Genomic DNA, 55,487 nt, shown 5'->3' with positions numbered 1-55,487 from the left:
GCCGGGACCCTGCCGATGTCGGCCCTCCAGCTGCAGACGGCCACGGGCACCGACCTTTCGGACGGCCTGCAGCTCGCGATCGAGCGCTGCTCGCTGTCCTGGTCGGCCGATGCCGCGACCTGCCCCGGCACCGTCACCACCGTGTCGGCCGACCGCCCCGCCGCCTCCCGCCTCGACCTGCCCGGCTCCCCCGCCCTCGCCGTCGGAGCGACCGACCACCTCCGCTTGACCGTGCGCCTCTCGGAGTCCGCGCCGTCCGCCGCGCAGAGCACTTCCGCGACGCTGACCGTCACCGTCGTCGGCGTGCAGCGTCCGGGCCGCCAGCTGTAGGCGCGGCGGGCCCACGCCTCGGCGGCACCACCGCCGCGCCGCCCCCTTCCGCGCTGAGGTGCCCGGGACGGCCGTCGACACGCCGGAGAGGGCGACCGTCTCGGGCGACTCAGCGGGGCCGCGGGTACCTCGGTGATGCCTCGCTACTCGCGCAGGGCCGCCACGGCGTCGTGGAAGCTCGGCACGTCGGAGAGCACGCCCTCGGGGCCCAGCACCGTCCAGGTCGTGCCCGTGCGGATCAGGACGCCCAGCTCCTCGGCGGGCCGGCGGCGGGTGCGGCGCAGCTCGAGCACGAAGACTCCGGGACGCGCCTCTCTGATCTCGGGAGTGCGCCGGTCGGGCAGCATCACGAGTCCTCCCCGAGGGTCAGCGGTAGACGCTCCACTCCTTCTTCACGATCCGGCGTTCCTCGCCGTCGACCGCGACGATCCACTCGCCGTCCTTCTTGGCCACGACCCGCCCGCGCAGGTACTGCGGCTCCCAGCCGTCGGCCTTGTTGACCCACTTCACGAACCGCGCGAACCGCCCCGGTGCCACGTCGTCTCTGGACATCTCTCGACTCCCCTCGTCGTCACCGGCACGTCCATCGCCCTCCGTCAGGAGAGCACCTCGCCCAGCGCGAGGGGGACCTCTCCTGTGAGGTCTCGAAGCCGGTTCACCGACGGTAGACCGCGCTGCTGGAAGTGGACGAGGCCGTTGACTGATCGACGATCGTCTGGCAGTGGGGTCAGGATGCGGCAGCGGAATCAGGAGTCGAACAGCACGTGCGGCCGTCCGGCGTCGACGATCACGCGGGCGCGCACCCCGTAGACGTCCGCGATCAGCGCCGGAGTGAGCACCTCCTCCGGGGTGCCGCCCGCGACCACGCGCCCCTCGCGCAGTACCAGCAGCGCGTCGCAGAACAGGGCCGCGAGGTTGAGGTCGTGCAGCGCGACGACCGTGGTCACCGGCAGCGCCCGCACCAGGGCCAGCAGCTCCAGCTGATGGCGGATGTCGAGGTGGTTGGTCGGCTCGTCCAGCAGCAGCTCGCGCGGCTCCTGCGCCAGCGCCCGGGCGATGTGCGCGCGCTGCCGCTCGCCGCCCGAGAGGGTGTGCCAGAGGTGGTCGGCCTTCGCCTCGAGACCCACCTGCTCGAGGGCGCGCTCGATCGCGCGCAGGTCCTCGGCCGTGTCTCCGCCCAGAAGGGAGCGGTGCGGTGTCCGCCCCAGCCGGACGACGTCGCGGACGGGGAGGTCCGCCTCCGTCTCGGCCTGCTGCGTCACCGTGGCCACGGCCCGGGCGACCTCGCGGCGGCGGAGCGAGCGGAGCGGCGCGCCGTCGAGGGTGACGACGCCGGCGTCCGGAGCCGCGGTGCCCTGCAGCAGCCGCAGCAGCGACGACTTGCCCGAGCCGTTGGGCCCGAGCAGTCCCACTGTCGAGCCGGGAGCGGGGCGGAGCGAGACCCCGTCGACCACCAGGCGGCCGCCCCGGCGCCACGAGACCCGGTCGGCCTCGAGCGTCACGAGCGGCCCCTCCGCCGCAGGAGCAGCAGCATGAACACCGGCACGCCGACGAGTGCCGTGCCGACCCCCACCGGCAGCGGAGTCGGCGCGAACGCCACCCGCGATCCGGCGTCGACCCACACCAGGAACACCGCGCCGAGCAGGATCGTCGCGGGGATCACCCGCGAGTGCCGCTGGCCGAACACGAGTCGCGCGGCGTGCGGCAGCACCAGCCCCACGAAGCCGATCGCGCCGGCGATGCTCACCAGGGTCGCCGTCAGCAGGGCCGTCACCACCAGCAGGAGGAGGCGGGTGCGGCCCACGTGCACGCCGAGCGACGCGGCCACGTCCTCCCCGAAAGCGAACGCGTCGAGCGTGCGCGCCGCGGCGAGGCAGACCACGGAGCCGAGCAGCACGACTCCTCCGCTCAGCGCCACGTCGTCCCAGCGCATGCCCTCGAGGGAGCCGAGCAGCCAGAACATCACGCCGCGCGTCTCGTCCGAGTCGGCGAGAGCGAACACGATCAGCGAGGTCAGCGCCGAGAACAGCTGCGTGCTCGCCACCCCCGCCAGGATCACGCCCGAGGTGCCGCCCGCCGAGAACCGCGTGAGCAGCAGCACGAAGCCGAAGGCGACCAGCGCGCCGACGAAGGCGCCTCCGGAGAGCCCGACCACTCCTCCGCCGACCCCGAGCACGCCGACGAGCACCGCGCCCGTGGACGCTCCGGAGGAGACGCCCAGCACGAACGGGTCGGCGAGCGGATTGCGCAGCAGCGACTGCAGGATCACTCCGCACACGCCGAGCCCCGCCCCGCAGGCCGCGGCCACGAGTGCGCGCGGGAGGCGCTCCTGCCAGACGATCGCGTCCTCGGCCGCACGCACCGGGACGGAGGCGAGCCCGAGGTGGTTGAGGAGGATGTCGCGGACGTTCACGAGCGAGACGTCGGCCGGGCCGAGCGTCACCGCGACGCCGACCGAGAGCGCCAGCGCGAGCAGCCCGCCGACGACCAGCGCGGCGGCGGCAAGGCCCCGCGGCACCCGGCGGACGAGGACCGCGCCCGTGCCCGTGCCCGTGCCCGTGCCCGTGCCCGTGCTCAGAGCGAGGCCCCGTTCTCGTCCCACCAGGCGCGGATCTTCTCGAGCCCCTCGACGAAGCGGATCGACGGGTTCATCTCGGCGCCGTGGAGCGCGATGAAGCGGCCGTCCTGCACCGCGGGCAGGCTGCTGGTCAGCGGGTCGGAGCGGAGGAACGCGGTCTTGTCGTCGAGGCGGTCGCCGGGGAAGCGGTCGCGCTGCAGGTCGCCGAGGACCAGGACGTCCGGGTCGGCCGCGACGACGCTCTCCCAGCCCACGGCGGGCCAGTCCTCCGTGCGGTCGGCGAAGACGTTGGTCATGCCGGTCGTGGTGCCGAGCATCGAGGCGAAGTTGTAGCCGCCGGCCATGTAGGGCGTCTTGGTGTCGGCGAACCAGAAGGCGACGCTCCGGCCGCCGAGGTCGACCCCCTCGGTGGCGGCGGCGGCGCGCTCCTGCAGCTGCGCGACCAGGGCCTCGCCGCGCTGCTGCACGTCGAAGACCTCGGCCAGCTCGTGGATCTCCTGGTAGAGGACGTCGACGGTCAGCGGGACGGTGCGCGTGCCGCTCCCGCCGTTGACGCTCGCTCCGTTGTCGCAGTCGGAGGGGGCGAGGTAGGAGCCGATCCCCGTCTCGGCGAGGCGGTCGCGCGAGGCGACGCCCTCGGGGGCGTAGTGGCGGCCGAAGGAGGCGGTGACGAAGTCCGGGTCGGCACCGAGCAGCACCTCGTAGGTGGGCGCGTTGTCGGCCAGGCGCGGCACGCTCTCGTTCGCGGGGGCGAGGGTCTCGAGCACGGGGTCGGTCCAGGAGGCCGTGCCGACCATCCGGTCCTCGAGGCCGAGGGACAGCAGGATCTCGGTCGAGTTCTGGTCGAGGGAGACGACCCGCTGCGGAGGGGCGGTGACGGTGGTCGCGGTGCCGCAGTTGTCCAGCATGAGCGGGTACGAAGTCGTGCCCTCCCCCGCGGCGGCCGTGCTCTCGGGCTCGATCTGCTCGGAGGCGCCGCAGCCGGTGAGGGCGAGCAGGGTCAGGGCGGCGAGGGCGAGGGCGGCGGGGCGCCGTCGGTGCGTGGACATGGATCTCCCGTGGTTCGTGGGCGTCGGTCGTCGGCCCGGTGCGCGGGCCTTGTTCGTGGGCGCGGCGCGGAGCCCGGGTAAGCATAGCCTTACCTCACTTCGACCCGTCCATTCGCCCCAGTCGATCCGCGCCACCGACCCTCGGCCACCCTCGGCCCGGCCCGCCGGCGACTCCGCAGAAGTCGCCGTGGTCGCGCGCGAGAACGGCGACCTCCGAGTTCTCGATGCACTCAGAAGGCCCGGAACAGCCGAGTAAGCGGACACCTGTCGCGCACCTCGCCTCCGCAGCCCCCAACCAGGTGGACAGCACCCCGGACACGGTTCCCCTGAGGGCGGGAGAGCGCGATCCTGAACACCGACGCTCGACGGCGCCCGCCCCACCGCCCGCCGACCGTCACGGAAGGAACCCGTTGCCCCGCCACTCCGCCCGCACCGCCGCCTCCGGCCGGTCCGCGCTGGTGCGCAAGGCCGACGCGTCCGGCTACCGGCCCGAGATCGAGGGACTGCGCGCCGTCGCGTCCCTCCTGGTCGCTACTTTCCACATCTGGCTGGGCCGCGTCTCCGGAGGCGTCGACGTCTTCTTCGTGATCGCCGGGTTCCTCACCACCCTGACCCTCCTCGGCCAGATCCGGCGGTTCGGGCGCGTGCGTCCGATCGCCTTCCTCCGGAGGCTCGCCTCGCGGCTCTTCCCGGCGGCCGCGGTGGTGCTGGTCGTCGTCGCGGCGCTCGCTGCACTCCTCCTGCGCCCCTCGCAGCTGCTGCAGACCTTCACCGAGGTGCTCGCCTCGACCTTCTACGTCGAGAACGTCGCGCTCGCGCGGGCCGGAGTGGACTACCTCGCGCAGGACGACTTCCACTCGCCGGTGCAGAACTTCTGGGCGATGTCGGTGCAGGGGCAGTTCTACCTGATCTGGCTCGCCCTGGTGCTCGTCGCGACCCTCGCCGCCGTGCTGCTGCGACGACGCGCGCAGCTGCCGCGGTTGCTGCTGGCGCTCGTCGCGGCGCTCACCGTCCTCTCGTTCGCGTTCTCCGTCGTGCTGGTCGGGATCGACCAGCCGACCGCGTACTACAGCACCCTCGCCCGCTCGTGGGAGTTCGGGCTCGGCTCGCTCGCGGCCCTCGTGCTCCCGGGACTGGCGATCCCGGCGGCCCTGCGGACCGTCGCCGGGTGGTTGGGGCTGATCGGAGTCGTCTCCTGCGGGTTCGTGCTCCAGGTCTCGAGCGCGTTCCCGGGCGCCGCCGCGCTCTGGCCGACCCTCTCGGCGGTGCTCGTGCTCGTCGCCGGGACCGGCCCCGCCCCGGAGCGCGGCGTCGGCCGACTGCTGGCCCTGCGCCCGCTCGTGTGGCTGGGCGGCCTGAGCTACGGGATCTACCTCTGGCACTGGCCACTCCTGGTCTTCTGGCGCGAGAGCACCGGCGAGGACCCGACCGCCCTCGCGGGCCTGGGCGTCATCGCCGCCGCGATCCTCCTGGCCGCCGCCTCGAAGCGCTTCCTCGAGGACCCCCTCCACCGCCGCGCCCCCGCCGAGCGCCCGCACCGCCTCCGCGCGCTCGCCCCCGCGGCCCTGCTGGCCGTCGCCGCCCTGGTCGGAGCGACGGGCCTCACCGGAACGAACGCCGCGATCGCCGCCGACCTCACCCGCGCGCACGCCCTCCCCGTCTCGACCGAGGGCTGCGTCGGAGCCGCGGCGCTCGCGAACGCCTGCCCCGACTCCTGGACCACGAGCCTGCCCGCCGTCGACGCCTCGGAGGACGGCTCCGCCCTGAACACCGACGAGTGCAGCACGGGCAACTCCGGCACCGCGCTCAAGGAGTGCCGCTTCGGCGATCCCGCCGGCCTCCGCGTGCTGCTCATCGGCAACTCGCACGCGGCGTCGTTCTTCCCGGCGCTGCGCGGCGTCGCGGAGGAGCGCGGCTGGGACCTGCACACCTACTACAAGACGGGCTGCGTCTTCTCGACCGCGGAGCGGCGCGACGACTCCGCCTCCTCCCGCCGCTCCTGCGACGTCTGGAACGGGAAGCTGCAGGAGGAGCTCGCGGGCCAGGAGCCGTACGCGCTCGTCGTCACCGCCTACTCCGCGAAGAAGTCCGTGTTCGTCGACGCGTCCGGCACCCCCGACGAGCAGGCCGGCATCGACGGGTTCCACGAGTCGTGGGCGCCGCTGATCGCCCGCGGATCCACGGTGGTCGCGATCCGCGACAATCCGGTGCTGCCCTCGCTCTCCCTGCTGGCCTGCGCCGAGGAGCCGGGCTCCGCGGCCGACTGCAGCGTGCCGCTCGACGAGGCCTTCGCCGACCGCGAGCTGATGGCCGCCGCCGCCGAGGACTGGCCGGGCGCCGCCGCCGTCGACCTCACCCGCTGGTTCTGCGACGACCGCGGCTGCCCCCTCGTGATCGGCGGAGTGAAGGTGTACCGCGACCTCGGGCACCTCACCGAGTCCTATGCCCGGACCCTGGCGCCCTACCTCGGCGAGGCGCTGGACCCGCTGGTCGGCTGAGGGCCCTCGCGCTCGCCTCCGGACGCATGCAAGACTGTTTATACGAACAGGGATCGGAGGAGCCGATGGGCCACTCTCACGGCGTTCCGGCCGGCTCCGCCGCCGCGCGGCACCGGCGTCCGCTCGTGGCCGCCTTCGTGCTGACCGCGGCGTTCATGGTCGTCGAGTTCGCGGTCGGAGTCGCGACGGGCTCGCTCGCGCTGCTCTCGGACGCCGCGCACATGGGCACCGACGTGCTGGCCCTCGGGATGTCGATCGCCGCGATCTCGCTCGCCGCCCGACCCGCCGCGAAGGGCCGCACCTACGGCTCCTACCGCCTCGAAGTGCTGGCCGCCCTCGCCAACGGCCTGCTGCTGTTCGCTGTCGCCGCGTTCGTGATCGTCGAGGCCGTCCGCCGCTTCGCCGAGCCGCCCGCGGTGCCCGGCGGCCCCCTCCTGATCACCGCCGTCGTGGGCCTGGCGGTCAACCTCGTGAGCCTGCGCCTGCTGTCGGCCGGGGCGAAGGAGAGCATCACCCTCCGCGGAGCCTCCCTCGAGGTGCTCGGCGACGCGCTCGGCTCGATCGGCGTGATCGTCGCGGCGATCGTGCTGCTCACCACCGGCTGGGCGTGGGCGGATCCGATCGTCGGCGTGCTGATCGGGCTGCTGATCCTTCCCCGCACCTGGTCGCTGACGCGGCAGGCGCTGGGGATCCTGATGGAGTCGGCGCCCGCGCACGTCGACCTCGCAGCGCTCGAGCGCGACGTCTGCGCCGTCCCCGGCGTGCTCGCGCTGCACGACCTGCACGTGTGGACGATCACCTCGGGCATGGAGAGCGCCACCGGCCACGTGGTCGTCGCCCCCGACGCCGACTACCGCACCGCGCTCTCGCGGGTGCTCGCCGTGCTCCGCGAGCGCCACGGCATCGACCACGCGACCATCCAGTGCGAGCCCGAGGCCTTCCCGGAGACGACGCACCGCGTCTGAGCACGGGGGTGTCGCGGCGCGCGGCCGCACGCCTCCGCAGGCCCACGACACTCCAGGAGTCGTCGCACTCGGCGCCGACTGCGACGACTCCCGGCTTCTCGACGCTGCGGGCCTCGCCCACCCCTGAGCACCTTCCGATTGTTGACGTGAACATGTACAGTCGGCCGTCAGGGCGCGTTCACGTGAACATGCCCGCATTTCGATGGCGAAAGAGAGACCGCATCAATGTCGATGTCCTTCAGAAGGGTCGCCGCGCTCGCCACGAGCGCCGCCCTGGCCACAGGAGCACTGCTGGCGATCCCCGCCGCAGCGGCCCCCGCTCAGGCCGCGGACGCGTTCCGCATCACGCCGAACCCCGCCGCCGCCGGTGAGGCTTTCGAGGGCTGGGGCACCAGCCTGGTCTGGTTCGCGAACGCGACCGGCGACTATCCCGAGGCCCTCCGCGAGGACCTCTACCAGAAGGTCTTCGGCGACAGCGGCCTCGACCTCAACATCGCCCGCTACAACATCGGCGGCGGCAACGCCTCCGATGTGAAGGATTACCTCCGCCCGGGCGGCGCCGTCGAGGGCTGGTGGAAGCCGAACCCGGCCGGCGACGCGTCGACTTACGGCGGCACCTCCACGAAGCTCGCCGACCGCGACGCGCTCCTGGCCAAGTGGAACGCGGACGACCCCGCCTCCTACGACTGGACCGCCGACGAGACGCAGCGCTGGTGGGTCGAGAGGCTCGCCGAGGAGAAGCAGATCTCGCACTGGGAGGCGTTCTCCAACTCCGCCCCGTACTTCATGACCGAGAGCGGCTACGTCTCGGGCGGCTTCGACGCGAACAGCGAGCAGCTGAAGCCCGCCGCCGAGGAGCAGTTCGCGAAGTACCTCGTGAAGGTCACCGAGCACATGGAGGACGAGTACGGCATCGAGTTCGACACGCTCGACCCCTTCAACGAGCCGAACACGAACTACTGGGGCACTCAGCTCTCCAACGGCGTCCCGACCGGCGGACGCCAGGAGGGAATGCACGTCGGACCGACGCGCCAGGCGGGTCTGATCCCCGACGTCGCCGCCGCGCTGGACGCCTCGACCACCGACGCCGGCATCGCCGCGATGGACGAGACCAACCCCGACATCTTCGCGACGAACTGGGCCGCCTACTCCGCCGCGATCCGCGCCGAGGTCGACCGGATGAACGTCCACACCTACGGCACCTCGGGCCGCCTCAAGGTCCGCGACCTCGCGAAGCAGGCCGACACCGACCTGTGGATGAGCGAGATCGAGGGCAACTGGGTCACCGGCTTCGACCCCACCAACATGGAGAACGGCCTCGGCATCGCCGGCCGCATCAACGACGACCTGCGCGAGCTCGAGCCCAAGGCGTGGGTGCTCTGGCAGCCCGTCGAGGACTACTACAACATGCAGCAGCCCAAGCCCAAGGGCGAGAACCTCAACTGGGGCTCCGTCTACATCGACCTGGACTGCAAGCCGTACCAGGAGAACGGGACCGAGGTCTGGAAGTCGGTCCGCCGCGTCGCCGACGCCGGTGGCGACTCCACCAAGGCCCCGGTCTGCGGCGTCGAGACGAACTCGAAGTTCAACACCATCCGGAACTTCACCAAGTTCATCCACGAGGGCGACCACCTGATGCCCTCCAACGACAGCTCCTCCACCGCCGCCGTCCGCGGCGACGGCTCGGGCGCGACCGTCGTGCACACCAACAGCACCGCGACCGAGAAGACCGTCGTGCTCGACCTCTCCCGCTTCGGCACCATCGCCGACACCGCGACGGTCACCCCGTACGTCACCACGAAGGCCTCCTCGGCCGCCGCTCCCACGAGCAACGCCCTGGTCGCCAAGACGCCGGTGAGCGTCGACCGCATCTCGCGCACCGCCACGATCACCGTGCCCGCCAAGTCGGTCACGAGCTTCTCGATCGACGGAGTCTCGGGAGTCGCCGACTCCGCACCCGCCCTGCGCGACGGCCACCGCTACCAGCTGGTCGGCACCCAGAGCGGCAAGGCCCTGACCGGCAACCCCTCGGGCGCCGCGACCACGATCACCGGCCTCGCCACCGACTCCGCCACGGCCGCCAAGCAGACCTGGACGGTCCGCGAGGTCGCCGCCGGCGAGCGCGAGGCCACCCGCCGCGTCGTCCTCGTCAACGGCGACGGACGCGTGCTCGGAGCCACGACCGCCGGCACCGACCTGCGCTCGCTGTCCGTCGACGCGGCGAAGACGACCGCCGCGACCCGCTGGATCGTCAACACCACCGACGGCGTGAACTTCTCGCTCGTCAACGAGTCGATCGCCCAGTCGCTCGACGTGAACGGCGGCTCCAGCGCCGACAACGCGTCGGTCGGCGTCTACACCTCCAACGGCGGAGCGAACCAGTCGTGGTCCCTCCGCGACCTCGCCCCGACCGCCGGCCAGACGATCGCCGTCCGCACCACCGCGGGCGTCGCTCCGACCCTGCCCGCGAGCATCACCCCGCAGTACTCCTGGGGAGCCGGCGCACCGCTCGCCGTCACCTGGCAGCGCCCCGCCGACTCGGCGTACGGCGCGACCGGCCGCGTCGAGGTGCCCGGCACCGCGACCGACCTCTACGGCCAGACGATCACGGTCACCGCGCTCGTCGACGTCGGCGGACTGACCGCGACCGACCCCGTGTCGGTCACGGCCGCCGCGGGCGCCTCGGTCGCCGGAGTGAAGGCCTCGGCCCCGACGACGGTCCCCGCCCGCGTGGGCGCCTCGGCCAGCACCTTCCCGGTGCCGGTCGTCTGGGACTGGACGCCGCTCACCACCGCCTCCCTCGCCCGGGCCGGGCAGGTGACGGTCTCGGGAACGGCGACCGCCGACGGCGCGACGCTCCCCGCCACGCTCACGGTGCTCGTCACCACGGGCACGCTCCGCAACTTCAACCCGGACGCCGGCATCGTCGCGACCGCGTCGTCGTCGGAGTCGGGCTACGGACCGGAGCGCACCCGCAACGGCGTCGACGGCGACAAGGGCTGGTCGAACTGGACCAACGGCACCAAGGCCGCGCAGAGCTCGCTGACCTACACCTTCCCCTCGACCCACCAGGTCGAGAAGGTGTCGGTGCAGTTCCTGGCCGACGGCGGCACCAGCTGGGCGCAGACCTACCAGCTGCAGTACCAGGCCGCTGACAGCACGACCTGGACCGCGGTCCCCGGCTACGAGTCGGCCGTGGCCCTCGCGTCGCCGGCCGGCGGAACGGCTCCGACCCTGGTCGCGTCGTTCGCGCCCGTCACGGCCAAGGCCTTCCGCGTCGTGATGAACGCCTACGACAACACGCACCTGATCGTGGCCGAGACCAAGCTCTACGAGTCGGTCGCCTCGCCCGCCGCGGTCGCCACCCTGGGCGCCCTGCGCGTCGGAGGAGCCGGCATCGCCGGGTTCGACCCGGCCCGCACCTCCTACGCGGTCACCGTCGAGGGCACGGCGATGCCGGCGATCGGAGCAGTGGCGACCGACTCGGCGGCCACCGTGCGGATCACCCAGCCGACGACGGCGAACGGCGGAGTCGCGACCATCACGGTCCGCGCGGCCGACGGCTCCGTCACCTCGACCACGACGGTGACGGTGACTCTGAAGGCGCCCGTCGCCCTCGCGGTCGCGGTCACGGCGACCACCCGCTGCATCGCCGGCAAGGTGACGCTCACCGTCGCGGCGAAGAACGAGTCCGGCGTGCCGGTCTCGATGACCATCGCGACACCCTCCGGGTCGAAGCAGGTCACCGGAGTCGCGCCCGGCGCGAGCGGCAGCGCCGCGTTCACCACGCGCGCGGCCTCGCTGCCGGCCGGCCAGGCCACCGTCACCGCGACGGGCACGGTCGACGGTGAGCAGGTCACCTCGGTGGCGACGGGAGCGTACGCGGCCCGCAGCTGCTGACGCCCCCTTTGACACGGACCGCCTCCGCCCCTCCGGGGACGGGGGCGGTCCGTCGTTCGCCGTCGGAGCGGCGCTGCGCGGGCGGCGCGTCGTGATGACTCGGCACGCCCGCGGCGCGGGCTACTCGATCAGCATGGATCCGTGCCGGTCGGGCGGCCGCACACCTCCGCGCCGGTGAAGCGACCGCGCACCCCCATGCCGGTCGACCGGCCGCGGCACGCGGCGTATCGAGACCCCGCTCAGTGCCCCGCGGCCGCCTCGTCGCGGGTGCGCAGGCGCGAGACGCCCATCACGACGGCCGCGATGACCAGACCCAGCACGAGGCCGAAGATCATCGAGACGAAGGTGTCGGCCAGCCACATGACGACCGGGCCCGCGCCCTCGACCGCGTGGGTGACGACGTGCACGAGGTCGTACGGACCGTGCCACACCGTCTCGGCGAGGTTCGCGACGACGAGGTGCCCGCCGACCCAGAGCATGGCGAGCGTCCCGATGATGCTGATCGCGCGGAACACGACCGGCATCGACGCGACGATCCTCGCCCCGGTGCGCCGCACGCCGCGGGCCGCGTTCTTCATCAGGCGCAGGCCCACGTCGTCGATCTTCACGAGCAGCGCGACGGCGCCGTAGACGAGCACGGTCATCCCGAGTCCGACGACCAGGAGCGCGCCGAGCGTGGGCCAGATCCCGAAGTCGGGGTCGAGGCCGTCGAGCGCGATCAGCATGATCTCGGTGCTCAGGATGAGGTCGGTGCGGATGGCGCCGAAGACGAGCTTCTTCTCGTCGCGCGCCTCCGTCTCGTGGCCGCCGTGCGAGACGCCGAACCACTCGAGCACCTTCTCCGCCCCCTCGAAGCAGAGGAACGCGCCGCCGAGGATGAGCAGGTACGGCAGCACCTGCGGCGCGAACGCCGAGAGCAGCAGCGCCAGCGGGATGATGATGACGAACTTGTTGAACAGGCTCCCCAGCGCGATCCGCCCGACCACCGGCAGCTCCCGCGCGGGCGTGAGGCCCTGCACGTACTGCGGGGTGACGGCCGCGTCGTCGATCACGACGCCCGCCGTCTTGGCGCTCGCCTTCAGGGCGGCGGTGAGGATGTCATCGACAACCGCGAGCAGGCCGACCGACATGTGCGTCTCCTTGGAGGTCCGGGGTGAGAGGGCTCACAGTATCGCGAGCTCCGCGGTCGAGCGGGCACGGGGAGGGGCGCGGGCCCGGCGGAGGGGGTCCGGTCGCGGGGATCTCGATACGCCGGCGGGGCCGGCTCCTCGATCAGCGTGAAGGGCGGGCGGGCTCCGCGGGCCGGCTCCGCGGAAGCGTCAGGAGGCGGCGGGGGCCGGGCCGGTGCTCTCGCGGACGATGAGGCGGGTCGGCACGAGCGAGACGCCGGTGCGCTCGCCCGACTCGAGCTCGCGCAGGAGGATGTCGACCGAGCGGCGGCCCGTGTCCCCGAAGAACTGGCGCACCGTCGTGAGAGGCGGCCAGAAGCTCGCCGACTCCTGCATGTCGTCGAAGCCCGCGACGCTCACCTCGCCGGGCACGGCGCGTCCGGCCTCGTGCAGGGCGCGCAGCACGCCGAGCGCCATCTGGTCGTTGGCGGCGAAGATCGCGGTGACCTCCGGATCGGCGGCGAGCCGCTTGCCGAGGCGGTAGCCGGAGTCGGTGGACCAGTCGCCGACCAGCACCTCCGGCACCGGGGCGCCGCGCTCGATCAGGGTCGACTCCCACGCCTCGTGGCGGCGCTCGGCGGAGTAGGAGCGGTCCGGGCCGGCGATGTGGTGCACGGTGCGGTGTCCGAGTCCGAGCAGGTGCTCGACGGCCTGGCGGGCGCCCGACATCTGGTCGGTGTCGACCACCGGGTACTTCTCGCCGCCGGCGGAGTCGACGACCACCACGGGCAGGTCCGGCGGGAGGACGATGTCGGCCTCGTCGAGCAGGTGCGCCTCGACGATGATGATGACGCCGTCGACCGCCTCCTCGCTCAGCCGGTGGAACGCGACCGACACCTCGCCCTGGGTGGGGTGGGAGACGGGGATGAGGGTGATCGAGTAGCCCGCATCCGCGGCCGCGATCGCGATGGCGTCGAGGGTGCGCATGTTGCCGAACGAGGACAGCGTGAACATGATCACGCCGATGCTGTGGAAGCGGCCCGTCCGCAGGGCCCGCGCCGCGCTGTTGGGCCGGTAGCCGAGGGCCCGCATCGCCTCGAGGACCCGCTCGCGCGTCTCGCCGTCGACGTTCTGCTTGCCGTTCGACACCCGCGAGACCGTCTGGCCCGAGACGTTCGCGCGCCGGGCCACGTCGGCCATCGAGACGCCGCGTCGCGGCCGGGTGGACGGGGACGGGCGGTCGGTCTCGAGTGACATGGGCTTCCCTTTATAGCGCGCCGCCCGTCAGCCGTGGTGCATCGTGCGCCGAACCGTGACGCAGGAACAGTCGCGGGTGGCGACGTGGACATGCTACGGTGACGCTCTGCCATGTTGACGTGAACATGGCGGGCCCGCACTACTCCCCGAACGGAATCCCATGACGACGACGTCTCCCCCCGTCCCGCTGAGCGAGGTCGCCCCTCCGGCGTCCCCCCTCGCGGCCCCGAAGTCGCGGGCGAAGAGCGAGTGGAAGGGCCTGGCGTTCGTCGCCCCCTTCCTCGTCGTCTTCCTCCTGGTCTTCATCGCCCCGGTCGTCTACTCGATCTACCTCAGCCTCTTCCGCGAGCAGCTGGTGGGCGGCAACTCCTTCGTCGGCTTCGCGAACTACACCGCGATCTTCACCGACCCGAACTTCTGGGAGGGCTTCGGCCGCGTCCTGCTGTTCCTCGTCGTGCAGGTCCCCGTGATGCTCGTGCTGGCCCTCGTCGCGGCGCTCGCGATCGACAGCGGCCGCCTCCACGGCACCGGCTTCTTCCGCATCGTGGTCTTCCTCCCCTACGCCGTCCCCGCGGTCGTCGCGGTGCTGATGTGGGGCTTCATCTACGGCGACAACTTCGGCCTGGCCGCGAACGTCAACGACCTGCTCGGCTCCGACGTCGTCCAGCCCTTCTCGCGCGACTGGATCCTCGCCTCGATCGGCAACATCGTCACGTGGGAGTTCGTGGGCTACAACATGCTCATCTTCTACTCCGCGCTGAAGACGATCCCCGGCGAGCTCTACGAGGCGGCCGAGATCGACGGCGCCGGCCCGATGCGCGTCATCCGCTCGATCAAGCTTCCCGCCCTGCGCGGCGCGATCGTCATCGCCACGATCTTCTCGATCATCGGCAGCTTCCAGCTGTTCAACGAGCCGAACATCCTCCGGACGCTGGCGCCGAACATCATCACCACCTACTTCACCCCGAACATGTACGCCTACAACCTGTCCTTCGCCGGTCAGCAGTACAACGCGTCGGCCACGGTCGCCATCGTCATGGGCGTGATCACCGCGGTGATCGCCTACGTCGTGCAGCTCCGCGGCGCGCGGAAGGAGAACTGATGGCCCTCGCGACCGCTCCCCGGACGCCCGCCCAGGCCCCGAAGCGCCCGGCCGCCCGCCGCGGCTCCTCGGTGCAGCCCAAGAAGTCGATCGCCTTCACCCTGCTGATGTCGGTCTTCATCCTCTACAGCCTCGTGCCGCTGGCCTGGCTGGTCATCAACGCGACGAAGACGCAGGCCGGCCTGCTCTCGAGCTTCGGCCTCTGGTTCGACGGCGACTTCGTCTTCTTCCAGAACATCGCCGACACCCTCAGCTACCGCGACGGGATCTTCCTCCGCTGGCTCGGCAACACCCTGCTCTACGTCGTCGTCGGCGCCGGAGGAGCGACGCTCCTGGCCACGCTCGCCGGCTACGGCCTCGCGAAGTTCCGCTTCACGGGCCGCAAGGCGGTCTTCGCCGTGGTGCTCGGAGCGATCGCGGTGCCCGGCACGGCCCTCGCCGTCCCGACGTTCCTCATGTTCAGCCAGCTCGGCCTGACCAACACCCCGTGGGCGATCATCATCCCCTCGCTGATCAGCCCGTTCGGCTTGTACCTGGTGTGGGTCTACGCGGTGGAGTCGGTGCCCACCGAGCTGCTCGAAGCGGCGCGGATGGACGGGGCGGGCGAGTTCCGCACCTTCTTCACCATCTCCATCCGCCTCCTCGCCCCCGGCATCGTGACCGTGCTGCTGTTCTCGGTCGTCGCGACCTGGAACAACTACTTCCTCCCGCTGATCATGCTGAGCGACCCCACCTGGTACCCGCTCACCGTCGGCCTCAACCAGTGGAACGCGCAGGCCACCGGCGTCAGCGCGCAGCCGATCTACAACCTCGTGATCACGGGCTCGCTCCTCACGATCATCCCCATCGTCGTCGCCTTCCTCGGACTCCAGCGCTTCTGGCAGTCCGGTCTGAGCGCCGGCAGCGTCAAGGGCTGAGCCCTCCCCCTACCCATCCCCCGGCCGGAGCGTCCTGCCCCGTCCACAGCACCCGCAGCACGAAGAAGTGAAGGGAAACACCACCATGAAGATCGCCCGTTCCGCCCTCAGGCGGACCCTGACGGTCGCGGCCGTCGCGGCCCTGGCCGCCGGCTCCCTCGCGGCCTGCTCGTCCACCTCCGGTGGCGGCACGACCACGAGCGCCGGCTCCGCCGCCGACCTCGACTCGGCCCTCGAGGCCGGTGGCAAGATCACGTACTGGAGCTGGACCCCCAGCGCCGAGGCGCAGGTCGCCGCGTTCGAGAAGGCCTACCCGAAGGTCGACGTCGAGCTCGTCAACGCCGGCACCAACAAGGACGAGTACACCAAGCTCGAGAACGCGATCAAGGCCGGCTCGGGCGCCCCCGACGTCGTCCAGATCGAGTACTACGCCATGCCGCAGTTCGCGCTGTCGGACTCGCTCCTCGACCTGTCGCAGTACGGCATGGGCGACCTCGAGGACAAGTACTCCGCCTCCACCTGGGGCAGCGTCAACATCGACGGCAAGCTCGTCGGACTCCCGCAGGACTCGGGCCCCATGGCGCTGTTCTACAACAAGACCGTCTTCGACCAGTACGGCATCGCCGTCCCCGCCACCTGGGACGAGTACGTGGCCGCGGCCGAGAAGCTGCACACCGCCGACCCGTCGAAGTACATCACCGCCGACACCGGCGACGCCGGCTTCGCGACCAGCATGATCTGGCAGGCGGGCGGCGAGCCGTTCACCACCGACGGCACGGACGTGAAGATCGACCTCGCCGACGAGGGCACCGCCAAGTGGACCGGCGTCTGGAACCAGCTCGTCGAGAAGAAGCTGCTCTCGGACACCCCCGCCTGGGGCGACGAGTGGTACAAGGGCCTCGCCGACGGCTCCATCGCCTCCCTGGTGACCGGCGCCTGGATGCCCGGCGTGCTGGAGTCCAGCGTCCCCGACGCCTCCGGCGACTGGGCCGTCGCGCCGATCCCGACCTACGACGGCACCGCCGTCAGCGCCGAGAACGGCGGTGGCGGCCAGTCCGTCACCAAGCAGAGCGAGAACCCGGCGCTGGCCGCCGCGTTCCTGCGCTGGCTGAACAGCGACCAGGCCTCGGTCGACGTCTTCCTGCAGAGCGGCGGATTCCCGTCGACCACGGCCGACCTCGACAGCTCGGATTTCACCGGTCAGGAGTCGGAGTACTTCGGCGGCCAGAAGATCAACGAGGTGCTGACCCAGGCCTCGAAGGACGTCCGCTCCGGCTGGTCGTACCTGCCCTACCAGGTCTACGCGAACAGCGTCTTCGGCGACACCGTCGGCCAGGCGTACGCCAACGGCACCAGCCTCGACCAGGGCCTCGCCGACTGGCAGAGCAAGCTCGTCCAGTACGGCAACGCGCAGGGCTTCACCGTCTCGGAGTAGCACCACTGCTCGACGCGGGGCCGGCCGGATCGCTCCGGTCGGCCCCGCGTCGTTCTCACGCTCGGACACACCGGGCACCGATCCTGAGGGGGATCCAGATGACCACCGCTCCCGAGAGCCGCTTCGCCATCGGCACCGCCGACTTCGAGCTCGACGGCCGCCCGCACCGCATCCTGTCGGGGGCGCTGCACTACTTCCGCATCCACCCGGACCTCTGGGCCGACCGGATCCGCAAGGCCCGCCTGATGGGCCTGAACACCATCGAGACCTACGTCGCCTGGAACGCGCACGAGCCGCGCCGCGGCGAGTGGCGCGAGGACGCCGGGCTCGACCTGGGCCGCTTCCTCGACCTGATCGCCGCCGAGGGCATGCACGCGATCGTGCGCCCCGGCCCCTACATCTGCGCGGAGTGGGACAACGGCGCCCTCCCGGCCTGGCTCTTCCGCGACCCCGAGGTGGGCGTGCGCCGCTCGGAGCCGAACTACCTCGCCGCGGTCAGCGACTACCTGCGCCGCGTGTACTCGATCGTGGCCCCGCGCCAGATCGATGCCGGCGGGCCCGTGGTCCTCGTGCAGATCGAGAACGAGTACGGCGCGTACGGCTCCGACAAGGAGTACCTGGCCGAGCTCGTGCGGGTGACCCGCGACTCCGGCATCACGGTGCCGCTGACCACCATCGACCAGCCCACTCCGCAGATGCTCGCCGACGGCAGCCTGCCGGGCCTGCACCTCACCGGCTCGTTCGGCTCGCGGACCACGGAGCGCCTCGCGACGCTGCGCGAGTTCCAGCCCACCGGCCCGCTGATGTGCATGGAGTTCTGGTGCGGCTGGTTCGACGACTGGGGCACCCAGCACCACACGACGGACGCCGACGCCTCCGCCCAGGAGCTCGACACGCTGCTCGCGGCCGGCGGCTCGGTCAACATCTACATGTTCCACGGCGGCACCAACTTCGGCCTGACCAGCGGCGCGAACGACAAGGGCCGCTACGCCGCGATCACGACGAGCTACGACTACGACGCCCCGCTCGACGAGGGCGGCGACCCGACCGCGAAGTTCTGGGCGTTCCGCGACGTCATCGCGCGCTACGCGCCGGTGCCGGAGGAGGTGCCCGCGGTGCGCCCGCCGGCCCCCGCCCTGACCGCTCCGCTCGTCCCCGGCCCGGCGCTCCTCGGCCTCGGCCAGGCGTTCGGACCGGCCGCGCACCTCGACGCGATGGCCAGCTTCGACGACCTCGGCCACGACGACGGCTTCGTGCTCTTCACGACGACGCTCGACGGCTCCTCCGCTCCGGCCCGCCTCGTGGTGGGCGAGGAGGTGCGCGACCGCGCCTGGGTGCTGCTGGACGGCGTGCCGGTGGGCGTGCTGGCGCGCGACCACCACGAGCGGGCGCTGACTCTGCCGAGCGGACGCGGCGAGCTCGCGATCCTGGTCGAGAACCAGGGCCGGGTGAACTACGGCACGCGCATCGGCGAGCACAAGGGCCTGATCGGAGGCGTGACGCTCGACGGCGCCCCGCTGACCGGCTGGGCGGCGCGTGCCCTCGCGCTGGAGTGCCTCCCCGACCTGGCCGTCGCAGCGCCGGCGTTCTCGGCCGGGCCGCAGCTCGCCTCCGGCTCGTTCGACCTCGACGAGCAGGCCGACCTGTACGTGGACACGCTGCACTGGGGCAAGGGCCTGGTCTGGGTTAACGGCTTCCTCCTCGGGCGCTACTGGCGTCGCGGACCGCAGCGGACGCTGATCGTCCCCTCGCCGGTCACCCGCGCCGGCCGCAACCGCGTCGTTGTGCTGGAGCTGGAGGGCATCGCCGAGCCGGAGATCCGCCTGCTCGCGGGAGCCGAGCTCGGGCACACCGAGATCTGAGCTGCGGAGCGGAGGCGGCGGGAGCGGCCGTCGGAGGCGTGGGTTCGGAGTTCCGGGCTCCGTTGTGCGGGTGGGGCCGGGCCGACCCCGATCCGCACGCGCTGCCGGACCGCCTCCGGTCTGCGGGTGCCACCGGGCCGCCTCCGTCCTGCGGGCGGCGCCGGGCCGCCTCCGGGACGCGGGGCTCTGCTAGCCTCAGGCGCCCCGGTGCGGCGCCGGCGGGCGAAGGGGGAGACACGATGTCCAAGACACTGCTGCGCACGACTCTGATGGGAGGCGCGCTGCTGCTCGCCCTCTCGGGCTGCGCGGGGACCGCGACGAGCGGATCGACCCTCCGCCCGTTCACTCCGACGCTCCCCTCGTCGTCGGCCGCCCCGTCCGCTACCGCGACGGCCGCCGCCCCTGCCGCCGACACCGCTCAGAAGACCGGCGAGCAGGTGGCCGCCGTGCTGACCGGCGTGCAGTTCGTGCCCGGCGAGTACGCGAGCATCCAGGAGATGCTCGACTCGATCTACCCCGGCCTCACCGCGACCGACGCCAGCTGCCTCTCGCCGTTCGGCCTGGGCTGGGACACCGCGCAGCCCGCCGCCGGACTCTCGTACGGCACCAGCGCCGACCGCTCCATGACCGCCGTCGTGTCGAGCACCGGCACCGCCGACGCGGCCGCCTCGCTCCTCGCGAGCGCCACCGACGCGACCACGCGCTGCGCCTCCGGCTCGACGCTCTTCGCGATGCAGGGCGTGCCGGTCGAGACGACCGTCGAGCGCACCGAGCAGACGCTGACCGGCGCCGACGAGACGCTCGGCTGGAAGGTGTCCGGAGCCGTGGGCGGCAAGCCGTTCTCGCTCGTGGGCATCACCGCGCGCGTCGGCGGCGACGCGGTCGCGCTCGTGGGCTGGGACCCGACGACGAACACCTCGTACGTCCCGCGCGCGACGCAGCTCGTGGTCGACGGGCTGTAGGGCGCTGGGCGCTGGGCGCTGGACGCTGGACGCTCTGAGCTCTGGCTCTGAGCTCTGAGTCCTGCACTCGGCCGTCTTACCCTCCGCGAGAGTCCAGGAGTCGTCGCACTCGACGCCGAGTGCGACAACTCTTGAACAGTGGGCGCGAGTCGAGCGCCGGGACTCCGAGCTCCGAGCTCTCAGCGCTGCACTTCGACGCCCTCTCCTTCGCGACTGTCCAGGAGTTGTCGCACTCGACGCTGAGTGCGATAACTCGTGAACAGTGGGCGGACGATCGGGCCGAGCGCCTGAGCTCAAAGCTCTGCGCGTTGGGCTTCGGGCTTCGGGCTCGCTCCTCCGCGAGAGTCCAGGAGTTGTCGCACTCGACGCTGAGTGCGACAACTTCTGAACAGTGGGCGGACGATCGGGGCGGAGCGTGCACCGGTCACCGGGCGCCGGGCACCTCCCGAGCTTGGGGCACCCCGCACACGGCGCTGGAGCGCGCCTCAGGCCAGCCAGGAGAGGGTGCCGCCGTGGGCGGCCGCGCTCGCGAGCGGGACGCCGTCGGCGGCGAGCAGGAACGGAGTCGGCTCGGGGGCCGTGCGGTCCCCGCGCGCGGCGACGAGGTGCGGGAGCAGCGCCTCCGCCTCGAGCGTCACCAGGCTCGCGCCGCGATCGGCGACCGTCGCCAGGACGCTCTCGCGCGCGGCCCACGGAAGATAGACCAGGGTCCCGAGCGAGACGACCACCGTCCGCAGACCCGGCGGCACTGCGTCGAGCAGGGCGGGCAGCTCGGCGGCCGCATCGCCCGCGACGATCGTGGGCGGGTCGTCCTGCAGAGTCTCGACGGCCGAGCGGAGCCGCGCGGTCCGCTCCGGGCGGTCGGGCGGGAGCAGCGCTTCCAGCCAGGCGACGTCCTCGGGCGAGCGGACGTCGAGCGGCGCCAGGTCGAGCCCCCGGCGCCACGCGACGACCGGCAGCCGTGCCGGGGCCGCGCCTCCGCTCACCGCGCACCGCAGCAGCGGCGCGCCCGACCCGAGCCTCGTCTCGCCGTCGCTCGCCGTGAAGGCGTAGGAGTACCGCTCCGGCGCCAGGCAGAGCCCCGCGGAGGCGCCGATCTCGACGAGCGCCACCGGCTCGCCCGGCTCCGTGATCCGCTCGAGCGCCGCGACCAGGGGCACGCACCGCAGCGCCTCGTTGGTCTGCGTCCTCCGCTCGGCGGCGACCGGCGCCACCCGCGCCCACTCGCTCCGGAGCCACGCGGCGAATCCGGCGCCGTCGACGTCGGGCACGCCGAGCAGCCGCGCGACCGAGAAGAGCAGGGACGGCTGCCGGTGCTGCGCGGGCAGCTCGTCGATCAGGGCGAGGAGGCGCGCATCCTCCGCGACGGCGAGCGCCCACTCGACCTGCCGCTCGGAGGTCTGCGCGAGCTCGACGGCGGCGCGGCGGAAGCGGTCGGCGGAGGAGGGCATGCCTCCATCCTGAGGGAGCGGCGCCACGGTTCCTGCAGGCGGGCGGAGGACCTGCGCGGCGGGCGACGGCCCCGCCTCCGCGGATGTCGGTGGTCGCCGGTAGAACGGACTCATGTCCGACACCGCTCCGAGCTCCGCGTCCGCGCCGGTCCGCGAGCGGCGCCTGCTCGACATCCGGCGGATCTACGCCGAGCCGGCCGCGCTCGAGCTGCCCCGTGGGCAGGAGGTCGTGGCGCGGTGGCCGGGCGCCGAGATCGTGCCCGTCGAGTCGCACTGGCTGATCCCGGAGGTGCACGGCGACGAGGCGAACGTCGCGCGCTGGGTGCGCATCAAGACGGAGGCGCTCGTGCTCGGGGTGAAGAAGTCGCTCGTCACGCGCCCGAACGGGCGCTCGGCCGACTTCATCGCCCCCTCCACCGCCAACGGCTGCGCCATGGCGTGCGTGTACTGCTACGTGCCGCGGAGGAAGGGCTACAGCAACCCGATCACGCTCTTCACGAACATCGAGCAGATCCAGCGCCACCTGGCCCGGCACATCGCCAAGCAGGGCCCCAAGGCCGAGGCGAACCAGTGCGACCCGGAGGCCTGGGTCTACGACATCGGCGAGAACAGCGACTGCTCCGTCGACGCGCTGCTGAGCGAGAACGTCCGCGACCTCTGCGAGCTGTTCCGGATGTCGCCCACCGCCAAGGCGTCCTTCGCGACCAAGTACGTCAACCGCGAGCTCCTCGAGTGGGACCCGCTCGGGCGCACGCGCATCCGGTTCTCGCTGATGCCCGCCGAGACGGCGAAGGTCACCGACATCCGCACCTCGCCGATGGCCGAGCGGATCGCGGCGATCAACGACTTCGTCGACGCCGGCTACGAGGTGCACGTCAACTTCTCGCCCGTGATCCTCACCGAGACCTGGCAGCAGGACTGGACCGAGCTCTTCGACCAGCTCGACGCCGCCCTCCACCCGCGGGCGAAGGCGCAGCTCGCGGCCGAGGTGATCCTCCTCACCCACAACGAGGGCCTGCACGAGGTGAACCTCGGCTGGCACCCCACGGCGGAGTCGCTGCTCTGGCAGCCGGGACGCCAGGAGCAGAAGGTCTCCGAGAACGGCGCCGTCAACATCCGCTACCGACGCGACCTCAAGCGCGCCGCCCTCGACCGCTTCCGCGCCCTCCTCGCCGAGCGCCTCCCCTACTGCCGCGTCCGCTACGCCTTCTGAGCGTCGGCACCCCCGCCGGAGCGGTGGCGCGACGACTCGCGGAGGAGCGCACCCTCCCGCGCACGCCGAGTTACCGCCGCGGAGACGGCGTCTCGACGGAGCCGCACGCCCTGTCCAGTGAGCGCACCGTCACGCCTCCTCCCGCTCCACACGCCCCGCCGAGACACCGCCGGCCCGCCCGACGCACCACTGCGGCGTCTCGCGCACGAGCGCGGTGTCTCGACGCAGCCGCACCGCCCACCGGAGGCACCAGGCAACTGAGCCCCGGAGTCGCCCGGCTGGGAGTCCGCCCGGCGGCCGGGGCCACTGCTTCGCATTCCGGATAGCGGCACGTGCCCTCCGAACGAGGGGCGTACTTTCGGAGAACAGCCGGAGGGACGGCCCGACCGCCCGACTCCACGGGCCTGCAGAGCAGGCGTCAGCGGGGATCGACGGCTCGGCGCGACGGCATCCGGGCTCGACATCCCGGAGCCCGGCACCCCCGGATCGACACTCCGGACACTCGACTCGGCGGCACAGCACACCCCGGGTCCTGCTCCCCACGAACACCCCCACCATCTCCCACTCCCCCTCCCGGCGGCACTCGCCGGGGCACCCCACCGTCGCGGCCGGCACCCGCGACACAGCACAGAACGGCGGCACGCACCATGGGCGCTCTCCTCTACGGCACTCCCCCCACCTCGCACGAGATCGACGACCGCGCGCTCGCGCACCTCCAGATCGTCATGATCAACAAGTTCCGCCGCGACGAGGCGTTCGCCTTCCAGCTCGACGCCTCGAGCGCGCACGGCACCGGACGCCAGACACTGTGGCTGCACCCGACCATCCCCCTCCAGTTCTCGTTCCACGGAAGCCGCATGCCAGCGATCAACGCCACCTGGGTGCGCGCACTGATGGAGGAGGCCAACAGCGGCCGGGGCCTGCGGATCGTCACCGAGCCGGCGCAGCAGCCCGAGTCCTCCGGGCTCACGCACGCTGCCTGAGCGCGCCGTGTCCAGGCGCGACGACGACGAGCCGATGGAGGTCACCGACTTCGTCGAGCTCGCCGGTGCAGTGCACGACGACGCAGGCTTCGAGTGCTCCTCCACTGTCGACGGCGTGACGGGCGCGCTCTGCGTGCTGCCCGACTCCCTGGTGCTGCGGAGCGCCGGCACCGGCGACTCGACCCGCGTCGGCACCCGCGACATCCGCTCCTGGCGGGCCACTCCGGCCGGCGCCACCTTCTCGCTCGCCGTGGAAGCCGGAGCGCGGCACACCGTGGTGCTGCTCACGCAGTTCCAGGCGGCGACCGTCCAGGCCATGACCCGCGCCGCCGGACCCGCGACTGGTTTATCCGCTTAACGAATTCCCCGTTCGGGGCACGCGGTGAGGAGCGCTCCTCGTGCGACCCTGATCGGGATGAACGAGAAGGACGAGGTCATGCGCTCCGACATCGGCGGGCGTGACATCGAGCAGGCGCGGGCCCTCTTCGAGCAGTCGTACAACGGGCACCGCTTCGTCGTCGAGCCCGGCGAGGACTTCTCGTACCGCTACACCTCCGTCGGCGACGGCGATGTGACGCTCCGCGGCAGCCAGTTCGCCGGCTCCGTGCAGGGCTCGATCCAGACCGAGGGCGAGTACGTCGTCTCGTGGCTGACCGCCGGCGCGGGCGTCACCGATCTCGACGGCGACGCGGTGACCCTCGGATTCGGGCAGCCGGCGATCTTCGTCAACGACCGTCCCAGCCGGTTCGAGTTCCACGACTACCGCCAGAACCTCATCCACTTCGACGGCGCGTACCTCGAGGGCATCGCGGAGGAGGTCGAGGGCACCCGCGGCCCCCTCCTCTTCGACACCACCGCACGACCCGAGGGCGCGGCGCTGCGGCGCTGGTCGGCGACCGTCGCGACGGTCGCCCGGGTGATCTACGACGCCGACAGCTCGCCGCTGCTGCGCCGCGAGGCCGACCGCGCGGTCGCCGTCGCCCTGCTCGAGACCTTCCCGCACTCGACGCTGGACACTCCCGGCGACCTCGGAGTACCCCGCTCGGGGCGCCTCCGCCAGGCGATCGAGTACATGTACGAGCACGCCCACGAGCCGCTCCGGACCGAGCAGATCGCCGACGCGGCGGGCATCGGCCTGCGGACGCTGCAGACCGAGTTCCGGCGCGAGTTCGGCTTCACCGCGGTCGACTACCTGCGGCGGATCCGGCTGGACGGCGTGCAGAAGGAGCTGCGGGCGGGCGAGTCCGGAGTCGTCAGCGTCAGCGAGGTCGCACGGCGCTGGGGCTTCGCGCACCTCGGCCGGTTCTCGGCCTCGTACGCCCACCGCTTCGGCGAGCGCCCCAGCACCACGCTCGACACCTGAGGCGTCAGAGGTAGTCGGTCCCGCCGTCGTCCTCGCTGTCGTCGCCCTCGCCGCGCGGCTGCACGGTCGGCCGCGCGGGCTGGAGCCGTCGGGTCTTCTCGCGCATCGACTCCACCGCCTCCGGATCGTCGAGGTCGACGCCGCGGTCGAGCGCCGGGCTGGTGAAGAGCTGGCTGGCCGGTCCGACCAGGAGACGGGTCTCGCCGCGCAGCCCCTCGTCCGAGAGCGACGGCACCACGACCAGGTCCGACTTCCCCACGTTCGCCAGCGCCTGCGCGTACTCGACGACCGCCGAGCACACCTCGTCGCCCAGCAGCACGAATCCGCTCGCGTAGTACAGCTTCTGCATCTCGCCCTCCCCTGGATCCCGGACCGCCCCTCCGGTCGGCCCGTCCCCCGACGCTAGGACGGCGCCGACCGGGCGCCCCACCCCTTGACGGGGGTGGAGCGGAGGGGTCAGAGTCCGCGCGGAGGGGTCAGAGTCCGCGCGGAGGGGTCAGAGTCCGCGCGGAACGGGCAGTCGCAGCGCGGTCGCGAGCGCCTCGACGACGCGGGTCGCGCGCACGTCGCCGACCCCCTCCATCCGGTTGGTGAGGAACGCGAAGCCGACTCCCGCGTCCGGGTCGGCGAAGGCGACCTGTCCGCCCGCGCCGTCGTGCCCGAAGCCGCTCGGCGTGAGGCGGCCTACCAGGTGGTCGCGGAGGCGGGGCTCTCGATCCCCGGCGACATCGCCGTGGTGTCGTTCGACGACGACGAGCTGGCCGCCTACCTCCGCCCCGGGCTGACGACCGTGGCGCTGCCGCACGAGGAGATGGGCCGCCGGGCGGTCGAGCTGCTGCTGAGCGGCGCTCCGGGAGAGCGGGTGCTGGTGCCGATGCCGCTGGTGGAGCGGGCGTCGACGCGGCGGGTCTGACGGGCGGGGCCTGGGGCGGGCTGCTCGGGGACGGCGGGCGGGCCCGGTGGAGTCGGGCGGAGCCGCCTCAGCCGGCCGAGCGGATCCCTCCGGTCGGACCCCAGGCGACTCCGGTGCCGCCCGCGTCGCCCTGGTAGTCGTCGGGCGAGAGGGTCATGCCGCTCGTGACGAAGTCGGCGGTCGCCGCGCAGTCCGTGACGACGACGTCGCCGTCGGAACGCGCGAGCCCGTAGAGGCAGACGGACTCGTCGGCGAGCTCCGCGGCCGAGAAGGAGTCGAGGCTGAGGGTGGCGAAGTAGTCGACTCCGGCGATGCTGCCCAGGTAGCGCGTCGGCCCCCAGTGGAAGACGCGGAGGCTCGCGAGGGTCGACAGCGGGCGCGTGGCGACGTCGTCGGGGACGGCCCAGGGCTCGGTGAAGACCTCCAGCGACGGGCGAGGGGCCAGCGCGACGGAGGCGGCCGTGCCGAGGGCGGCGAGCCCGAGCACGGCGACGAGGGCGGCGATCACCCCGAGGCGGCGGCGCGGGCGGGGCGTGGCGGAGGTGCGGGAGTCGGCGTCGTCGCCTCCGGTGGTCTCGCCGGTCTCGTCCCCACCGGTCCGGTCGCTCGCCGTCCCGCGGCCGATCCGGCCCTGGGCCGCTGCGGGTCCGACGGACGCGGCCAGACCCGCGACCGCGGCGTCGAGCGCCTCCTCCCGGTCGCGGCGCTGCGCGCGCAGCAGTGCCAGCTCCGCGAGCGCCGCGGGGTCCGCCTCCGCACTGAACGCCCGGCGCTCGAGCGCGGCCCGCTGCCTCCGCTCCTCCGGCGACGCCCCGTCGCGGCGCCGCTGCAGGGCGGCCCGGCCGCGACCGCGACCTCCGAGAGCCGCGTCGAGCGCCGCCTCCGTCGCGGGATCGAGCTCGTCGAGCAGCCGCGCCGCGCGTGCCGGCGTGACCGCGGTGCCGACGGACGCCGGCACGTCAGCCCCGGTCGCGGACGGCGCGCGCCAGCGACTCGAGGCGCTCCCGGTACTCCGGCCACCACTCCTCCGGCACCGGCGGGAGGTTGTCGCCGGGCGTCCGGAGCCCGACCCGCCCGTCGATCAGCTCGCGGACGATGTCGGCGTGGCCGGCGTGCCGGTGCGTCTCCGCGGTGATGTGGACGAGGATCCGGTGCAGCGTCACGTCGCGGTTCGTCCACCAGGGGACCTGCCCGGGAGCGTCGAGCGGGAGGGCCGCGACCGTCGCGTCGGAGTGGGCCCACACGCGGCGGTACAGCGCGACGACGTCGGCCAGGGACTCGTCGGCCGTCGCCCACATGTCCGAGTTCGGCTCCGACTCGTCCTCCATCCACGGCATCGACTCCGGGAACGGCCGCCCGAACACGGCGCCGAGGTAGCCCGCCTCGGTGCCCGCCACGTGCTTCACCAGGCCGAGCAGGTTCGTGCCCGTCGCGACCAGCGGCCGCCGCACGTCGTACTCGTCGAGCCCGTCGAGCTTCTGCAGCAGGGCGTCGCGCCCCTCCTGCAGGTAGCGGAGGAGGGTCTGCTTCGCGTCGTCGCTCATCCCCCCAGCCTGCCGCGCCCGCCCGAGCCGCGCCAGAGCGGTGCCGGAGCCGCGCCGTGCCCAGACCACAGGAAGGATCGCCCCGCGGGCACCGGGATCCGCGGATCCACGGCCCGCCGGAGCGATCCTTCCAGCGTTGTCCACGGGGTCAGGCCGGGACGCCCGCTCCCGCCCGCTGGACCCGCGTGCCGACGAGGCGCTGCGAGGAGGCGTCGACAGCGGCGGCCGCGCCGACCAGCTCGAGCGCCGCCTCCGTCTCGCGCGTCGCGCAGTCCGGGCCCACCCACAGCTCGACGCGGCCGGGCTCGACGATCCGCACGCCCTCGCGTCCGGTGAAGGCCAGGCGCGCGGCCGGGACCTCGAAGCGGACCTCCGCCTCCTCGCCGGGCTCGAGCGCGACCCGCGCGTAGCCGAGCAGCTGCGCCACCGGCCGGGTCACGCTCGCGAACACGTCGCGGGCGTACAGCTGCACCAGGTCGGTGCCCGCCCGCTCGCCCGTGTTGCGGACGCGCACGGTCGCCGTGAAGGAGCCGTCCGTCGGGGCGGACTCCTCGGCCGCCAGCTCCGTCCGGGCGAAGTGCGTGTACGAGAGCCCGTGGCCGAACGGCCGCACCGGCGTGCTGTCGGCGGAGGTCACGTCCGACGGCCCGCCGAGGATCGGGTGCAGGTACGAGAACGGCTGCGCCCCGGCCGAGCGCGGCAGCGAGACCGGCAGGTGGCCGGAGGGGTCGACCCGTCCCGAGACGACGCCCGCGATCGCGCCGGCGCCCTCCTCCCCCGGGAAGAACGCCTGCAGCACGGCGGCGGGAGCCGACGGCCCGTCGAGCGCCCAGCCCACGGCGTAGGGGCGGCCGGTCAGCAGCACGAGCACGACCGGGGTCCCGGTCGCCACGACGGCCTCGACCAGCTCGCGCTGGCGGCCCGGGAGCTCGAGGCTCTCGACGTCGTTGCCCTCGCCGACCGTGCCGCGGCCGAACAGGCCCGCCCGGTCGCCGACGACCACGATCGCCACGTCGGAGTCGGCGGCCGCCCGGACCGCCTCCGCGATCCCGGAGGCGTCGTCGCCCTCGACTGAGCAGCCCTCGGCGAGCAGCAGCTCGGCCGAGCCGAACTCGCCGGCCAGCGCGTCCGCAACCGTCGGGATCTCGAAGCCAAGCGGCACGCCCGGGTGGTGCGCCAGCACGTGGTTGGCGAAGGAGTAGCAGCCCATGAGCGCGGGCGCGCTGTCGGCGTTGGGACCGATCAGCGCGAGGCGGCGCGGCGCAGCGAGCGGCAGGACGCCGTCGTTCGCGAGCAGCACCACCGACTCCTCGGCCAGGCGGCGGGCGATGTCGCGGTGGGCCGGCGAGTCGAGGTCGATCGACTCGGGGGCGTCGTCGAAGCGCGCGTCGAGCAGGCCGAGCCGCTCCTTCTGCGCGAGCACCCGCAGCACGGCCCGGTCGACGAGCGCCTCGTCGGCCTCCCCGGCCCGGATGCGCGCGGCCAGCGGCGCGAGGAACGCGTCGCCCGTGGGCAGCTCCACGTCGATCCCCGCGGCGAGCGCCAGCTCGGCCGCCTCGCCCAGATCGGCGGCGACCGCGTGCATGAGGTGGAGGAACGCGACCGAGAAGTAGTCGGCGACGACCACGCCGTCGAAGCCCCAGCGCTCGCGCAGCACGCCCGTGAGGTAGGCGGGCGTCGCTCCGACCGGGTCCCCGTCGATCTCGGCGTAGGAGTTCATCACCGAGCGGGCGCCCCCGTCGCGGATCGCCATCTCGAACGGCGGCAGCAGCACGTCCGCGATCTCGCGCGGTCCGGCGTGCACCGGCGCGTGGTTGCGGCCGCCGCGGGAGGCGGAGTAGCCGATGAAGTGCTTCAGCGTCGCGTCGACGCCGGTGGACTGCAGCCCCTGCACGTACGCGGTGCCGATCGTGCCGACCACGTACGGGTCCTCGGCGATGCACTCGTCGACCCGGCCCCAGCGGGGGTCGCGGATCACGTCGAGCACGGGCGCCAGGCCCTGGTGGATCCCGAGCTCGCGCATCGAGCCGCCGATCACGGCGCCGAGCTCGGCCACGAGCTCCGGGTCGAAGGAGGCGCCCCAGGCGAGCGGAGTCGGGAACGTCGCGGCCTGCCAGGCGGCGAGCCCGGTCAGGCACTCCTCGTGGACGATCGCCGGGATGCCCAGCCGCGTCTCCTCAACGAGCCGGCGCTGCTCCGCCCACAGCCACTGAGCGCGCTCGAGCGGATCGACGGGGCGCGTGCCGTAGACGCGGGTCAGCTGGCCGATCCCCTCGCGGGTCGCCTCGGCGTACCCGGTCGAGGTGGCCATCTCGCCGGCGAGCGGGGCGACGACCTCGCCGCCCTGGTCGACCCAGTAGCCGACCAGCTGGGAGAGCTTCTCCTCCAGCGTCATCCGGCCCAGCAGCTCGGTGGTGCGGGCGGACGGGGCCTGTGGGTCCTCTGGTGCGTGCGGTGCGGTCACGGTGCGACCCTCTCTGCGGGTGGGGCGACGGGTGCGGACGGGACGGGGGACGCGGCGGACGGGCGGAGCGATCCGCTCATCCCTTCACCGCCCCCGTCAGCCCGCCGACGATGCGGCGCTCGAAGACGCTGAAGAAGATCAGCGCCGGGATCATCGACAGCGACACGAAGGCCAGCACCTTCGCCGTGTCGACCGAGTACTGCGACGAGAACGCCTGCACTCCGAGCGGGAGCGTGAAGGTGGACTCGTTGTTGAGGATGAACAGGGGCAGCAGGTAGCTGTTCCAGCTCGCGATGAACGCGAGGATCCCCGTGGTGATCACGCCGGGCATCGCCAGGCGCACGACCATCCGGAAGAAGAAGCCGATCCGGCTGCAGCCGTCGATGAAGGCCGCCTCCTGGATCTCGTCCGGGATCGCGCGGAGGAACGGCACCAGGATGATGATCGTCGTCGGCAGGCCGAACGCGATCTGCGGCAGCACCACTCCGGCGAGCGAGTTCATCAGGCCGAGGCTCTTGATCACCAGGTAGAGAGGAGTGATCGCCACAGTCATCGGGAACATCAGGCCGGCGGCGAAGAGCGCGTAGAACACGCCGCGCCCGGTGAAGTCGTAGCGGGCCAGGACGTAGCTCGCCATCAGGCCGAGCACGACCACGCCGAGCGTCGTCGCGAGGCCGGCGATGGTGGAGTTGCCGACCTCCTGCCAGAAGACTCCGCCGGTGATCACGTCGAGGTAGTTCTGCACGTTCCACGGCGAGGGCAGGCCCGCCGGGTCGGTGGTGATCTGCGCGTTCGTGCGGAAGCCGCCGAGGATGATGTACGCCACCGGGGCGAGCATCAGCGCGATCACGACGATCGCCACGACGTAGGCGATCGTCGTGCCGCGGCCCAGGGGCTGACGACGCCGCTTCACCGCGAGAGGCCGAGGGGTCTCCGGAGTGATCGGCGGGGCCGTCATCGTCGTGCCGGTCATCGCTTGTCTCCCGTCAGTGCGCCCGCCGTGTCGCGCCGGAGCACGAAGCGCTGGTAGAGCAGCGCCACCACGAGCGAGATCAGGAACAGGACCACCGCGACGGCGTTCCCGTACCCGTAGTTGCCGGCGTTGCGGCCGTTGGTGACCAGGTAGATCGCCATGGTCGAGGTGCCCGCGGTCGAGGACACGTACTGGCCCCAGATGATGTAGACGAGGTCGAACAGCTGCAGTGCGCCGATGATCGACAGGAACGCCCAGATCCGCAGGGTCGGCGCGAGCAGGGGCAGGGTGATCCGCCGCTGCACCTGCCAGTAGGAGGCGCCGTCAATGGCCGCGGCCTCGGACAGCTCCTCGGGGATGCCCTGCAGACCCGCGAGGAAGAGGATCACGGCGAAGCCGATGTACTTCCACGTGATGATCAGCATCAGCGTCCAGATCGCGATCGCCGGATCCGAGAGCCAGTCCTGCTTCAGCGCGCCGAGGCCGACCTTCTCGAGCAGGCCGTTGACCGCGCCGCTGGTCTGGAGCATCAGGCTCCAGCCGGTGCCGACGACGACCTCCGAGATCACGTACGGCACGAAGATCAGGACGCGGATGATCGACTGCCCGCGCAGCTTGCGGTTCAGCAGCAGCGCCAGGAGGATCGCGACCGGCCCCTGGAGCACGAGCGAGAGCACCACGATGATGCCGTTGTGCGCGAGGGCGTCGTGGAAGGTGGGGTCCTGCAGGATCGTCAGGTAGTTGCGGAAGCCGACGAAGTCCGTCGGCACTCCGTAGCCCTGCCAGCTGAAGAAGCCGTAGTAGGCCGCCATCACGACCGGGAAGATCACGAAGGCGAGGAAGACGATCAGCGCCGGGCCGACCAGGAGCGCGATCTCGAAGCGCCCCGCCCAGCCCGCGCTGCGGCGGCGCCGGCGCACCGGAGGCGTCGAGGTGACGCCTCCGGTGCGCGCGGTCCCGCGGGGCTCATCCACTCCGAGGAGCGGGCTCTCGCGGAGTGCCATGGTGGCTAGGCCTTCGCCGCGGCGGCGTTGACGGCCTCGACCAGCTGCTCGGGGTCGCTCTTGCCGGCCAGCAGGTCGACGACTCCGACGTTCAGCGCGTTGCCGACGTTGAGGCCGTAGACGGTGTCGAGCCACTGCGAGACGTACGGGGCCGAGTTGTAGGCCTCGAGGATCTGCTGCAGGTACGGCTCGGTGACCGCCTCCTGCGCCACGGTGTTCACCGGGGGCGCGTTGAAGGCCGCGTAGTACTCCTTCTGCACGTCGGAGGTGGCCAGGTAGTTGAGGAAGTCGACGCACTCGTCGGGAGCGCCCGCGGAGCAGGAGTAGCCGTCGACACCGCCCATGATCGCGCCGGCCTCGCCGTCGCCGCCGTCGATCTCGGGGAAGGGGAACCAGCCCAGGTCGGGCAGCGGCTTCTCGTCGGGGGTGAGGGAGGCGATCACGCCCGGGTCCCACGCGCCCATGAGCTCCATCGACGCCTGGTGGTTGGCGAGGAGTCCGGCCGAGCTGCCCGCGCCCTGCTGGGCGGCGGTGGTGAGGAAGCCCTCGTTGAACGGCTCGGTCGCCGCGAAGTCCTGCAGGTCCTCGCCCGCGCGGACCCAGCAGTCGTCCGAGAAGTCCTTGGTGTCGGCCGCCTCGGCCATGGTGTCGGCGCTGCACTCGCGCAGCGCGAAGAAGTAGTACCAGTGCGCGGCGGGCCAGGCGTCCTTCGCGCCGAGCGCGACGGCCTGGGCTCCGCTGCCCTTGATCTTCGTGATCGCCGAGTCGAGCTCGTCGATGGTCTTCGGCGTCTCGGTGACTCCCGCCGCCGTGAAGACGTCCTGGCTGTAGAACAGGCCGCCCGGGAGGACGGCGACCGGCATCGCCCAGACCTTGTCGTCGAGCGTGTTCGCCGAGAACGAGCCCTCGGGGATCTCGCTGCGCGCCTGGTCCGAGATGCCGTCGGTGAGGTCCTTCAGCTGTCCGCCCGCGACCATGGCGGCGAGCTTGCCGCCTCCGCGCTGGAGGAAGACGTCGGGGGCGTCGCCCGAGTTGAGCGCCGTCTGGAGCTTGCCGTCGAGGTCCTCGTTCTGGATGGCCTGCGACTCGATGGTCACTCCGGGGTTCGCGGCCTCGAAGTCCGCGATCGTCTTGTCCCAGAACTCCTGGCCGGGGCCCGTGGTCGAGTTCTGCCAGAGGGTCATCGCGACGGTGCCGTCGCTCGATCCCGAGTCCTGAGCCGAGCAGCCGGTGAGGGCCGCGACCGTGCCGAGCAGGGCTGCTGTCGCCACTGCGATCTTCCTGAACTTCATCGTCCAACCGTTCTCTTCATCGAGGGCGCCGCCTGGTGCACCGGCGCCGTGGGGGTTCCCGCCTTCGCGGGTGGAGTCAGTGTCCGCAGTGCTTGCGAAAGTGGTCAAACGTTTTCGAAATGGTTTTCGAAGCACGGGTTACAGTCGGCCACATGACCACCCGACCGACCATCCACGACGTCGCCGCTGCCGCCGGCGTCTCGGTGGCGACGGTGTCCAAGGCCGTGAACGGCCGCTACGGCATCGCCCCCTCCACCGCCACCCGCGTGCTCGAGGTCGTGCGCGAGCTCGGCTACGAGTCGAGCCTCGTCGCGAGCAGCATGCGCTCCCGGCGCACGGGCGTGATCGGCGTGCTCGTCGCGGGGTTCGAGCCGTTCAGCGCCGAGATCCTGAAGGGCGTGGGGTCGGTGCTGGCGGAGTCGCGGTTCGACCTGCTCGCCTACTCCGGCTCCCACGAGGGCGAGCAGGAGGGCTGGGAGCGGCGCTCGCTCAGCCGGCTCAGCGGCACCCTCATCGACGGGGCGATCATGGTGACGCCGAGCGTGGTGAGCGCGCCCTCCGACATCCCGCTCGTCGCCGTGGACCCGCACACCGGCCGCGCCGACCTGCCGACCGTCGAGTCCGACAACTTCGGCGGCGCCCTGCTCGCCACCCGCCACCTCGTCGCCCTCGGGCACCGCCGCATCGGCTTCGTCGCGGGTCGCGGCGACCTGCGCTCGGCGCGGCTGCGGGAGGCCGGCTACCGGGCGGCGCTGGCGGAGGCCGGCATCGCCTTCGACGAGCGCCTGCTGCGGGTGGGCAACTACCACCGCGACACCGCCCGGCGGCCCGCCTCCTCGCTCCTGTCGCTGCCCGACCGCCCGACCGCGGTCTTCGCCGCCAACGACGTCTCGGCGCTGGCGATCATCGAGACCGCCGCGCACCTGGGCCTCGCCGTGCCGCATGACCTGTCGGTGATCGGCTTCGACGACGTGCCCGAGGCCGCCCGCTTCGATCCGCCGCTGACCACCGTCCGCCAGCCGATGCAGACGCTCGGAGCGACCGCCGCCGAGATGCTGATCGCCCTGATGGCCGGGCGCGAGCCGCGCTCGCTGCACGTGCAGCTGCCGACGCAGCTCGTCCGCCGCGCGACGACGGGACCGCCGGCATGAGCGGCGACGGGACCGCCGGCATGCGCGACGAGCTGGAGGACGACGGCCCGACCGCGGTGCACGCCGCCCTCTTCGATGCGCTGGAGCTGGTGGACCTGCCCGCGCTCGAGGCGCTGCTCGACGAGCGCTTCGTGATCGAGCACCCGACCGGCCTGGTGCAGTCGCGGGAGGAGTGGCTCGCCGACATCGACGAGGCGCGCAAGGAGTACCACGAGATCGACCACGTCGAGAGCGCCCTCTCGGGCGGCGCCGCGCACCCGGTGCTCACCTCCCGCACCATCACCGAGGCGACCATCGGCCGCCTGCACGCGACCTGGCGGCTCCAGCTGACGAGCCGCCTCGTCCGCCGCGACGAGGGGTGGGTGATCACGCGGACCGTGGTGACGAGCTGGTGAGGCGGGCGGACCGGCGCGTCCGCGGCCGGCTGCAGGCGCGGCGGGCAGGATCGACACCGTGCTCCTCCAGGTCGTGACCCGCTCCGCCCGCCCGGCCGCCGAGATGTTCGACCGGGCGCGCGACATCGACCTGCACATGCGCTCGCAGGCCGGCGCTCGCGAGCGCGCGGTGTCCGGGACGACCACCGGGCTGATCGGGCTCGGCGAGCACGTGACCTGGAGCGCCCGGCACTTCGGCGTCCCGCTCCGGCTGACCAGCACCGTCACCGCGTTCGACGCCCCGCACTCCTTCGTCGACGAGCAGACCCGCGGGCCCTTCGCGACCTTCCGGCACGAGCACCGCTTCGAGCCCGACGGCTCCGGCTCCGGCTCCGTGATGATCGACCGGCTGGAGTACTCCGCCCCGCTCGGCGTCCTCGGGCGGATCGCGGAGCGGCTGGTGCTCGACCGGCACCTGCGGCGGCTGCTGGAGGAGCGCGGCGCGTTCCTCGCCGGACGCGACCGGTGAGGCTCCTGATCCGGACCCTGCTGACGCTCGTCGCCGTCGCCGGCGTCCTCTCGCTCGCGACGACCTCGGTCCTGTTCGCCCTGTCCTCCCTCGACACCGGCCGGGACGCCGGCGAGCTGCTCCTCCCGCTGGCCCGAGCGCTTCTGGCGACCGCCGTGACGGCGGCCGTCGGCGGGCTCCCCTACTCCGCGGGACGGGGTCGCGCGCCCTGGCCGGTCCTCTGGACCGCTTCTACGGTCTGCATCCTCGCGATCGCCTGGATCGTGGTCTCGATCGCGGCGTGGACCGACGCGGGCGACGGGACGGACGCCGTCGTCACGCTGCTGACCGTGATGCCCGCCGCCTGCTGCTCGATCGCCGCGATGCCGGTGACCGAGCTCGTCCTCCGGGTGGGAACGCGCAGGATCGGCGCCCGCTAGCGGATCCGTCCCCGCCGCTTGACCTTGACGCCGCGTCAACCCGTACCGTCGCTTCCATCGCCGCCGAAGTCACCGGCGACGCGGAGACGGAGGGCGCTGTGGAGCAGGAGTGGACCGTGCACGAGGTGGCGCGGCTGGCCGGTACGACCAGCCGGACGCTGCGGCACTACGGGGCCGAGGGGCTGCTGCCGCCGAGCCGGGTGGGCGCGAACGGCTACCGCTACTACGACGCCGCCGCGCTCGTGACGCTGCAGCGGATCCTGCTGCTGCGCGACCTCGGTCTCGGGCTGCCCGAGATCGGGCGGATCCTGCGGCGCGACGCGGAGCCGGTGGCCGCTCTCGAGCGGCACCTCGACGTGCTCCAGGAGGAGCGCCGACGGCTCGACCGCCGCATCCGGGCGGTCACCGGGACGATCACCACGATGAGAGAAGGGAACGGGCCGATGGCCGAGGAGATGTTCGACGGGTTCGACCACGCGGAGCACCGCGAGGAAGTGGAGCGCCGCTGGGGTGCTCCGGCGTACGCCGGCGGCGACCGCTGGTGGCGCTCGATGAGCGCGGAGGAGCGCGAGCAGTGGCAGCGGCGGCAGGCGGACCTCGCCGACGCGTGGACCGCCGCGGCGGCGAGCGGGGCGGGTCCGACCGGGGAGGAGGCGCTCGCGCTGGCCGAGCGGCACCGCGCCTGGCTCGCCGAGGTGCCGGGCACGCCCCGCGACGCGACCGGCGGCCCGAGCGACGAGTACCTGCTCGGGCTCGGCGAGATGTACGTCGACGACGAGCGGTTCGCGGCGCACTACGGCGGAGTCGCCGGCGCCCGGTTCGTCCGCGATGCGCTGCGGGCGCTGGTCGAGCGGCGGGGATGACGGAGGTCTCGTCGGCCGCAACGCGACCCCGCTCCGGAACGGCATGATCGCCTGATGGGACGCATCCGATTCAGCAGTCCGGGCTGGGACGAGAACACCGATCGGGGGCCCGCGCCCGACCCCGACCGTGCCCGGTACTCCCGGGACGACGGGGCGAGGTTCACCGCGATCACGCTCACCTGCCTGTCGGTCCTCCCCGCGATCGTCCTCACGGCCGCGTTCCTCCTCGTGCGGCTCCCTCCGCTCGACCGCGACGACCAGCCCGACTGGACGGCGCCGCGCGCGGAGGTCCTGGCTCCGTGGCTGCTGCTGTTCCTGCTCCCACCGCTGGTCACGGGACTGCTCGCTCGTCTGGTCGGCGGGCGGGACTCCTCCCACGGGTTCGGTCGCTCCGCCGCGGTCTGCCTCGTGGTGATGGCGCCGTTCCTCGGGCTCTCGGCCCTGTCGCTCCTCGGCTAGGCGCTGCCACCGCTCACGCCTGCAGGACCACCGCGCCGTAGTGCGTGCCCGCGCCCGTGCCCACCAGCAGCACCGACTCCCCCGGCCGCACGCGCGAGCGGTGCAGGGCCAGCGGGATCGCGCTGCCGATCGTGTTGCCGACCTCGCCGAGCGTGATCGTCATCCGGTCGCGGCCCCAGAGGCGGGCCATGCCCTCGAGCCCGGCCGCGCTGGTCTGGTGCGGGACCACGCGGTCGATGCCGGGGAGCCCGGTCGAGAGGCCGGGCCGCACCTCCTCGAGGAATGCCGGGAAGTGCCGCAGCGCGTCGACGAGCAGCGCCTTGCCCTGCATGTCGAAGCGGAAGTCGGCGAGCCGGTCCTGCGCCTCCTCGATCCGGATCCGCGAGCCGAAGCCGCGCAGCTCCGCGTGGCGCACACCGCTCGGGCGGGTGCGGAAGTGCGTGGTGACCAGGCCCTGCCCCGGAGTCTCGGCGCGTCCGATCACGACGGCGGCGGCCGCGTCGCCGAAGAGCAGGGCGCTCTCGGGCTGGCCCGGGTCGATGCCGCGGCTGCCGCAGTCGGTCGAGACGATGAGCACGGTGTCGGCGCGACCCGTGGCGAGGAGGAATCCCGCCTCCTGCAGAGCGAAGAGGAACGACAGGCAGGTGGCGCCGACGCTGTACGCCGAGACGTCGTCGAGGCCGAGTCCCGCCGCGAGCAGCGCGCCTCCGTCCGGGATCGCCTGCAGCTGAGTGCCCGAGGCGTTGAGCACCACGTCGACCGTGTCGAGCCCGGCCGCCGCGAGCGCCCGACGGGCGGCGAGCAGGCCGAGCTCCAGCGGGTCCTCGTCGTCGGTGACCCAGTGGCGGGTGCGCACGCCGGAGCGGCGCTCGGCCTCGTCGGCGGGCAGGCCGCAGAGCGCGGCGACCTCGGCGGTCGTGACGATCCGCTCGGGCAGCGCTTCGCCCGTGCCGAGGACGCGGAGCGGGAGGAGGTCGGGCACGCGGGCCCCTTCCTGCCCCGGGACGTGCGGAGCGAATCCCTGTATAGCGCGCCTCTGCACCTCCGCGCGCACTGTTCGGCGCGGTTTGACGGCACGGGCCCCCGCCGACACCATGGTCCCGGAGCGGGGGACGGATGGACGCGCGCGATTTCTGGGTGGTCGTGCCCTTCCTCGACGAGGAGAAGCTGCTCGGCGGCGCCCTCGACGCGCTCGCCCGCCAGACCGATCCGGACTTCACCCTCCTGCTCGTCGACAACGGCAGCACCGACGGCTCGCGCGCCGTGATCGAGGAGTTCCGCCGCCGGTGCCCGGAGCGGCAGGTCGCCGTGATCGACGAGGCGCAGAAGGGCACGGGAGCCGCCTCCGACACCGGCTTCCGCCACGCGATCGCCGAGGGCGCGACGGCCGTCGCCCGCACGGACGCCGACTGCCTGCCGAGCGCCGACTGGGTGGCGCGCCTCAAGGCCGACCTCCGCGGCGGCGCCCGCTTCGTCGGCGGCCGCCTGTCCCCGCGGCGGGACGAAGCCGTCTACCGCTGGTACGACGGCGTGCTCGGCACCGCGCTGATCCGCCTGATGGAGCACGCGCCGGGCGTCTTCTACCGCCGCCCCGGCCAGCGGTACCGGATGTTCATGGCCGCCGGCTGCAACCTCGCGATCGACGCCGCGCTGTACCTCCAGGTCGACGGCTTCCCGCGCTCGAGCATCGACGACACCGACGAGGACCTGGAGCTGCACCTCAAGGTCTGCCAGGTGATCGGGCGGAGCGAGGCGCTGCTCGACAAGGACGCGGTCGTGCTGATGTCGATCCGGAAGGGCAAGGCGCTCGGGTACCTGGGGATCCTGCTCTGGTACTGGGGCCGCAAGCGCGGGCTGGAGGTCGTCGATGTCCGCTGAGCGCCGGCGCCGCGTGCTGATCACCGGGGCGACGGGCTTCCTCGGCGGCTACGCGGTGCGCGAGTTCCTGGCCGCGGGCGACGACGTGCTCGCCACCGGTCGCGCCCCCGAGGCGCTGGCGCGGCTGGAGGAGGAGGGCGCCACGGTCCTCCGCGCCGACCTCGCCGAGCTGGGCGCGACGGACGTCGAGGCCGACGTGCTCGTGCACGCCGCCGCTCTGTCGAGCCCGTGGGGCACGTGGAGCGAGTTCGAGCGCGCGAACGTCGCGGGGACGGAGGCGATGATCGCGCTGGCCGAGCGCTGCGGGATCCGCCGCTTCGTCTTCGTCTCCTCGCCGAGCATCTACTCCGCCCGCCGCCACCAGTACCTGGTGCGGGAGGAGGAGGTCGACACCGGCAGCCGGATGAGCCTCTACATCCGCAGCAAGATCGAGGCGGAGCAGCTGCTGCAGGAGGCGCACCGCGCCGGCCGGATCCCCGAGCTCGTGATCCTGCGCCCCCGCGGCCTGATCGGCGTCGGCGACCCCAGCCTCCTCCCCCGCTTCGTCGCCGCCAGTCGCCGCCGCGGCATCCCCCTCTTCGACGGCGGCCGGAACCCCGTCGACATCACCTGCGTCGAGAACGCCGCGCACGCGCTGGTCCTCGCGGCCGACGCTCCCGTGGCCGACGGCGGCGTCTACAACATCACCAACGGCGAGCCCGCTCCGCTCGGCGACCTCCTCGAGCGCTTCTTCGCCGCGATGGGCGAGGAGCCGCGCTTCATCCGGGTGGACCTGCGCGTGCTGACCGCGCTCGCCGAGATCCTGGAGCGGGTCTACCGGCTGCTGCCCGGCCGCGAGCCGCCGTTCACCCGCTACACCGTGGCGACCCTCGCCTACGCGCAGACCCTCGACATCTCGCGGGCGCGGACCGAGCTCGGCTACGAGCCGACCGTGCCGCTGGCCGAGGGCATCCGCCGGGTCGGCGAGCACCTGAGGACGACGCGTGGCTGAGTCGTCGCTGCAGGTGATGGCGTGCGGGAGCACCGTCTTCCCGCTGTCCCGGGTGTTCCGCGGGAAGGGGCTCCCCCGCCGCGTCTTCCCCTCGAACGTCTTCCTCTACACGCACGCGAGCGGCCGGCGGGTGCTCGTGGACACGGGCTACCCGCCGACGTTCCGCGGGACGGGCCTCATCGGACGGCTGTACGAGCGGATCCTGCCCGCGACGGTGCCGGACGACGAGACCGTCGACCAGCGGCTGCTCGCCCTCGGCCTGACCCCGGCCGACGTGGAGTTCGTGGTGCTGACGCACCTGCACCCGGACCACGTGGGCGGCGTGCGCTGGTTCCCGGACGCGACGTTCGTGCTGTCCTCGGGCCAGGTCGCCTCCGTGCGGCGGAACCGCGTGCGCGAGGGGATCTTCCGCGCGCTGCTGCCGCCGGGGTTCGCGGCCGGGATCGTGGCGGACGAGCAGCCCGCGACGACGATCGCGGGGCTGACCGGATTCGACCTGTTCGGCGACGGGTCGCTGCTCGTGGTGCCGCTCCCGGGGCACGCACGCGGTCACCTCGGGGCGCTCGTCGAGGGGCGCGTGCTGGTCGCCGGGGACGCGGCGTGGGGAAGGGAGTTCCTCGGCTGGTCCGGGCGCCTGCGCCGGCTGCCGCGGTTCATCAGCGACGACGCACGGGCGCACGAGCGGACGTCCGAGATGCTGGAGCGGGTGGAGGCGGCGGGCGTGCGGCTGTGCTTCTCGCACGACGCGTATCCGGAGGGGGACGTGCGGCTGGGTGGCGCGGCACCCGTCGGCAGGAAGTCGCCGACCTGACGGCGGGACGGCTCGCGTCGTACCCTCTCGTCCATGACGGACTACGCTCGACCGGCTGTCGCGGACCGCGTCTTCATCGGCGAGGACGGCCGACCCATCCCCTACGGCACTCGCTGGCTGGGTGAGTCGCCTCCGGACGAGAGCTACTCCGTCACGAGCGATCTCGAGCGTTTCCAGCCGCTGCACACCGTCGCGGACGCCCTGCTCGAGCACCTCGAGCGCACCTACGACGTCACGGTCGAGGACGACCCGGCCCTGGCCTCACGAGACGAAGCGGAGATCTCCTGGGCCGCCCGCGCCGTCCGCGTGACGCCGCGGGCGGTCGACGCCGCACCTCTGACGATCGTCTGGACCGTCTTCCCCGGCGTCCTCCTCCACGCCGGAGCACTGCACCGCTTCAACTACCCCGTCTGCGGCTGCGACGCCTGCGACGACGAGTGGACCGCCCTCGCGGACGACCTCGAGCGCAGCGTCTTCGACGTCGTCGCGGGCCGCTACGAGGAGAGCATCGCCGCCGGCAAGGACGGCATCATCGTCGGCTACCGCATCGGGAGCGGCAGTGAGCTCGGCTGGTCGAGCGGCTACAGCAACGACGTGGGGGTACATCACAGGATCGGCCACGACGGGCAGCAGCTGACCGCGCCCTTCAGTCGAGTGTGGGAGGCGTGGCCGGAACGCTGACGCCGCGGCCGGCAGACTCTCGCGAGGTCATTGACCCTGTCCGAGGAGTGACGCGCCTGCCGCCTCGGGCCGCGAGATCTCGAGTTCCGATGCTCGACCAGCCTCTAGCGGTCGTCAGCGGGGCAGGTCCTCGTAGGGGACGCGGCGGCTCAGCCAGGCGAGCAGCCCGGCGGCGAGCGCCGCGATCGCCGCCGGGATGAGAAGCAGCCAGAGGGCCGAGGTCACGGCGACGAGGACGAGCGCCGCCGCAGCGACGCCGGCGCCGATCGCGAAGTTCCAGCGCACGTCCGTCGCCACTCCGCCCTCCGGTCGCGCCCACAGCACGACGAGGGCCGTCGCGATCGGCCCGAGCAGCAGCCCCAGCACGAACCAGCGCCAGCGCGAGCGGCCCTTCTGCTCGGCGAGACCGGCGGTGACGATCGCGAGTCCGAACCAGATCCAACCGGAGTCCTGGGTAAGTGTCATGCGTGGAGCCTAGGGCGCGGGCAGGATCGCCCCGGAGAGGTCGCCGGTCGGGAGCGTGGGCCTGTCGCGCGCGTCTCCCGCCCAGCGGTCCACGGCACGGCCGCTGACCTGCACCGCTACCCGGGCACCACCACGAAGGCGACTCCGACGACGACGCCCAGCACGAGAGCCACCGAGCCGAACCCGATCAGGAGGGCGAACGTCAGCGGACGGGTCTCGCGGAAGCTCATCGTCCCGGGGATCAGCTCGTTGATCTCAGCGGGGCCGAGCGTCTTCTCCGCGACGGGCGGCGCCTCGATCTTCCGCCGACGAGCGGCTCCGGTCAGGCGCGCCCACACGCTCCGGCTACCGGTGTGCACGCCACGCGCCGCCGGTACGAGCGGCGTCGTCACGGCGGCGACGACTGCCCGCAGATCCTCGATCTCCCAGTCCGCCCCGCGGAGCCGCAGCGACCGGCTTCCGTCCGACAAGAACAGGATGAGCGACGGGGGGAGATTGATCCCCTCACTGTTGGGGCCGGCGGGCACCCACGCGAGCAGCGCCTTCACCGACGGGTCGGCGCGCTCGAAGGTCACGACCCTGCCTCGAGCGTCCGTGCACTCGATCGCCCGGTCCGAGATCCGGAGCGACGCGGTGGCGAGGAACCGCCGGTTGCGGAGCGCCAGCACTCCGACGATCACCAGAGCCACCACGATGGCGAAGCCGAACAGCCCGAGGTAGACGGCCAGCGCCGCACCGCGGTCGTCGGCGACGACGACTCCCCAGACGCTCCCCGCCAGCAGGACCAGCGCGGGGAGGACGGCGACGGGCCTCAGCCGTCGCGACTCGTTCTTCTGCCGGGCCCTCGAGGGCCGGAACTCGCGAACCGGCTCCGAGCGGTCCGTCCGTCGCCGCTCCATCAGGCGGACGCGACGGACGGAGAGCCGGTGCGGACGCGGTTCCGAAGAGGGTCGTCGAGACTGCGGCGCATGGCGTCAGGGTAGCGGTGGCGCTCCGTCGGGCCGCGCTCGCGACCGAGCCTCCGCGTGGTTCCAGCATCACGCGATCCTCTCGTGTCCTACCTCTTCTTCGATGCCCCTCGCCCAGTCACCGGAGGGTGAGCGGACGCGGCGCGCCTGTCGGTCCGCGCGGGATGTCACCGCACGACAGGTCGACCTCTCCCGAGGTGCTGCCGCCGAGCACGATCATCCGAGCGAGGGCGCGTCCGGGTCGACAGACTGGGCTGGTGTCCTCACCGACGACGATCCGAGCAGTGCCGACCTCGGCCCGCCGTGAAGAGACGCGCCTCAGGTTCCGTCGCGCGGAGATCAGGGGAGCGCGAGGCCTCGCGGCCGTCCCCGGCGATCGGCCTCCTCAGGACGTCGCGTGCAGGACCGCGCACTCGACGCACGCGCGACGCCGGGCGCGGCGGCAGCCCGCCGGGGGCCGAGCGCCCTGACGCGACTCCCGCGCCGCCGGCCACACGACGCCCCCACTCGACGCCCACGTACCCACTCCAGACAGGACACGCCATGACCTTCTCCCTCTCCCACCCGGCGAGCCGCTGGGCTCTCGACCACATGCCCCTCACCGCGCAGGCGGTCCGGGAGCTCGCTCCGGTGCTCTCCGGGAAGAAGCTGGCGATCTGCATCCACGTCGAGCCCAAGACCGCCGCACTCGTGTCGCTCCTCGTCGAGGCCGGGATGGACATCGCTCTGACGGGCTCGCCCGGAACCACGAAGGACGACGTCGCCGACGACCTCCGCGCCCTCGGCGTGCACGTGCACACGAAGCAGAGCGACGGCGAGGCGGAGCACCTCCGCAACATCGAGAAGGTGCTCGAGCACGATCCCGATCTCACCCTCGACAACGGCGCCGACCTGACTCTCCGGCTCATCAACTCGGGCGTCCCGGACCACTACCTCGGCGGCACCGAGGAGACCACCACCGGCGGCATCCGCCTGCGGGAGAACAGCGCGACCCTCCCGCGACCGGTCGTCGTCATCAACGACTCGCCCCTCAAGCTGATCGTCGAGAACGAGTACGGGGTCGGCCAGAGCGTCGTCCAGGGCTTCATGAACGCCACGAACCTCATGATCCCGGGCACCCGCGCCGCGGTCATCGGCTACGGCCCGTGCGGGCGCGGGGTCGCCGACACCCTCTCGCAGCTCGGAGCGCGGGTCTCCGTCGCCGACGTCGACCCGATCCGCTCGCTGCAGGCGATCCTCCGCGGCCACCGCGTCGGACCCGTCGCCGACGTCCTCTCGGACGCGCAGTTCGTCTTCACCGCCACCGGAGCACCCGGCGTCATCGGCGCGGCGGAGATCGACGCCTTCGCCGACGGCGCCGTGATCGCGGGCGTCGGCCACTTCCCGTGGGAGATCGACGAGGACGCCCTCGCGGCCGCCACGGAGTCGACCACCGAGTTCGCCGACGGCCAGCGCCGGCAGGGCATCCGCCTGAAGAACGGCAAGCGGATCGTCCGCCTCGAGAACGGCCGGATGATCAACCTCACGGCGGCCGGCGGCAACCCGATCCAGGCGATGGACCTCGGCCTGACCCTTCAGGCACGGAGCCTCGCCGCCGTCGTCACCGCGGACCTCGACGCCGCCGTGCAGCCCGTCCCAGCCGACGTCGAGCACCGCATCGCGACCGACCTCGTGGCCCTCCTCAGCCGCTGAGGGGCGCCGGGCAGGAGGGTCTCGCCGGGCGCAGCGGGTCGGGATCGCGACCCGGCTGCGCCGACGTCGGCGCGGTTGCCGGCAGCAGGAGCAGGCATCCGTGGCCGCTCCCGCGAGGCCGAACCAGCGGGCCCGACCGGCTCACGGGACCGTCACTCGCGGCCGAGCCAGTCCGTGATCCCGCTGACGACGCGGTCGAGGTGGGACTCGAGCAGGAAGTGCCCGCCGTCGACGAGCTCGATGCGCGCGTGGGGCGCGTCGCGGAGGAAGGCCTGGGCGCCGGCGGGGGCGAAGATCTCGTCGTTCCGGCCCCAGACGGCGAGGACGGGGACTCCGGACTCGCGGATCCACGCATGCACGGCGGGGTAGAGCTCGCGGTTGGCGGCGTAGTCGCGGAAGAGCGCCAGCTGCACGTCGTCCTGGCCGGGGCGGGCGAGGAGCGCGAGGTCGTGCTCCCAGGCGTCCGGATCGACGGTGGTGGTGTCGGGGACACCGTGGGTGTACTGCCATTCGACGGCCTCCCGGCCGAGAGCCGGCCGGAGGGCGTCGCGCGTCTCGTCGGTCCGCTCGGCGGCGTCGGCCCAGATCGGGTCCCAGAAGCCGGGCACGAAGCCCTCCTCGTAGGCGTTGCCGTTCTGCGAGATCACGGCGACGACCGCGGACGGATCGGCGAGGGCGAGGCGCCAGCCGACGGGGGCGCCGTAGTCCTGGACGTAGATCGTGTACCGGGTCACCCCGATGGTCTCGAGGAAGCGGCCGGTCACCGCGGTCAGGGCGGCGAACGTGTAGTCGAAGTCCTCGACGGAGGGCGCGGACGAGCGTCCGAAGCCGATGTGGTCGGGGGCGATGACGCGGTAGTGCCCCGCGAGGGCGGGAAGGAGGTGGCGGAACATGTGCGAGCTGCTCGGGTACCCGTGCAGCAGCAGGAGGACGGGCGCGTCGACGGGCCCGGCCTCCCGCCAGAAGACGTCGAGTCCGTCGACGGACACGGTGCAGTGATGGACGACGACCATAGCTAACCCCTTCAAGTAGATTTACTGGTTAGTCGGACGCTAGCATGGATCGAACGGGCCGCACGGCGCGGGAGGACGGGGAACGATGGATCGGGACGAGGAGCTGCTCCTGGCGGTGCTGAACAGCGCGCCCATGGTGGACGGACGGCCGACGGACGACCTCGGCGACGCGGCCGGTCGCGAGCTCGCCCGGCGGTGGGGCGGAGTCGGCACCGAGGACGAGCTCGAGCGGCTGCGCCGCGCCCGCGACGCGCTCCAGGCCGTCGTGCGCTCGGGCGCGCCCGCGGCCGTCGCGGAGCTCGCGGACCTGGTCGCGCGCGCCGTGCGCACCCCGCGCGTCACCGATGAGGGCGTCGTGTGGGAGCTGAGCGCTCCCGAGCCGGATCGACTCGCGGTGGAATCGGTCCTCGCCTGGTCCGCTGTGAACACCCGGTTCCCCGGGCGGCTCCGCCCTTGCGCGAACGACGAGTGCAACCTCTTCCTCCTCGACCGCAGCCGCCCCGGCACCGCCAAGTGGTGCTCGATGGCGACGTGCGGCAACCGGATGAAGGCCCGCGCGCACGCGAGCCGGTCGCGGGGCTGAGCGCGGCCGGGAGTCGCAGCGGCGAACGCTAGGCGCCGCGCAGCCGGGCCGTCGATGCGGACGCCTGCGCTCGAGCCCGTTGCAGGGCCTCCTCGCGTCCTGCCGCGTCGAGGCGGGCGGGACCGTAGGCGACCACCGGGGGCAGGACGTCGTACCCGACGAACTCGAGCATCCCGCGATGGATGTGGAAGAGGAACGACTGCAGGTCGCCGTAGCCGTCGGCGGCGCCGGGCGCGAAGGCCGCTTCGCCGCCGCCCGTCGTCAGCAGGAGCATCGCGCTCCTGCCACGCAGGCCGCCCTCGGCGAAGACGCCGTGCTCGCCTCCGAACGTCGCGCCCATCACGAAGACGCGGTCGATCCAGCCCTTCATGATCGCCGGCATCGAGAACCACCACAGTGGGAACGAGAGCACCAGGAGATCCGCCTGCATCAGCTCGTCGAGGTCGCTCGTGACGGGCTCCCCGAGCGTCTTCTCGAGGACCGCGGTCATCTGCTGCGCCTGCGGCTTGAAGTAGCCGGAGCCGGGCGCGAACTGGTCGCGGTGCAGCACCGGATCCCGGCCCTCGGCGTACAGGTCGAGCCGGCGGACCTCCATGCCGTCGGCCCTCAGCTGCTCGAGGACCGCGTCCGCCTGCGCCGAGGAGAAGGACCGCTCCTCAGGATGGGCGTGGACGAGCAGAGCGCGGCGAGCGGGAGCGGCCTCGGAAGCATCGGTCATGCCGCCGATCATATCGACGATTCGCGATATGTCGCTAGATCGAGGCTCCGAGGCGCTTCAGGAGCCCGTCGACGTCGGCGTCGCTCCTCCGGTAGTGGGTGTACTTCCCGACGCGCGTCGAGCGGACGAGGCCCGCGCGCTCCAGGGATCCCATGTACGACGAGATGGTCGACTGCGCGAGACCGCTCTTCGCGGCGAGATGCGTGACGCAGACCCCGAACTCGGCGCGGTCGGCGATCGGCTCGAACTCGCTGAACGACGCCTCAGGAGAGCGGAGCCACTCCATGATCTGCAGTCGCGTGGGATTGCCCAGTGCCTTCAGCACCTCGACCAGTCCCGTGTCCACCGCGCCATTCTCCCCTGCTCGCCGCCCGGGCGCCTCCGCGCCGGAATCACCCTCCGCCCGGACGCACCCCGCTCACGGCAGCAGGATCACCTTGCCGTCGAGCGTCCGGGACTCGGCGAGCTCCATCGCCTCGACGATCCCCGTGAGCGGGAAGCGGGCGGCGATGTTGGCCGTCAGGGAGCCGTCGGCGAGGAGTCCGAGCACGCGGCCGAGGTCCTCCTCGAGGCGCGCACGGAAGCGCGCGGGCCGCATCGAGTGGCCCGCCCAGAGGTCGTAGAAGACCGCGCGCCGGCCGTTGGGGGCCAGCTGGTAGGCCTGGATCCGCGCGAGCTGGCGGAGGAACGGGGGCCAGATGCTCCCGGTGCTCGCGCTGACGATCGCGTAGGCGACGAGGGTGCCGCCGGGCGCGAGCAGCGACCACGCCAGCCGGGTCGTCGCTCCGCCGACGTTGTCGAAGACGGCCTGCACTCCGCCGGGAGCGAGCTCGCGCACGCGGGCGGCGAGGTCGGGATCGGCGTAGTCGACGGGCTCCACTCCGGCCGCTCGGAGGGCCTCGTGGTGGCGGGGCGAGGCGGCGCCGATCACGCGGATCCCCTCGAGGCGGGCGAGGCGGTGCACGAGGCCGCCGACTCCGCCGTTCGCGCCGAACAGGAGGATCGTGTCGCCGCGGGAGACCCGGGCCGAGCGGTGCAGCATCTGCCACGCCGTCACTCCGTTGACCACGACGGCCTCGGCGTCCTCCGACGCGACCGCGTCGGGGACGAGAACGCAGTCGCGGGCGGCGACACGGGCGTGCGCGGTCCAGCCGCCGGTCTTGGTGAGCGCGGCGACGCGGCGGCCCTCGAGCGACGCGTCGCCGCCGGGGCCGACCGCGAGGACCCGGCCGACGAGGTCGTAGCCGGGCGTGAAGGGGAACGGCGGCTGGGCGAAGTAGCGGCCGCGGCGCATCGACTGCTCGGCGAACGAGATGCCGGTGGCCTCGACGGCGACGAGCAGCTCGCCGGCCGCAGGCGGCTCGACTGGTGCTTGCTCGAGGAGCAGCCCGGACGGCTCGACGATCCCGGGGAGGACGACGCGGGTAGTGATGCGGGGAAGGGTGGTGGACACGAGGGGCTCCTGGAGGTGGTAGTGAGTGACTGGACAGTCACATCTGCGGGCATGAAGAGAGGAGGTGGCGAAGAGGAGGAGAGAGAGGGGAGGACCGCGGACTCAGTCGTGGTGCCGGATGCCCTCGGAGACGATGCGAGCCCACTCGGAGTCGACGCCGCCGAGGTCTGTCTGCACGATCAGGTGGCAGAGCTGCCCGTAGGCGATGAAGCGCTGCACGGCCGGGCCGTCGGCTCCGGACACGACGGTGACGGTCCGGACGACCGACGAGATTCCGCGGCGCACCGCCTCGCGGATCTCGGGGACCTCGCACGCGCTCTGCGCCTGCGACTGCAGCATGATCAGGTCGCGGTCGGCGATCAGGTCGATGTAGGCGACGGTCATCGCCTCGAGCCGGTCGGCCGGGTCCGAGGAGGGCGAGGCCTCCCCCGCCGCCGCGAGCGTCGACGCCACCTGCTCGTAGCAGCGGTCGACCGCGGCGACGAAGACGCCGAGCTTGCCCGGGAACAGGCGGAAGACGTAGGCGGGCGAGACCCCGGCCTCGGCAGCGACGTCGGTGATCGGGGTCGCGGCGTACCCGGTGCGCGCGAAGACGTGGAGCGCGGCCACGGTGATCCGCTCGCGCTGCGCTTCAGCGGTGGAGCGGGAGGAGGGGGAAGGCATGTGACTGATCGAACACTTACTTCGCTCGCCTGTCAAGAGCGCTGCCGGACGAGTCGACACGCGGGCCGGATCAGGAGCCCCGACGACTCCGTCAGCAGTACCGACGCAGGCCTGCCGGCCAGGAGGGGCGCGCGCCGCTCCGGAGCTCGAGCGCGCCTCCTCCGCCCTGCCGAAAATGGTTCGGCTACCGTCCGTGGCGGGCCGAGTTCCTCGGTCCGCCACCCGAGGAGGGATTGCCCATGCACGATTCGACCGAGGCTGCCGTCGTCAAGAGGGTCCTGGAGGACGAGATCCTCGAGAACTACGCCTCCGTGGTGGACGTGGTCCGGACCTGGATCGAGAGCCCGAACAGCGTCTGCATCGTCTACCGGCGCCGTCTCGACGGCGACCATCTGATCGGTCAGCGCTTCCGCTTCCCACCGCACGCCGCGAACGACGATCCCGTCTCGACGGGAGTCGATGCGGCGCTGAACACGGCCGAGCCCCTCGGCGCGCCCTTGGAACGCGCGCGGCTCGCGGACGGGGTCTTCTGGTTCGCGATACCGCCGACCGACGCACTGCCCGCCATCCCCGACGGGCCGTCAGCACCGAGCCGGGACTGAGCGACGGCGGCGAGCTCGACCGGGCACCCCCTACCCCGCACCCCCACCCCGCCCCTAGGTTGGGGGGACCCGCATCGCCGACCGCGCACCACAGAGTTCCGATGGAGGAACGCCATGGCCACGACACCCGTGCTCCGCAGGATCGCGATCGCGCTGGTCGCGGTCGTCGCAGTGGGAGTGGCGGGTGCCGCACCGGCGTCCGCTCTCGACAGGCCCGTCTCCGGATACCTGAAGGACAGCGGGCTCACGCCCGAGAAGATCCGCGACTTCCTCGGCGGACCCCTCATCTCGCCCTCGACGCAGGTGGGCTACGGCGGAGCGGTCTCGAGCGTCGACGCGAACGCGAGCCGCGTGGGCATGGAGGTGCTGAAGCGCGGCGGCAACGCAGCTGACGCCGCTGTCGCCACGGCCGCCGCCCTCGGCGTGAGCGAGCCCTACAGCGCCGGCATCGGCGGAGGCGGGTACTTCGTCTACTTCGACAAGGCCTCCGGCGAGGTCAGCACCATCGACGGACGCGAGACAGCGCCGGCCGGCATCACCTCGGACGCGTTCCTCGACCCCGCGACCGGAGCCCCGTACCCGTTCACCCCGGACCTCGTCTCCTCCGGCGTCGCGGTCGGCGTGCCCGGCACGGTGGCGACCTGGGACACCGCGGTCGACCGCTTCGGCACCCTGCCGCTCCCCGTCGTGCTGGCGCCCTCGATCGCGCTCGCGGCGAAGGGCTTCCGGGTGGACGAGACCTTCCGCAACCAGACGCTCGACAACCTCGAGCGGTTCCAGGCGTTCCCCGACACGGCCGAGCTCTTCCTCCCCGGTGGGGACGCGCCGAAGGTGGGCAGCACCTTCCGCAACCTCGACCTCGCGAAGACGCTGACCTCCATCGCCGTCCACGGGCCGGCCGCGTTCTACGAGGGCGCGCTGGCCGCCGAGATCGCCGACACGGTCCAGAACCCGCGGATCGCCGAGGGGTCGGACCTCCCCGCCCCGGCCGGCACGATGACCGCCGCCGACCTCGCGGCGTACTCGGTCGCCGAGCAGGCGCCGACCCGCGTCTCCTACCGCGGACTCGACGTCTACGGGATGGCGCCCTCCTCCTCCGGCGGGATCGCGGTCGGCGAGGCCCTCAACATCCTCGAGAACCACGACCTCGCGGCCGAGGACACCGGCAGCGCCCTGCACCTCTACCTCGAGGCGTCCGCCCGCGCCTTCGCCGACCGGGGCGCCTACGTCGGCGACCCCGCCTTCGTCGACGTGCCCACCGAGACGCTCCTCAGCCAGGAGTTCGCGGACTCGCGGGACTGCACGATCGACCCGGCGACCGCCTCCGTCCGCCCGGTCGCGCCCGGCGCTCTCGACGGCTCCGGATGCGCGACCGCCCCCGCCGCGGAGGAGTCGGACACCGAGAACATCTCCACCACCCACCTCTCGGTCGTCGACAAGTGGGGCAACGCCGCCTCCTACACGCTCACGATCGAGCAGACCGGCGGCTCGGCGATGACCGTCCCCGGCCGCGGCTTCCTCCTCAACAACGAGATGACCGACTTCTCCCCCACCTTCGTCGACGGGGACCCGAACCGGATCGAGCCGGGCAAGCGCCCGCGCTCGTCGATGTCGCCGACGATCGTGCTCGACGGCGGGGACGTGCGGTTCGTCGTCGGCTCGCCGGGCGGATCGACGATCATCACGACGGTCCTGCAGACCCTGGTCAACCGCATCGACCTCGGCATGACGCTCCCCGAGGCGGTGGCAGCGCCCCGCGCCTCCCAGCGCAACGGCGCGACGACCTCGGCCGAGCCCGAGTTCATCGAGGCGTACGCCGACGACCTCGCTCCCTTCGGCCAGCAGCTGGTCCCCTCGGGCGACACCTTCACCTCGGCCGCGCAGATCGGGGCGGTGGCCGCCATCGAGGTCGACCCCTCCGGCCGGATGACCGCGGTCGCCGAACCGGTGCGGCGCGGCGGCGGCGTCGGGCTGGTGGTCCGGCCCGAGAAGTGACGCCCCGGAGCCTCCGCGGCCCGCTGAGAGGAACCGTCGGCCGGCCGCCCCTCTCGCCCGAGAGCGGTCCTCCGCGGAAAGGAGGCGTCTGCGACACTGGGGAGATGTCGTCGTCGCGCCCGCTGCGCACCCTCCGGGGCGTCGTCGCGGCGACGGTGGCGACGCTCGTCGCACTGTTCTCGCACGTGGCGGGCGGCGGCCAGATCCCGGGTCCGCTCGGTGTCGCGATGCCGCTCGTCCTGTCGGTCCTGGTGTGCGTGGCGCTCGCCGGGCGCAGGCTCTCCCTGGTCCGCCTGGCGGCCTCGGTGGGAGTCAGCCAGTTCCTGTTCCACACGCTCTTCACGATCGGGACCTTCGCGGGGCCGGTCGATCCGCCGACCCTGCACGCGCACCACGGTGCCGTGATCGACGTCAGCGCGGCGATGACGCACAGCGGGATGACCGGCTCCTCGATGTGGGCGGCGCACCTCGTCGCCGCCGTCGCGACGACCGCGGCGCTCCACCGCGGCGAGTCCCTCCTCGTCCGGGTCGCCGCGACGACGAGCCACCTCGTCACCCGCCTGGTGCGGGTCCTGCCGACTCCGGTGGCCGCTCCTCGACCCGCGCAACGCTCCTCCTTCGAGCTGCGCGACGTGCTCCCCCTCGCCTCGGGCGTCTTCCCCCAGGCGGCGCTGCGGCGCGGCCCCCCTCTGCAGCCCGCCTCCTGATCATCGACGCGAGCCGCGGCGAGGACCTCCCCGGAGGTCCCCGCGGCGTCTGACCGACCCGTCTCCTCCTCGGACCCTCGCGAACGGCGCGCCCCTCACCGGGACGGCGGAGGCCGACGAGCCCGACTTCGAGGCGACGACGACCATCGGCTTCCCGGTGATCCCGGAGTTCTCGCACATGAGGCGCGCCCGCTCGGAGAACACCGCCGAGCGCTTCCACCGCCGGGCCTACAACTACGACGACACCCCGACGGGCGAGGACATCTCGAACTCCGGGCTGATCTTCGCGGCGTTCCAGGCCGACGTCACCGCGCAGTTCGTGCCGATCCAGAAGCGCCTGGACGAGCTGGACCTGCTCAACGAGTGGACGACGCCGATCGGCTCCGCCGTCTTCGCGATCCCGCCGGGCTGCGTCGAGGGCGGCTACATCGGCGACACCCTCCTCTGACCCTCACCGGCACCCGCCACAGCACCGAAGGACCAGAAGCATGACCACCACCGCCACGAGACCCCGCGACTCCGCCGACCCCCCGCCCCCGCCGCACAGAAGCAGCGCAGGCTGGCTCGGACAGCTGCTGCTCCGCCTGCACTTCTCCGCCGCCCTGTTCGTCGGGCCGTTCATCCTCGTCGCCGCGACCAGCGGAGCGCTCTACGCACTCACCCCGCAGCTCGAGCAGGTCGTCTACGCGCAGGAGCTGCACGCCCCGGAAGCGGACGCCTACCTGCCCCTGGCCGACCAGATCGACGCCGCCGACGCGTACACCGGAGGCGGGCAGAGCATCGTCGCCGTCCGCCCCGCCCCGAACCCCGGCGACACCACCCGGGTGATGTACGCGGACCCGTCGCTCGGCGCCAGCGAGACCCGCGCGGTCTTCATCGACCCGGCCACCGCCGCCGTCCGCGGCGACCTCACCGCCTACGGCACCAGCGGCGCCCTGCCGTTGCGGACCTGGGTCAGCGACCTGCACCGGACGCTGCACCTCGGGGACGTGGGCCGCTACTACAGCGAGCTCGCCGCCTCCTGGCTGGGGGTCGTCGCCCTCGCCGGCCTGGGCCTCTGGATCATCCGCCTCCGCCGAGCCCGCGTGAAGAGGGACCTGCTGCGCCCCGCGCCGAGGACCACCGGCTACAAGCGCCTGTTCTCCTGGCACGCCTCCACCGGCGTCTGGCTGCTCGTCGGCGCCCTGTTCCTCTCGACCACAGGCATCACCTGGTCGCTGTGCGGAGGCGGGAACTTCGAGACCCTCCGCTCCGCAGTCGGCTGGACCACACCCTCGCTGGGGACGACGCTCGGCGACCGGACCGGCGAGGTGGCCGACGAGCACGCCGGGCACGCCGGACACGGCGCGGCCACCGGCGACGCCGTCGAGTCGACGGCGGGCTACTCGCCGGCCGCCTACGACTCGGTGCTCTCGGTCGCCCGCGAGGTCAACGTGAACACGGGACTGGTCGAGATCCGGCCGCCCGCGACGGAGGGCTCGGCCTGGGTCGTGCAGGAGATCCAGCGCAGCTTCCCGACCGAGGTCGACGGCGTCGCGATCGACGGGAGCACGATGCAGGTCGTCGACCGGGTCGACTTCGCCGACTTCGGCCTCGTCGCCAAGCTCTCCCGCTGGGGCATCGACACGCACATGGGCTCGATGTTCGGGCTGCCCAACCAGCTGCTGCTGTTCGTCACCGCGGCCGGCATCGCCACGATGGTCGTGCTCGGGTACCTGATGTGGTGGAAGCGCCGCCCCACCCGCGGTCCCCGACGGCTCGGCGGCACCCCGCCGGCCCGGGGAGCGCTGCGACGCGCAACGTGGTGGGGAGTCGCGTCCGTCCTGGTCGTCGCCGCCGCGCTCGGGCTGTTCCTCCCGCTCCTGGGTGCGAGCCTCGCGGCCTTCGTGATCATCGACACGCTGCTGGGGCTCCGACCCGCGCACCGCTGAGCGCGCGGGCGCCGGCCCGGTGAGGTCCACCGGGCCGGCGTCACAGCCCCTTCGGGAAGCCGAGGGAGCGCAGCACGGGGTCGAGGCCCTCCCACTGCTGACGCCGCTCCGCGTCCCGGTCGGCGTCGCTCCCCCGGAGTCCGACCGCCTTCCTCACCGTTGTCTCCGTGGATTCGGGGCAGTTGTCGGCTCCGGAACGCGCCAGGGGTCCCGGGTACGGCTGACCGCCTTCAGCCGCCTGATGGCATGCCGTGATGAGCCGCCCGGGACCCCGCAACGGCAGGACCGCTCATGGAGAGACGCGACCAGATCGCCCCGTGATGACATGCCGGCGAGGTCGTTCACGGCGCACCGCACCCGCTGAACGGAAGGACCCTGCGTGCCCCGACTCCGGGCCGGAATCGACGCCGGCAAGGCCGACCACCACTGCCGGTGAGGGTGCATCGATGATGCTCATCGCGCGCCTCCGAGCCAGAGTCCTGTTGCTGCGGCGATGACGCTGAGGAGGAGCGTGCCGAGGGCGTTGATGGCGGAGGCGAGTTGGCGTCCTTCGGCGAGGAGACGGACGGTTTCGAGGCTGGCGGTGGAGAAGGTGGTGTAGCCGCCGAGGAAGCCGGTGCCGAGGACGAGTCGCCACGGCTCGGGGGCGATGCCTGCGAGGGCGAGGCCGGTGATCAGGCCGAGGAGGAGTGATCCGGTGACGTTGATGACGGTGGTGCCCCAGGGGTAGGCGCCGCCGGTGCGGGCCTTGATGAGCCCGTCGAGGAGGAGCCGTGTTGCGGCTCCGATTCCACCGGCGAGGGAGAGCGCGAGGAACAGTGCGGGTGTCATGCCGGCACCTTCCTCTGCGTGCGTCGCCGGTGGAGTGCTGCGGCGAGGGCGACTCCGGTCCAGGACGCGAGGGCACCGAGCAGGACGGTGCCGAGCGCGTAGAGGGCGGCGGGTGCGGGGTGTCCTGTGGTGAGCAGGCGGGCGGTGTCGGTGGCGAGGGTGCTGTAGGTGGTGAAGCCTCCGAGCGCTCCGGTACCGAGCAGCAGCCGTGCGGTGCGGCGTCGGCCCTCGTCGCTGCCGGCTCTGGCGAGGCTCTCCAGGAGTACGCCGAGCAGGAGCGCGCCGACGATGTTGATGGCGAAGACGACGGTGTCGAAGGCGGGATCGGCGGGGAACGCGAGGGTCAGGCCCTCCCGCGCCCCGGTCCCGACCGTGCCGCCGGCGGCGACGAGGAGGAGGTATCGCGGACGCAGGTGCACGGGTCGTGGCGTCCCGTCGGGGGCGTCGTCGACGTCGAGGTCGCTGTCGACCGGCAGCTCGGGGTCGGGGTCCGGGGGGCGGTGACGGTGGCGGTCATCAGTCACGGGGAGTGGGACCTTTAGGGAG

Annotated in this window: 55 protein-coding genes and 1 pseudogene (1 of these 56 running past the window's edge); 31 read left to right on the top strand and 25 right to left on the bottom strand. The window is 72.7% G+C overall.

Annotated elements, in window-relative coordinates; all coding sequences use genetic code 11:
- Window positions 1-330: the 3' end of a peptidase gene (locus tag C5C30_RS08100; protein ID WP_104260823.1), read on the top strand. The gene continues 366 nt to the left of window position 1, outside the view; only the last 330 of its 696 coding nucleotides appear in the window; its start codon lies off the left edge, out of view; it ends in the stop codon at window positions 328-330.
- Between the two features lie 143 nt (window positions 331-473).
- On the opposite strand, the gene C5C30_RS08095 is transcribed toward C5C30_RS08100, so the two are convergent.
- From C5C30_RS08095 to C5C30_RS08075, 5 genes are all read right to left on the bottom strand, one after another.
- Window positions 474-680 carry a hypothetical protein gene (locus C5C30_RS08095; RefSeq protein ID WP_104256374.1) on the bottom strand — a complete coding sequence of 69 codons (207 nt, stop codon included), beginning with the start codon at window positions 678-680 and terminating at the stop codon, window positions 474-476.
- A gap of 16 nt (window positions 681-696) precedes the next feature.
- Window positions 697-882, bottom strand: coding sequence for a hypothetical protein (locus tag C5C30_RS08090; protein ID WP_104223398.1), 186 nt, complete (start codon window positions 880-882; stop codon window positions 697-699).
- Window positions 883-1,076: 194 nt separating this feature from the next.
- Window positions 1,077-1,832: an ABC transporter ATP-binding protein gene (locus C5C30_RS08085; RefSeq protein ID WP_104226361.1), complete on the bottom strand. Its 756-nt coding sequence runs from the start codon at window positions 1,830-1,832 to the stop codon at window positions 1,077-1,079.
- Window positions 1,829-2,932 carry a FecCD family ABC transporter permease gene (locus C5C30_RS08080; RefSeq protein WP_374955301.1) on the bottom strand — a complete coding sequence of 368 codons (1,104 nt, stop codon included), beginning with the start codon at window positions 2,930-2,932 and terminating at the stop codon, window positions 1,829-1,831. Before C5C30_RS08080 ends, C5C30_RS08085 begins: the two co-directional genes overlap by 4 nt.
- Window positions 2,905-3,957, bottom strand: coding sequence for an ABC transporter substrate-binding protein (locus C5C30_RS08075; protein WP_104333496.1), 1,053 nt, complete (start codon window positions 3,955-3,957; stop codon window positions 2,905-2,907). The genes C5C30_RS08080 and C5C30_RS08075 overlap by 28 nt, the downstream gene beginning before the upstream one ends.
- 410 nt (window positions 3,958-4,367) lie before the next feature.
- Between C5C30_RS08075 and C5C30_RS08070 the strand changes: the two genes are divergently transcribed.
- From C5C30_RS08070 to C5C30_RS08060, 3 genes are all read left to right on the top strand, one after another.
- On the top strand, window positions 4,368-6,455 hold the full coding sequence (locus C5C30_RS08070) for an acyltransferase family protein (RefSeq protein ID WP_181131504.1): 2,088 nt from the start codon (window positions 4,368-4,370) through the stop codon (window positions 6,453-6,455).
- Window positions 6,456-6,520: 65 nt separating this feature from the next.
- On the top strand, window positions 6,521-7,420 hold the full coding sequence (locus C5C30_RS08065) for a cation diffusion facilitator family transporter (RefSeq protein ID WP_104226358.1): 900 nt from the start codon (window positions 6,521-6,523) through the stop codon (window positions 7,418-7,420).
- Between the two features lie 231 nt (window positions 7,421-7,651).
- A complete protein-coding gene (locus C5C30_RS08060; RefSeq protein WP_181131502.1) occupies window positions 7,652-11,320 on the top strand; it encodes a glycoside hydrolase in 3,669 nt (1,222 codons plus the stop codon).
- 239 nt (window positions 11,321-11,559) lie between these two features.
- Here C5C30_RS08060 and C5C30_RS08055 read toward each other — a convergent pair whose 3' ends face one another.
- The gene (locus tag C5C30_RS08055) at window positions 11,560-12,450 is read right to left on the bottom strand and encodes a DUF808 domain-containing protein (protein ID WP_104333493.1); all 891 of its coding nucleotides are present in this window, start codon (window positions 12,448-12,450) and stop codon (window positions 11,560-11,562) included.
- A 189-nt stretch (window positions 12,451-12,639) separates the two neighbouring features.
- On the bottom strand, window positions 12,640-13,686 hold the full coding sequence (locus C5C30_RS08050) for a LacI family DNA-binding transcriptional regulator (protein ID WP_146076621.1): 1,047 nt from the start codon (window positions 13,684-13,686) through the stop codon (window positions 12,640-12,642).
- Between the two features lie 160 nt (window positions 13,687-13,846).
- On the opposite strand from C5C30_RS08050, the gene C5C30_RS08045 reads away from it, so the two are divergent.
- The 5 genes from C5C30_RS08045 (at window position 13,847) to C5C30_RS08025 (ending at window position 19,964) form a co-directional block, all read left to right on the top strand.
- Window positions 13,847-14,788, top strand: a complete 942-nt coding sequence (locus C5C30_RS08045) for a carbohydrate ABC transporter permease (RefSeq protein WP_104226355.1) — start codon at window positions 13,847-13,849, stop codon at window positions 14,786-14,788.
- 107 nt (window positions 14,789-14,895) lie between these two features.
- Window positions 14,896-15,705 carry a carbohydrate ABC transporter permease gene (locus tag C5C30_RS08040; RefSeq protein ID WP_258062773.1) on the top strand — a complete coding sequence of 270 codons (810 nt, stop codon included), beginning with the start codon at window positions 14,896-14,898 and terminating at the stop codon, window positions 15,703-15,705.
- An 85-nt stretch (window positions 15,706-15,790) separates the two neighbouring features.
- Window positions 15,791-17,140: a sugar ABC transporter substrate-binding protein gene (locus C5C30_RS08035; protein WP_104223423.1), complete on the top strand. Its 1,350-nt coding sequence runs from the start codon at window positions 15,791-15,793 to the stop codon at window positions 17,138-17,140.
- 98 nt (window positions 17,141-17,238) lie between these two features.
- Window positions 17,239-19,002, top strand: coding sequence for a beta-galactosidase family protein (locus C5C30_RS08030; protein ID WP_104267656.1), 1,764 nt, complete (start codon window positions 17,239-17,241; stop codon window positions 19,000-19,002).
- 239 nt (window positions 19,003-19,241) lie between these two features.
- Window positions 19,242-19,964 carry a hypothetical protein gene (locus C5C30_RS08025; protein WP_104261384.1) on the top strand — a complete coding sequence of 241 codons (723 nt, stop codon included), beginning with the start codon at window positions 19,242-19,244 and terminating at the stop codon, window positions 19,962-19,964.
- A 485-nt stretch (window positions 19,965-20,449) separates the two neighbouring features.
- Here the strand turns inward: C5C30_RS08025 and C5C30_RS08020 are convergent, their stop codons facing one another.
- Window positions 20,450-21,415, bottom strand: coding sequence for a DUF2332 family protein (locus C5C30_RS08020; protein WP_181131500.1), 966 nt, complete (start codon window positions 21,413-21,415; stop codon window positions 20,450-20,452).
- A gap of 112 nt (window positions 21,416-21,527) precedes the next feature.
- Here C5C30_RS08020 and C5C30_RS08015 point away from each other — a divergent pair, with 112 nt between their 5' ends.
- From C5C30_RS08015 to C5C30_RS08000, 4 genes are all read left to right on the top strand, one after another.
- Window positions 21,528-22,628 carry a spore photoproduct lyase family protein gene (locus C5C30_RS08015; protein WP_104333491.1) on the top strand — a complete coding sequence of 367 codons (1,101 nt, stop codon included), beginning with the start codon at window positions 21,528-21,530 and terminating at the stop codon, window positions 22,626-22,628.
- Window positions 22,629-23,275: 647 nt separating this feature from the next.
- Complete coding sequence (locus tag C5C30_RS08010; protein WP_104223411.1) at window positions 23,276-23,611, top strand: ATP-dependent DNA ligase; 336 nt, start codon at window positions 23,276-23,278, stop codon at window positions 23,609-23,611.
- A gap of 7 nt (window positions 23,612-23,618) precedes the next feature.
- A complete protein-coding gene (locus C5C30_RS08005; protein WP_104223412.1) occupies window positions 23,619-23,969 on the top strand; it encodes a hypothetical protein in 351 nt (116 codons plus the stop codon).
- A 57-nt stretch (window positions 23,970-24,026) separates the two neighbouring features.
- The gene (locus C5C30_RS08000; RefSeq protein ID WP_104223413.1) at window positions 24,027-24,974 is read left to right on the top strand and encodes an AraC family transcriptional regulator; all 948 of its coding nucleotides are present in this window, start codon (window positions 24,027-24,029) and stop codon (window positions 24,972-24,974) included.
- A gap of 4 nt (window positions 24,975-24,978) precedes the next feature.
- Here the strand turns inward: C5C30_RS08000 and C5C30_RS07995 are convergent, their stop codons facing one another.
- Window positions 24,979-25,323 carry a hypothetical protein gene (locus tag C5C30_RS07995; RefSeq protein WP_104223414.1) on the bottom strand — a complete coding sequence of 115 codons (345 nt, stop codon included), beginning with the start codon at window positions 25,321-25,323 and terminating at the stop codon, window positions 24,979-24,981.
- Window positions 25,324-25,416: 93 nt separating this feature from the next.
- On the opposite strand from C5C30_RS07995, the gene C5C30_RS07990 reads away from it, so the two are divergent.
- A complete protein-coding gene (locus tag C5C30_RS07990; protein ID WP_258065844.1) occupies window positions 25,417-25,887 on the top strand; it encodes a substrate-binding domain-containing protein in 471 nt (156 codons plus the stop codon).
- A 67-nt stretch (window positions 25,888-25,954) separates the two neighbouring features.
- On the opposite strand, the gene C5C30_RS07985 is transcribed toward C5C30_RS07990, so the two are convergent.
- From C5C30_RS07985 to C5C30_RS07960, 6 genes are all read right to left on the bottom strand, one after another.
- Window positions 25,955-26,845, bottom strand: a complete 891-nt coding sequence (locus C5C30_RS07985; protein WP_104333489.1) for a hypothetical protein — start codon at window positions 26,843-26,845, stop codon at window positions 25,955-25,957.
- 1 nt (window position 26,846) lies between these two features.
- Entirely contained in the window at window positions 26,847-27,431 is a 585-nt protein-coding gene (locus tag C5C30_RS07980) for a DinB family protein (protein ID WP_104261380.1), read from the bottom strand.
- A gap of 148 nt (window positions 27,432-27,579) precedes the next feature.
- Entirely contained in the window at window positions 27,580-29,826 is a 2,247-nt protein-coding gene (locus C5C30_RS07975) for a glycoside hydrolase family 3 N-terminal domain-containing protein (protein WP_104288607.1), read from the bottom strand.
- 145 nt (window positions 29,827-29,971) lie between these two features.
- On the bottom strand, window positions 29,972-30,868 hold the full coding sequence (locus C5C30_RS07970) for a carbohydrate ABC transporter permease (RefSeq protein ID WP_104224899.1): 897 nt from the start codon (window positions 30,866-30,868) through the stop codon (window positions 29,972-29,974).
- Entirely contained in the window at window positions 30,865-31,872 is a 1,008-nt protein-coding gene (locus C5C30_RS07965) for a carbohydrate ABC transporter permease (protein WP_104333488.1), read from the bottom strand. The genes C5C30_RS07970 and C5C30_RS07965 overlap by 4 nt, the downstream gene beginning before the upstream one ends.
- 5 nt (window positions 31,873-31,877) lie before the next feature.
- Entirely contained in the window at window positions 31,878-33,164 is a 1,287-nt protein-coding gene (locus C5C30_RS07960; protein ID WP_104250419.1) for an ABC transporter substrate-binding protein, read from the bottom strand.
- A gap of 152 nt (window positions 33,165-33,316) precedes the next feature.
- Here C5C30_RS07960 and C5C30_RS07955 point away from each other — a divergent pair, with 152 nt between their 5' ends.
- From C5C30_RS07955 to C5C30_RS07930, 6 genes are all read left to right on the top strand, one after another.
- On the top strand, window positions 33,317-34,315 hold the full coding sequence (locus C5C30_RS07955) for a LacI family DNA-binding transcriptional regulator (RefSeq protein WP_104224902.1): 999 nt from the start codon (window positions 33,317-33,319) through the stop codon (window positions 34,313-34,315).
- Window positions 34,312-34,710, top strand: a complete 399-nt coding sequence (locus tag C5C30_RS07950) for a nuclear transport factor 2 family protein (RefSeq protein WP_104273750.1) — start codon at window positions 34,312-34,314, stop codon at window positions 34,708-34,710. Before C5C30_RS07955 ends, C5C30_RS07950 begins: the two co-directional genes overlap by 4 nt.
- 58 nt (window positions 34,711-34,768) lie before the next feature.
- Entirely contained in the window at window positions 34,769-35,218 is a 450-nt protein-coding gene (locus tag C5C30_RS07945) for an SRPBCC family protein (protein WP_308470744.1), read from the top strand.
- A complete protein-coding gene (locus C5C30_RS07940) occupies window positions 35,215-35,637 on the top strand; it encodes a hypothetical protein (RefSeq protein ID WP_104288605.1) in 423 nt (140 codons plus the stop codon). Before C5C30_RS07945 ends, C5C30_RS07940 begins: the two co-directional genes overlap by 4 nt.
- A 98-nt stretch (window positions 35,638-35,735) precedes the next feature.
- The gene (locus C5C30_RS07935) at window positions 35,736-36,500 is read left to right on the top strand and encodes a TipAS antibiotic-recognition domain-containing protein (RefSeq protein ID WP_104288604.1); all 765 of its coding nucleotides are present in this window, start codon (window positions 35,736-35,738) and stop codon (window positions 36,498-36,500) included.
- 54 nt (window positions 36,501-36,554) lie between these two features.
- Entirely contained in the window at window positions 36,555-36,959 is a 405-nt protein-coding gene (locus C5C30_RS07930) for a hypothetical protein (protein WP_104333487.1), read from the top strand.
- A gap of 13 nt (window positions 36,960-36,972) precedes the next feature.
- Here C5C30_RS07930 and C5C30_RS07925 read toward each other — a convergent pair whose 3' ends face one another.
- Window positions 36,973-37,941, bottom strand: a complete 969-nt coding sequence (locus tag C5C30_RS07925) for a 3-oxoacyl-ACP synthase III family protein (RefSeq protein WP_219812206.1) — start codon at window positions 37,939-37,941, stop codon at window positions 36,973-36,975.
- Window positions 37,942-38,075: 134 nt separating this feature from the next.
- Here C5C30_RS07925 and C5C30_RS07920 point away from each other — a divergent pair, with 134 nt between their 5' ends.
- The 4 genes from C5C30_RS07920 to C5C30_RS07905 are packed head-to-tail and all read left to right on the top strand — an operon-like array spanning window position 38,076 to window position 41,320.
- Window positions 38,076-38,837: a glycosyltransferase gene (locus C5C30_RS07920; RefSeq protein ID WP_104333486.1), complete on the top strand. Its 762-nt coding sequence runs from the start codon at window positions 38,076-38,078 to the stop codon at window positions 38,835-38,837.
- Window positions 38,827-39,828: an NAD(P)-dependent oxidoreductase gene (locus tag C5C30_RS07915; RefSeq protein WP_104333485.1), complete on the top strand. Its 1,002-nt coding sequence runs from the start codon at window positions 38,827-38,829 to the stop codon at window positions 39,826-39,828. Before C5C30_RS07920 ends, C5C30_RS07915 begins: the two co-directional genes overlap by 11 nt.
- Window positions 39,821-40,639 (top strand): MBL fold metallo-hydrolase, encoded by an 819-nt coding sequence (locus tag C5C30_RS07910; RefSeq protein ID WP_104263375.1) that lies wholly within the window; start codon window positions 39,821-39,823, stop codon window positions 40,637-40,639. The genes C5C30_RS07915 and C5C30_RS07910 overlap by 8 nt, the downstream gene beginning before the upstream one ends.
- A 33-nt stretch (window positions 40,640-40,672) precedes the next feature.
- A complete protein-coding gene (locus C5C30_RS07905) occupies window positions 40,673-41,320 on the top strand; it encodes a DUF6226 family protein (RefSeq protein ID WP_104224913.1) in 648 nt (215 codons plus the stop codon).
- Between the two features lie 114 nt (window positions 41,321-41,434).
- Here C5C30_RS07905 and C5C30_RS07900 read toward each other — a convergent pair whose 3' ends face one another.
- Window positions 41,435-41,785, bottom strand: a complete 351-nt coding sequence (locus C5C30_RS07900; RefSeq protein ID WP_104224914.1) for a hypothetical protein — start codon at window positions 41,783-41,785, stop codon at window positions 41,435-41,437.
- Window positions 41,786-41,901: 116 nt separating this feature from the next.
- On the bottom strand, window positions 41,902-42,684 hold the full coding sequence (locus C5C30_RS07895; protein ID WP_104333484.1) for a hypothetical protein: 783 nt from the start codon (window positions 42,682-42,684) through the stop codon (window positions 41,902-41,904).
- Window positions 42,685-43,296: 612 nt separating this feature from the next.
- Between C5C30_RS07895 and C5C30_RS07890 the strand changes: the two genes are divergently transcribed.
- The gene (locus C5C30_RS07890; RefSeq protein ID WP_104333483.1) at window positions 43,297-44,445 is read left to right on the top strand and encodes an adenosylhomocysteinase; all 1,149 of its coding nucleotides are present in this window, start codon (window positions 43,297-43,299) and stop codon (window positions 44,443-44,445) included.
- A 152-nt stretch (window positions 44,446-44,597) separates the two neighbouring features.
- Here the strand turns inward: C5C30_RS07890 and C5C30_RS07885 are convergent, their stop codons facing one another.
- Window positions 44,598-45,458 carry an alpha/beta fold hydrolase gene (locus C5C30_RS07885; protein ID WP_104333482.1) on the bottom strand — a complete coding sequence of 287 codons (861 nt, stop codon included), beginning with the start codon at window positions 45,456-45,458 and terminating at the stop codon, window positions 44,598-44,600.
- Window positions 45,459-45,543: 85 nt separating this feature from the next.
- Here C5C30_RS07885 and C5C30_RS07880 point away from each other — a divergent pair, with 85 nt between their 5' ends.
- Window positions 45,544-46,041 (top strand): CGNR zinc finger domain-containing protein, encoded by a 498-nt coding sequence (locus tag C5C30_RS07880; RefSeq protein ID WP_104333481.1) that lies wholly within the window; start codon window positions 45,544-45,546, stop codon window positions 46,039-46,041.
- 28 nt (window positions 46,042-46,069) lie between these two features.
- Here the strand turns inward: C5C30_RS07880 and C5C30_RS07875 are convergent, their stop codons facing one another.
- The 4 genes from C5C30_RS07875 to C5C30_RS07860 all read right to left on the bottom strand — a co-directional run bounded on the left by C5C30_RS07875 (window position 46,070) and on the right by C5C30_RS07860 (window position 48,875).
- Window positions 46,070-46,759, bottom strand: a complete 690-nt coding sequence (locus C5C30_RS07875; RefSeq protein WP_104333524.1) for an NAD(P)H-dependent oxidoreductase — start codon at window positions 46,757-46,759, stop codon at window positions 46,070-46,072.
- A gap of 34 nt (window positions 46,760-46,793) precedes the next feature.
- The gene (locus tag C5C30_RS07870; protein ID WP_244230566.1) at window positions 46,794-47,105 is read right to left on the bottom strand and encodes a helix-turn-helix transcriptional regulator; all 312 of its coding nucleotides are present in this window, start codon (window positions 47,103-47,105) and stop codon (window positions 46,794-46,796) included.
- 72 nt (window positions 47,106-47,177) lie between these two features.
- Entirely contained in the window at window positions 47,178-48,212 is a 1,035-nt protein-coding gene (locus C5C30_RS07865) for a medium chain dehydrogenase/reductase family protein (protein ID WP_219827784.1), read from the bottom strand.
- A gap of 102 nt (window positions 48,213-48,314) precedes the next feature.
- Window positions 48,315-48,875: a TetR/AcrR family transcriptional regulator gene (locus C5C30_RS07860; RefSeq protein WP_104333480.1), complete on the bottom strand. Its 561-nt coding sequence runs from the start codon at window positions 48,873-48,875 to the stop codon at window positions 48,315-48,317.
- A gap of 239 nt (window positions 48,876-49,114) precedes the next feature.
- Here C5C30_RS07860 and C5C30_RS07855 point away from each other — a divergent pair, with 239 nt between their 5' ends.
- From C5C30_RS07855 to C5C30_RS07835, 5 genes and pseudogenes are all read left to right on the top strand, one after another.
- The gene (locus tag C5C30_RS07855) at window positions 49,115-49,477 is read left to right on the top strand and encodes a hypothetical protein (protein WP_104224922.1); all 363 of its coding nucleotides are present in this window, start codon (window positions 49,115-49,117) and stop codon (window positions 49,475-49,477) included.
- A 114-nt stretch (window positions 49,478-49,591) separates the two neighbouring features.
- The gene (gene ggt, locus C5C30_RS07850; RefSeq protein ID WP_104333479.1) at window positions 49,592-51,472 is read left to right on the top strand and encodes a gamma-glutamyltransferase; all 1,881 of its coding nucleotides are present in this window, start codon (window positions 49,592-49,594) and stop codon (window positions 51,470-51,472) included.
- A 104-nt stretch (window positions 51,473-51,576) separates the two neighbouring features.
- Entirely contained in the window at window positions 51,577-52,179 is a 603-nt protein-coding gene (locus C5C30_RS07845; protein ID WP_104333478.1) for a hypothetical protein, read from the top strand.
- 67 nt (window positions 52,180-52,246) lie between these two features.
- Window positions 52,247-52,627, top strand: a pseudogene (locus C5C30_RS07840) (Dyp-type peroxidase); the annotation flags it as partial.
- Between the two features lie 40 nt (window positions 52,628-52,667).
- Entirely contained in the window at window positions 52,668-54,110 is a 1,443-nt protein-coding gene (locus C5C30_RS07835; protein WP_104333477.1) for a PepSY domain-containing protein, read from the top strand.
- A 453-nt stretch (window positions 54,111-54,563) separates the two neighbouring features.
- Here the strand turns inward: C5C30_RS07835 and crcB are convergent, their stop codons facing one another.
- Together crcB and C5C30_RS07825 are read right to left on the bottom strand one after the other, a co-directional pair.
- Window positions 54,564-54,941, bottom strand: a complete 378-nt coding sequence (crcB, locus tag C5C30_RS07830; RefSeq protein ID WP_104224798.1) for a fluoride efflux transporter CrcB — start codon at window positions 54,939-54,941, stop codon at window positions 54,564-54,566.
- On the bottom strand, window positions 54,938-55,465 hold the full coding sequence (locus tag C5C30_RS07825) for a CrcB family protein (protein WP_258065840.1): 528 nt from the start codon (window positions 55,463-55,465) through the stop codon (window positions 54,938-54,940). Before C5C30_RS07825 ends, crcB begins: the two co-directional genes overlap by 4 nt.
- Between the last annotated feature and the right edge of the window lie 22 nt (window positions 55,466-55,487).

This window comes from Rathayibacter sp. AY2B5 (genome assembly GCF_002931645.1).
In the GTDB taxonomy this organism is placed as follows: domain Bacteria; phylum Actinomycetota; class Actinomycetes; order Actinomycetales; family Microbacteriaceae; genus Rathayibacter.
This window is presented reverse-complemented; position numbering and strand designations above follow the sequence as displayed.

Excerpts from the sequence above, each read along its gene's own strand:
- C5C30_RS07955 (WP_104224902.1), top strand. The coding sequence starts at position 33,317 with ATGACCACCCGACCGACCATCCACGACGTCGCCGCTGCCGCCGGCGTC.
- C5C30_RS08025 (WP_104261384.1), top strand. The coding sequence starts at position 19,242 with ATGTCCAAGACACTGCTGCGCACGACTCTGATGGGAGGCGCGCTGCTG.
- C5C30_RS07875 (WP_104333524.1), bottom strand. The coding sequence starts at position 46,759 with ATGACCGATGCTTCCGAGGCCGCTCCCGCTCGCCGCGCTCTGCTCGTC.
- C5C30_RS07835 (WP_104333477.1), top strand. The coding sequence starts at position 52,668 with ATGACCACCACCGCCACGAGACCCCGCGACTCCGCCGACCCCCCGCCC.
- C5C30_RS07915 (WP_104333485.1), top strand. The coding sequence starts at position 38,827 with ATGTCCGCTGAGCGCCGGCGCCGCGTGCTGATCACCGGGGCGACGGGC.
- C5C30_RS07880 (WP_104333481.1), top strand. The coding sequence starts at position 45,544 with ATGGATCGGGACGAGGAGCTGCTCCTGGCGGTGCTGAACAGCGCGCCC.
- C5C30_RS08035 (WP_104223423.1), top strand. The coding sequence starts at position 15,791 with ATGAAGATCGCCCGTTCCGCCCTCAGGCGGACCCTGACGGTCGCGGCC.
- C5C30_RS07845 (WP_104333478.1), top strand. The coding sequence starts at position 51,577 with ATGTCGTCGTCGCGCCCGCTGCGCACCCTCCGGGGCGTCGTCGCGGCG.
- C5C30_RS08075 (WP_104333496.1), bottom strand. The coding sequence starts at position 3,957 with ATGTCCACGCACCGACGGCGCCCCGCCGCCCTCGCCCTCGCCGCCCTG.
- C5C30_RS08055 (WP_104333493.1), bottom strand. The coding sequence starts at position 12,450 with ATGTCGGTCGGCCTGCTCGCGGTTGTCGATGACATCCTCACCGCCGCC.
- C5C30_RS07950 (WP_104273750.1), top strand. The coding sequence starts at position 34,312 with ATGAGCGGCGACGGGACCGCCGGCATGCGCGACGAGCTGGAGGACGAC.
- C5C30_RS07920 (WP_104333486.1), top strand. The coding sequence starts at position 38,076 with ATGGACGCGCGCGATTTCTGGGTGGTCGTGCCCTTCCTCGACGAGGAG.
- C5C30_RS08010 (WP_104223411.1), top strand. The coding sequence starts at position 23,276 with ATGGGCGCTCTCCTCTACGGCACTCCCCCCACCTCGCACGAGATCGAC.
- C5C30_RS07980 (WP_104261380.1), bottom strand. The coding sequence starts at position 27,431 with ATGAGCGACGACGCGAAGCAGACCCTCCTCCGCTACCTGCAGGAGGGG.
- C5C30_RS07960 (WP_104250419.1), bottom strand. The coding sequence starts at position 33,164 with ATGAAGTTCAGGAAGATCGCAGTGGCGACAGCAGCCCTGCTCGGCACG.
- C5C30_RS08090 (WP_104223398.1), bottom strand. The coding sequence starts at position 882 with ATGTCCAGAGACGACGTGGCACCGGGGCGGTTCGCGCGGTTCGTGAAG.
- C5C30_RS08030 (WP_104267656.1), top strand. The coding sequence starts at position 17,239 with ATGACCACCGCTCCCGAGAGCCGCTTCGCCATCGGCACCGCCGACTTC.
- C5C30_RS07900 (WP_104224914.1), bottom strand. The coding sequence starts at position 41,785 with ATGACACTTACCCAGGACTCCGGTTGGATCTGGTTCGGACTCGCGATC.
- C5C30_RS08020 (WP_181131500.1), bottom strand. The coding sequence starts at position 21,415 with ATGCCCTCCTCCGCCGACCGCTTCCGCCGCGCCGCCGTCGAGCTCGCG.
- C5C30_RS08065 (WP_104226358.1), top strand. The coding sequence starts at position 6,521 with ATGGGCCACTCTCACGGCGTTCCGGCCGGCTCCGCCGCCGCGCGGCAC.
- C5C30_RS07855 (WP_104224922.1), top strand. The coding sequence starts at position 49,115 with ATGCACGATTCGACCGAGGCTGCCGTCGTCAAGAGGGTCCTGGAGGAC.
- C5C30_RS07930 (WP_104333487.1), top strand. The coding sequence starts at position 36,555 with ATGGGACGCATCCGATTCAGCAGTCCGGGCTGGGACGAGAACACCGAT.
- C5C30_RS07995 (WP_104223414.1), bottom strand. The coding sequence starts at position 25,323 with ATGCAGAAGCTGTACTACGCGAGCGGATTCGTGCTGCTGGGCGACGAG.
- C5C30_RS07970 (WP_104224899.1), bottom strand. The coding sequence starts at position 30,868 with ATGACCGGCACGACGATGACGGCCCCGCCGATCACTCCGGAGACCCCT.
- ggt (WP_104333479.1), top strand. The coding sequence starts at position 49,592 with ATGGCCACGACACCCGTGCTCCGCAGGATCGCGATCGCGCTGGTCGCG.
- C5C30_RS08000 (WP_104223413.1), top strand. The coding sequence starts at position 24,027 with ATGAACGAGAAGGACGAGGTCATGCGCTCCGACATCGGCGGGCGTGAC.
- C5C30_RS07890 (WP_104333483.1), top strand. The coding sequence starts at position 43,297 with ATGACCTTCTCCCTCTCCCACCCGGCGAGCCGCTGGGCTCTCGACCAC.
- C5C30_RS08050 (WP_146076621.1), bottom strand. The coding sequence starts at position 13,686 with ATGTCACTCGAGACCGACCGCCCGTCCCCGTCCACCCGGCCGCGACGC.
- C5C30_RS07965 (WP_104333488.1), bottom strand. The coding sequence starts at position 31,872 with ATGGCACTCCGCGAGAGCCCGCTCCTCGGAGTGGATGAGCCCCGCGGG.
- C5C30_RS07860 (WP_104333480.1), bottom strand. The coding sequence starts at position 48,875 with ATGCCTTCCCCCTCCTCCCGCTCCACCGCTGAAGCGCAGCGCGAGCGG.
- C5C30_RS08015 (WP_104333491.1), top strand. The coding sequence starts at position 21,528 with ATGTCCGACACCGCTCCGAGCTCCGCGTCCGCGCCGGTCCGCGAGCGG.
- C5C30_RS08040 (WP_258062773.1), top strand. The coding sequence starts at position 14,896 with ATGTCGGTCTTCATCCTCTACAGCCTCGTGCCGCTGGCCTGGCTGGTC.
- C5C30_RS07905 (WP_104224913.1), top strand. The coding sequence starts at position 40,673 with ATGACGGACTACGCTCGACCGGCTGTCGCGGACCGCGTCTTCATCGGC.
- C5C30_RS07895 (WP_104333484.1), bottom strand. The coding sequence starts at position 42,684 with ATGGAGCGGCGACGGACGGACCGCTCGGAGCCGGTTCGCGAGTTCCGG.
- C5C30_RS07975 (WP_104288607.1), bottom strand. The coding sequence starts at position 29,826 with ATGACGCTGGAGGAGAAGCTCTCCCAGCTGGTCGGCTACTGGGTCGAC.
- C5C30_RS08045 (WP_104226355.1), top strand. The coding sequence starts at position 13,847 with ATGACGACGACGTCTCCCCCCGTCCCGCTGAGCGAGGTCGCCCCTCCG.
- crcB (WP_104224798.1), bottom strand. The coding sequence starts at position 54,941 with ATGACACCCGCACTGTTCCTCGCGCTCTCCCTCGCCGGTGGAATCGGA.
- C5C30_RS07885 (WP_104333482.1), bottom strand. The coding sequence starts at position 45,458 with ATGGTCGTCGTCCATCACTGCACCGTGTCCGTCGACGGACTCGACGTC.
- C5C30_RS08060 (WP_181131502.1), top strand. The coding sequence starts at position 7,652 with ATGTCCTTCAGAAGGGTCGCCGCGCTCGCCACGAGCGCCGCCCTGGCC.